This is a genomic window from Futiania mangrovi, from assembly GCF_024158125.1.
Lineage (GTDB): Bacteria > Pseudomonadota > Alphaproteobacteria > Futianiales > Futianiaceae > Futiania > Futiania mangrovi.
On sequence record NZ_JAMZFT010000004.1, the window covers coordinates 166170 to 221875 of the forward strand.

Below are 55706 nucleotides of genomic sequence, written 5' to 3' on the forward strand. Positions count from 1 at the left end.
TTTCGTGGTGACGACCACGACGGCGAACGCGGTCCCCGTCTTCCGGCACATGGAGTTCTGCCGCCAGTGCCTGTGGCCGGGGCTCGACGTCCAGCTCGTCTCGATCACGGACGCCTGGGCGCAATACGCGGTCGCCGGACCCCGGTCGCGCGACCTGCTGCGCCGTATCGTGGACCCGGCGCACGACCTCTCGAACGAGGCCTTTCCCTTCATGGCCTGCGGCGAGGTGACGGTGTGCGGCGGGCTGCCCGCCCGGCTTTTCCGCATCTCCTTCTCTGGAGAGCTTGCCTACGAGATCGCGGTGCCGTCGCGCTATGGCGACGCGCTGATCCGGCGGCTGATGGCCGCGGGCGAAGATCTCGGCGTCGCGCCCTACGGGACCGAGGCGCTGGGCGTCCTGCGGATCGAGAAGGGGCACCCTGCGGGCAACGAGCTGAACGGCCAGACCACCGGCGCCCATCTCGGCATGGGGCGCATGGTCTCCGCCGCCAAAGACAGCATCGGTGCGGTGCTCTCGCGCCGGGCGGAGCTTGCGCGCGAGGACGGACTGCGCCTCGTGGGGCTCGTGCCGGCCGATCCCGCGTACGGCTTGCGGGCGGGCGCGCACCTGATCGCGGAGGGGCGCCCCGTGTCGGCGGAACACGACGAGGGCTGGATCACCTCCGCCTGCCATTCCCCGCATATGGGCCACGCGATCGCTCTGGCGTTCCTCAAGCGCGGCGACGCCCGGCACGGGGAGACGATCCGCGCGGTCGATCCGCTTTCGGACAGCGACGTGGCCGTGCGCGTGACCTCACCGCATTTCATCGACCCGGACGGAGGGCGCCTGCGTGTCTGATCCCGGCCTTGTCCCCCTCACGCCGCTGGGTGGTGCCGCGCCGCGCATCGACCGCATCGGCGCGATCTCCATTGCGGAGGTCGCCGACCTCGCGCTTGTCTCGCTCGCGGTGCGCGCGGGGCAGGAGAACGCGCTGGCCGAGGCTGCCGCGTCATTTCTCGGCCACCCCTTGCCGGGACCGGGGGAAGGTGCGGCCCGCGCCTTCTGGGCCGGGCCCGGCCAATGGATGCTGCACGGGCGCGGCGCGGAGCACGCGAACCTTGCCGCACGGGTGAAGGCCGCCGTGGGCGGGTCCGCTTCGGTCACCGACCAGAGCGACGCCTGGGCCGCCTTCGACGTTGAGGGCAAAACGGTCGCTGAGATGCTCGCGCGGCTCTGCAATCTCGACGCCGCTCGCATGCCCGCGCACGCCGCCTCCCGCACCCTCGTCGAGCACCTGGGGTGCGTCGTGCTCTGCGAGGTGCCGGCGCGCCGCTACCTCGTACTCGGGCCGCGGTCCGCCGCCGCTTCGCTGCACCACGCGCTCACCGCTGCCGCAATCGGCATCGCCTGACCGCGCCGCCTTGCCGCATCCGCGTGTCCTGGGGGACGCCTCTCACCTGCCCCCGGCCAGTTCCGCAATGCGCGCGTGCAGGTCGGCAGGGACGGGGATGCCGTCGGCATCGCTGCGCGCCCTGTTGGCGGCGCGCCGCTGGCCCGGCAGGTGCGCGCCCTCCTGCGCCGTGATCGCGGCGCACAGGTCCGCGATGCGCGCGCCGAAACCATCGCCCGCGAACGCCGCCGGCGAGATCGCAAGGAAGAACTGGCCGGTGCCGGGCGGCCCCCCGGCGGTCCCGGAGAAGGGGCTCGCATGGATGCCGAGGTTCGCGCCGGAGAGCGCGGCTGCCATCACCTCCACCAGAAGGCCCACGCCGAAGCCCTTGTAGCCGCCGCTCGGCGCCATCGTGCCCTTGAGGCCGACGGCGGGGTCGGTCGTCGGCTCCCCGTCGGGGCCGAGCGCCCAGCCCTCCGGGATCGGCTCTCCCGTGCGCGCCCGCACCATCAGCTCGCTCTTCGCGATGACGCTCGCGCTCTGGTCGATCAGCAGGGCAGGCGCGCCCTCGCCCGGCACGGCCAGCGCGAACGGGTTCGTTCCGACGACCGGCTTTCGGCCGCCAACGGGCGCGATGGAGGCTGGCGCATTGGTGAAGCCCAGGCCGACGAGGCCCGCCTCCGCCAGCCGCGCGGCATGGTAGCCGAGCACGCCGCAATTGTAGGAATTGTGGACCGAGAGGGCCGCGACCCCCTGGCTGCGGGCCAGCGGGACAAGTTGCTCGAACCCTGCATCGATGGCCGGATGGGCGAACCCGTTGCGTGCGTCGGCGCGCAGCGCGCCGGGCGCGGTCTTCGCCACCTCCGGCACCGCCTGGCCGTCGACCTTGCCGCAGGTCACGTGCTCGCAATAGGTCGGCACGTACATCAGGCCGTGGCTGCGGATGCCCTCCCGCTCGGCCGCCGCGACGGCACGGGCCAGCGCGCGCGCGGACGCTTCCCGCGTGCCTGCCGCAACCAGCGCGCCGGACGCCAGGTCCTCGACCTCGGAGGCCGTCATGGTGATGGTGCCGCTCATGTGCCGGTCCTCCGTCCGTTACTGCGGTCCGAACGACCGCTCGAAGAAGTCGACCCAGTTGCCGCCCATGATCCGGGCGACGTCCGCGTCGTCGAAGCCGACGGCTTTCAGTCCGTGCGCGATGCCGCGATGGTCGCGGTTGTCGCGGAACCATGCGGGCTGCGGCGGGAAGCCGGCCTGCGCCGCGGATCCCTCGCCATAGTCGCGCGCGCGCGACCAGCGGCCGTTGCGCATCCATTCGACGACGCTGTCGGGCTGGTCCTGGCACAGATCGCTGCCGATCCCGATGTGCTCCACGCCCATCAGGTCGGCGGTGCGCGCCACCATCTCACAGAACTCCGCCAGCGTGCAGTCCGACTTGCCGCGCAGGTGATGGGGATAGAGCGAGAAGCCCAGCATCCCGCCCCGCGCCGCCAGCGCCTTCAGAACCGCGTCCGACTTGTTGCGCAGCGCAGGATGCCAGGCGGCCGGGTTGGCGTGCGTGATGGCGATGGGCCGCGCCGAGAGGTCGATCGCCTCGAGCGTCGAACGTTCGGCAGAGTGGCTCATGTCGACCACCAGCCCGACGCGGTTCATCTCCGCGATGACCTGGCGCCCCATGCGCGTGATGCCGGGATCGTCGGCCTCGTAGCAGCCGGTCGCGAGCAGGCTCTGGTTGTTGTAGCTGAGCTGCATGAAGCGGATGCCCAGCGTGTGCAGCACCTCCACGAGGCCGATGTCGTCCTCGATGGGCGAGCAGTTCTGCAGGCCGAAGAAGATCGCCGTGCGGCCCTCCGTGTGGGCCCGGCGCACGTCGTCGGCGGTGCGGCCGTGGAAGATCAGGTCGCCGTGATCCTCGAACCGCCGGTTCCAGGCGGAGATGTTGGCGACGGTCTCGCGGAAATTCTCGTGATAGCAGATCGTGACGTGCACTGCCGCGACGCCGCCCTCGTTCATCTGGCGGAAGATCTCCTCCGACCAGCGGCTGTACTGAAGTCCGTCGACAATGAGGGGGGAAGCGAAACTCAAGACGTTGGTCCTCCGGGCCGGAATGGGTCAGCGTGTCTGGGCAGCGACGGGCTTTCGCAGCGCCAGCGTCATCTCGAGGAGCACCGGCGCATTGCGCGGCAACTGGCTCACCCCCAGCACCGAGCGCGGGTGACGCCCCGCCTCGCCAAAGGCGTGGATGAGCACGCGGGAGGCGGCGTCGGCCACGCGCGAGATATCGCGGAAGCCGTCGTCGGCGGCGACGAACACGTCCATGCGCAGCACCCGCTCGACATTGTCGAGGCCGCCCGCGCGCGCGTCGACCCACGCCAGCCCCTGCAGGGCGGCGAGGCGTGCGGACGCGAACGCCTGCTCCGCCGTCACCTCCGCCCCGACGCGGCCCGCATGCAGCAGATCGTTCGCGCCGGTCTTGGGGATCTGTCCGGCGACGTAGGCCGTCGTCCCGTGCACCGCGACGGGGATGTAGTCGAACTCCGTGACGTGCGGTTCGGGCAGGTCGAGGCCTGCCGCGGCAAGCGCCTCTGCGGCGCGGGAGGGGGCGGCGCGGGTCTCCAGGGTCATGCGGCTGCTCCTTGTGCAAGGCGCCTCTGCAGGGCCCATGTCGCGGCGATCAGTGCGACCGCGGCGGCATCGGCTACGAGGTCCGGCGCGACCATCAGGCAGGCCGCCGCGAACAGGCTGGCGCGTCCGTACCAGGGCAAGGCGCGCCCGCCCATCCAGCCGACAACCGCGATGGCGAGGCAGACGATGGAGATGCCGCACCGCGCGAGCGTCGGGAACAGCACCCAGTCGAAGGACTGCAGCAGAAGCTCGGGATTGGCGACGAACAGGAAGGGGATGATGTAGACGGGAATGCCCAGCGCGCAGGCCCGCCAGCCGACCGTGGCCGCGCTCGCCCCCGCAATGGGCGCGGCGGCATAGGCGGAGACCGCGACCGGCGGCGTGATCTGGCCCAGCACCGCGTAGTAGAAGACGAAAAGATGTGCGCCCAGAGGGTCGGCGCCCAGGTCGATCAGCGCAGGCGCGACCAGCGTCGCCTGGATGATGTAGGCCGGCGTCGTCGGCATCCCCATCCCGAACACGAAGGCCGCGATCATGGCGAGGATCAGCGCGATGGGCAGGGAGCCGCCGGCGAAACTGACGACCAGGCTCGAGAAGCGGAAGCCGAGGCCGGAGATCTGCACGATGCCGACGATGATGCCGGCAGAGGCGCAGGCGATGGCCACAACGATGGCGGCCTCCGCACCGGCACGCATCCCGCCCGCGAGCGTGGGCAGCGAGACGAAGGTGCTGCGCCGCACGAACGGGATCGCCAGCGTCAGCGTGACGCCGAAAAAGGCGCAATAGGCGGGCGTGTATCCCTGGACCAGCAGCGTGACGAGCACGACCAGCGGGATCAGATAGGTCCAGCCGCTCGCCAGCGCGCGCCGCGTGGCGCCGGGCTCCGTCGCCTCCATCGGCTGCAGGTCGCGCTTCAGCGCCTCCCAGTGCACGGCGACGAACAGCGCGATGAAATAGAGGATGGCGGGCAGGGCCGCAGCCTTGGCGACGTCCAGGTACTCGATGCCCAGGATTGCCGCCATCAGGAAGGCCGCCGCACCCATGATCGGGGGCATGATCTGCCCGCCGGTGGAGGCGACCGCCTCGACCGCGCCGGCGAACTCCTTCTTGTAGCCGAGCCGTTTCATCATCGGGATGGTAAGCGCGCCGGTCGTTGCGACATTGGCGACGGAACTTCCCGACATGGAGCCCATGAGCGCGCTCGCCACCACCGCCATCTTGGCGGGGCCGCCCCGGCTGCGGCCCGTGGCCGCGCGCGTCAGGTTGATGAAGAAATCGCCGCCGCCGATGGCCTGCAGCAGGGCGCCGAAGACGACGAACAGGAAGATGAACTCCGTCGAGACGCCGAGCGCTGTGCCGAAGATCCCCTCGAAGCTGAAGTACATCTGGTCGACGAACTGGTCGATGCCGACGCCGCGGTGCGCCAGCGGGCGCAGGAAGTCGACGTGGCGCAGATAGGGGCCGAGGAAGCCATAGGCGATGAAGAACACGCAGAGCGCGGTGATCGTGTACCCCAGTGTGCGCCGCGTCAGCTCCAGCACGACGAGGATGGTGCCGAAGGCCACGAACAGCTCGACCGGGGTCGCCGCCTGCGTCCAGGGCGGTCGCACGACGATCGACTCGTGATTGACGATCATGTAGCCGAGCGACACGACGGACAGCGCGATCAGCAGGCCGTCGACAACCGCGCCCGCCCGGCCCCCGCGCGCGCGGTAGACCAGGAAGCCGATGACCAGCGCGAAGAGCAGGTGCACCGCCCTGAGCAGCAGGTTCGGCATCAGCAGGAACGGAGATGCCGCGGCGAGGTGGAACAGCACCATCGAGATCGCGAGGGTGCCTGTCACCGTGTCGAGAAGACCGCGCCGGGGCTGCGTCGTCGTCATTTCGGTCGATGTCCGTGTGAAGGCGGGGTGGCCGCGCGCGGCAGGGACCGGACCTCCCGGCCGCGCGCGGCGCGCGCGTTCAGTTCAGTTTGCTTTCCGAGTAGGCGATCGCCTGCTCGTCGAAGAACTTCTTCGCGCCCGGATGGATCGGCACCAGCATGCCCTTGCCCACGGTGTCCGCCTCCATGTACTTCAACAGCGAATGGGCGCGCTGGAACTGCGAGAGGTTCTTCCAGATCGTCGAGACGACGCGGTAGGCGACCTCGTCCGGCATCTTCTCGTTGGCGAAAAGGAAGGTCTTGGTCCCGACCGTGGTCGCAGGCTCCTTCTGGCCGCCGTAAAGACCGGCGGGCAGCGTTACCTTCTCGAACCCGCCGCCGTGCTTTGCGAGATAGGCATCGACCTTGCCTTCATCGAGCGAGAGGGCGCGCATCGGGCGCGCGGTCTCGTTCTCCAGCACGGTGGTGTGCGGGTAGAGCGATACCCACATCACGGCGTCGAGTTGCCCGTTGCGCAACGCCTTGTGCGATTCTGCCCAGCTCAGCTTGTGAAGCTGGCCGCCGTTCGCCTCGATGTCCTCGATCTTCATGCCATAGACGTCGAGCAGGTTCACGAACGCGTTCCACGACGTCTGGCCGGGCTGGCCGGCACTCATCTGCTTGCCTTTCAGGTCTTCCAGCTTGCGGATGTCGGAGTTCGCGTCGACCCAGATCTGGATCGCGCTCGGGAAGAAGGTCATCAGGCCGCGCACATTCCGGATCGGGCTTTCCGGCTTGGCCGGGTCGCGCCCGTTCCAGGCGTCCCAGGCATTGTTCGCCGAGGTGATGCCGAGATCGGCCTCGCCTGAGCTGACACGCAGCAGGTTGGGGCCGGAGCCGCCGGGCTGCACGTCGACGAGGCTGTTCGGAAACTCCTTGCGCAGCAGGTCGCCCAGGCCGGTTGCGACCACGTTGAAGACGCCACCGGACGGGCCGCCGCCGATCGTCAGGAACTCAGGATCGGCGGCCTTCGCGGCGCCTCCGGACGCGAGCAGGGCGGCGGATGCCAGCGCGCCAAGCGCTGCCGCGCGCAGCCGCGAACGCTTGAGCGCGGAAAAAGCGGGAAATGTCATGTCGGGGTCCTCCCTTCGGGACGTGGGAAGACAAAACGCTAGGTAGCCGCCGGCGTCCGACGCAAGAAAATGATGTAATTATTACATGAAAATTTTTTATTCATTTGTAGGGTCTATGAAAATTTCTGGCCGTGTCAGCACGGATGGCACGGCCCTGGCAAGCTCGGTACGAAAGCTTTCGGCAGCGGGGGAGAGGGATCGGCCCCGCCGTGTCACGAGGCCGATCTGGCGCGTCACGGCGGGGCGTGTGAGTTCGCGGTACATCAGGGCCGGATGCCGGTCGAGCATGGCGGCGAATGCAGGGATCGCTGTGATGCCAAGGCCTGCCTCCACGAGGCTCAGGACCGTGACGATGTTCGAAACCTCGTGCCCGGGCGCCCGCACGCGCTCCGGAATCCGCGTCAGCCGTCCGATCAGGGGCTGGATTCCCGTGTCGGCGGCAAGCCCGATGATCCGCATGTCGGCGATTTCGGCCCAGGAAAGCGGACCGGATCGGCGGGCGAGGACGTGGTCCTTGCGGAATACCGCGCCGAAGCGGTCGGAAAACAGGGGTGTGAACGCGAGGTCCGGGTCGCCGGCGAAGGCGCCAGCGATACCGAAGTCGACTTCGCCGCTGCCCACGCGCCGCCATACGCCGGAGGTGTTGTCGTCGCGCAGGTGCACCTTGATGCCGGGAAACGCCTCGGAGAAGCTGGCGACCACGCGTGGGATCAGCATTGTCGCAATCGACGGCAGGACGGCCAGCGAGACGCGCCCCGACTTCCGCTCGGCGATCGCGCGCGCATTGGTGACGGCGGTGTCGAAATCCTCCAGCAGGCGCGCGACGGTCGGCAGGAACTTCGCGCCCTCCTCGGTCAGGCTGAGGCGGCGCGTGGTGCGGTCGAAGAGCTTGAGGTTCAGCGCCTCCTCGAGTTGCCGGATCGCGACGCTGAGCGAGGGTTGCGTCACGGACAGCTTCTCCGCAGCGCGCGTGAAGTTGCCGCATCGCGCGACTTCGACAAATGCCCTGAGATAGGCGATGGTCACAGCCATGGACGATCACCCTAAAGCATGAACGTCGGTACAGTCATTGCTGTTATTTATTTATTTGGGGGTGTGCGGCACCCGCTTCGATACCGTCAGGGCACCCTTGCGGAGGCTGCGCGTGCCACTGGCGGCCCGCCGTGCCACACTTTCCCTGGCGTGGGGCAGGGGGGCAGCCAGGGGGGCAGGATATGTTCGTTCACGTGGTGATGATGCGGTTCGTGCCTGACGTGGACGAGGCCTTTCACGCCCGCGTCGAAGCCTATGCGAGGCGGATCCGCGCCGAGGCGCAGGGGCTTCTCCAGTACGAATACGCCGTGAACGATGCCGAACGCTCGCAGGGCTATACCCACGCGGTGGTCAGCGCCTTCCGCACCTCCGCCGATCACGACGCCTACCAGGTGTCGGCAGTTCACCAGGAGATGAAGGCGTTCATGAGCCCGGCCATAGCGGAGCTTGCGGTCTGCGACTCCGTTCTGCCGGACCGGTCCTGAGGGAGGGGCAGGCGGACCTCCCGCTTCAGACGATGTCGCGGGCGCGCAGGTCCGCGATGGCGGTGGCGTCGTAGCCGAGGTCTGACAGGATCGCGTCGGTATGCGCGCCACATTCCGGCGCCGCGGACACGAAGGTTTCCGGCGTGCGCTCCATCGTGATCGGCTGGCGCACGAAGGGATGCGTGCCGACGCTCTCCGACGCGAGCGGCCGCGCCATGCCCAGCGCCCCGACCTGTTCGTCGGCGAAGACCTCGTCGATGTCGTAGATCGGGCCGCAGGGCACGCCGGCCTCGTTCAGCCGCGCGATCCAGACCGCGGTCGTGTCGGTCAGCGTGACCGCCTCGATCGCGGCGTTGAGGGCGTCGCGGTTGACCGAGCGTGCGCCCTCCGTCTCGTAATCGGGATTCTCGGCCCATTCGGCATGGCCGAGTGCCACGCAGAACCGCCGCCAGATCTCCTGGCCCGACGCGCCGATGTTCATGTAGCCGTCGGACGTCCGGAACACCCCCGTCGGGATGCTGGTCGGGTGGTTGTTGCCTGCCTGCTGCGGCACCTTGCCGTCCATCAGCCAGCGCGCAGACTGGAAGTCGAGCATGAAGATCATCGCCTCCAGCAGCGAGGTGTGGAGCCATTGCCCCTTTCCCGACCGCATCCGTTCGTAGAGCGCGAGCAGGACCCCTTGTGCGGCGAACAGCCCCGCCGTCAGGTCGGCGACCGGGATGCCCGCCCGCACCGGCCCCTGTCCGGGCAGCCCCGTGATCGACATGAGGCCGCCCATCCCTTGCGCGATCTGGTCGAAGCCCGGGCGCTTCGCATAGGGACCGCGTTGCCCGAAGCCCGAGATGGAGGCGAGGATGATGCGCGGATTGACCGCCTTCAGCGCCTCGTACCCGATGCCGAGCCGGTCCTTCACGTCGGGACGGTAGTTCTCGACAACCACGTCTGCGCCCTCGACGAGGCGAAGGAAGATCGCGCGCCCCTCGTCCTCCTTCAGGTTCAGCGTCATCGACCGCTTGTTGCGGTGCAGGTTCTGGAAGTCCGACCCGTGCCGCGGCCCGCCCATGTCGGCGGCGGTGGAGACCTGCGGCGGCGTCTCGATCTTGATGACGTCGGCGCCCCAGTCGGCAAGCTGGCGCACGCAGGTCGGGCCCGCGCGCACCCGCGTCAGGTCGAGGACCTTCACGTCGCTCAGGACATCCGCGGCTGGCGTGTGCGGCATTGCATTTCCCTTCTTCTTCCCGCGGCGCGGTCGAGATCCTGGCGCAAACGCCAGTCTTCGCGGGCGTCACTCCAGGGGCAGGGCGCGCAGGTGTGCCGTGCGCTGCCGGGCCGCGGCCAGGAAGATCGTGAGATCGCTGCCGCACAGCACGAAGCGCATGCCGTGCCCGATGTAGCGCTCGATCACCTCGGGCGACCCCACCCCGCCGAAGCCCGCGTGCTTGCCGTGTTTCGCGCACGCGGCGACGACGGTACGCACCGCGGCCTCCATCTCCGGCGCGTCGACCTTACCGGGAATGCCCATTTCCATCGAGAGGTCGCTGCAGCCGATCAGCAGGATGTCGACGCCAGGCACCGCTGCAATCGCGTCGGCGTTGGCAATGGCTTGCGGCGACTCCAGCATGATGACGAGCAGGGTCGAGGCGTTGATCTCCGCCGTCACCTCGGCCAATGGCGGGCTCTCGAAATCGACCTGCGGCAGCGCCGAGGTGACCGAGCGGTGGCCGACGGGCGGATACTTGCAGGCCTCGACCATCCGGGCGGCAAGCTCCGGCGTGTCGACATGCGGCACGACGATCCCCTGCGCCCCGCCGTCGAGTGCGCGCGTGGCGTGGAACTTCTCCCAGCCGGGCACGCGGACGATGGGCGTGATGCCCGCGTCCTGCGCGGCGACGCAGATCTGCACCGCGCAGTCGAGGTCCATGGAGTTGTGCTCCATGTCGAGGAACAGCCAGTCGAAGCCCGCCGTGCGCATCAGCTTGCCGGTGTCGACCGTGCGCGCCTGCCGCAGCCCGACGCCGAGCGAAAGCTCCCCCCGCTCCAGCCGCTCCCGCGCGATGTTCCTGATCGTCATGGGCCCCTCTCAGCGTCCGAGATAGCTGCGCAGCACCGCCGGGTCGTGGGCGACTTGGTGACCCGTCGTCTCCAGCGCGATCTCGCCGTTTGCGAGCACGAAGGTCGGCCCCGCCAATTCCGCGGCGACGCCCACGTTCTGCTCGATCAGGAAGATCGTCATGCCTTCCTCGTTGAGACGCGCGATGGTCGCGACCATCTCCTCCACCATCAGCGGTGAGAGACCGTGCGAGGGCTCGTCCATGAGCAGCACCTTCGGGCGCGCCATCAGCGCCCGGCCGATGGCGAGCATCTGCTGCTCGCCGCCGCTCATGGAGCCCGCGGCGCGCCTTGTCTTTTCCTTCAGGCGCGGGAAATAGGCGTAGACCTTGTCGAGGTCCTCGCGGATGCCTGCCCGGTCGTTGCGCGTGATCGCGCCAAGCACGAGGTTGTCATGCACCGTCATGGTCGGCCAGACGAAGCGGCCCTGCGGCACCTGCGACATGCCGCGCACCACGATGTCGTGCGGATGCAGGCCGGCGATCGGCTTGTCTTCCAGCCAGATGCCACCCGCCTTCGGCTTCAGCAGGCCGCTCATGGCCTTCAGCAGCGTCGTCTTGCCGGCGCCGTTGCCGCCGAGCAGGGCGACGATCTGGCCCTTGCCGACCGCGAAGCTGACGTCGCGCAGAACCTCGGTCAGGCCGTACCAGACGCTCAGGTGCTCAATCCGCAGCATCGATCGCCTTCCCCAGATAGGCCTCCTGAACCTCGCGGTTCGCGATGATCTCGTCGCCGGTGCCCTCGGCGATCTTCGCGCCGGAGTTCAGTACCGTGATGCGGTCGCACACCCCCATCACGAGGCGGATCACGTGCTCGATCATCACGATGGTGATGCCGCGCTCGTCCCGGATACGCCGCAGCAGCCGGTCAAGCTCCTGCACGCGCGGCGGGCTGAGGCCGACGGCGGGCTCGTCCAGCAGCAGGACGGATGGCTGGCTGACCAGTGCGCGGGCGATTTCGATCAGGCGCTGCTGCCCGAACGACAAGGCCCCGCCATCGCGCTCCGCGAACTGCCGCATGTTCACGAAGTCCAGCGCGGCGAGCGCCTTCTCGCGGGCGTCGGCATCCTCCTGCCGGACCGACGGCAGACCCAACGCGGCCGTGAAGACGTTCGCGCCCATGTGCTGATGCAGGCCGGTCATGACGTTTTCCAGCACGGTCATGCCGCTGAACAGCATGGATGTCTGGAAGGTCCGTCCGACCCCCTTCGCAGCAATGGCGCTGGGTTTCAGGCCGGAGATCACCTCCCCGTCGAGCAGCACCTGGCCCGCACTCGGCGGGGTCAGGCCGCAGATGGCGTTGAGCAGCGTCGTCTTGCCCGCGCCGTTCGGCCCGATGATGCCCCGGATCTCTGCGGGCGGGACGTCGAGGTCCACGCCGTCGAGCGCCTGGATGCCGCCGAACGAGAGCGACAGGCCGCGGGTTTCGAGATGGCTCATGGCCGCCTCCCGCCATCCTGGTGGTGCGTCTCCGACCAGCCGGGCACCCAACGCTTCAGCGCCGCGGCGATCCCGCCGGGGAAGAACAGCAGCGTTAGCAGCAGCAGCGCACCGAAGGCGATCTCCTGCACCTCCTGGAAGCCGCGCAGCAACTCCTGCAGGCTGATCAGTGCGATGGCTCCGATGATCGCTCCGGCGATCGAACCGAGCCCGCCGATGATGACCATCGAGAACTGCAGGACGATCTGGAACAGGTTGAACGATTCCGGTACCACGACGCCGAGCAGTGCCGTGAAAAGACCGCCCGCGAGCCCCGCGTAGAGCGCGCTCACGCCATAGGCGACGGTCTTGTAGACGGTGAGGTCGATGGCCAGTGCCTCCGCCGCCACCTCGCTCTCGCGGACTGCGATGAAGGCACGCCCCACGCGCGACCGGGAGATGCGGTAGGCCATCGCGACGAAGACCACGACGAGCAGGAGCGTGAGGTAATAGAGCCCCATGTCCTTGCCGAGCCCGATCGCTTCGAACGACACCGGCGGCAGCACGAACCCGGCGTTGCCGTATGTCACCGCCTCCCAGTGGATGAAGACCCAGAGCGCAAACTGGGTGAACGCAACGGTACCCAGCGCAAGGTAGAGGCCCTGCAGCCTCAGCGCAGGCAATGCGACCAGAAGGCCGATCACGGTGGCTAGGATCGCGCCCGCCGGAAGGGCGAGCCAGAACGGCCAGCCGCCGTCGTACATGAGCAGGCCGGTGCAATAGGCGCCGATCCCCATCAGCGCGCCATTGGCAAAGACCAGCTGCCCGGCAAAGCCGATGATGAAATTCAGCCCCACGGCCAGGAGGATATAGATCAGTGCAAGGTTGGCTGCATAGGCAAGGTAGGGGTTGAACACCAGGGGCCAGACGGCAAAGGCGGCCAGCCCGGCGAGAAAGATCGTCCTGCGGCCGATCAGGTGCGCAAGCCATGGAAGTGCCATCAGGCCGGAGGGGCCGCTGCGTTCAGGATCGGTGCTCATACCCGGCGCAGCCCCCGCGCTCCGAACAACCCGCTGGGCCGCACGACGAGAACGACCATGATGATGACGAAGGCAGAGACTTCCTGGACGCTCGAATGGATGTAGGTCCCGGCGAGCGCCTCCAGCACGCCGAGGAGCAGGCCGCCGAGGATCGCCCCGCCCATGCTGCCCAGGCCGCCCAGGATCGTCGCCGCGAACGCCTTCAGCAGCAGGATGAAGCCGACGTCGGGCGTCAGCAGCGTGAGCGGCGCCATCAGCACTGCAGCGACGCCTGCCAATGCGGCGCTCGTGCCCCATGTGAGCGCGTAGATCCGCTCGACCCGCATGCCCACCAGGTAGGCGGCGTGCGGGTTCTCAGCTGTCGCCTGCATCGACTTGCCGGCGCGGGTGAACTGGAAGAACGCGATCAGCAGCACCATGCAGACCGCGACACCCGCGATGACAAGAAGCTGCTGCGGAAAGACCGGCGTTCCGAGCACCCAGACCGGCGCGGGGCTCACGGGCGAGGGGAAGGTCACGACCTCGCCCTGGCCGCCCCAGAAATGCCGCCCTATTCCCTTGAGAAGAAAGGAAAACCCGACGGTCGCCATGACCATCGCCAGCGGTTGCGCATGGATCAGCGGCCGGTAGACCGTGCGGTCCGTGATCAGGCCCAGCACGAAGGCCCCAAGCACCGCCAGCAGCAGCGACGGGATGTAGGGCGCGCCCAGCATCACGTGGAACGTGTAGGCAAGGAAGCCGCCGATCATGAACAGTTCGCCATGGGAGAAGTTCATGTGCCCTGTCGTTCGGTAACAGAGCACCAGGCCCACGGCGACCAGCGCATAAAGCGCGCCTGTCGTCAGCCCCGAGGACAGCGCATAGGCAAGAAGCACGGTGGGTCTCTCCGTTCGGTGGCGGGAAGTGCGCAAGCGCGAGCGGCAGATTGACCCCGGGGATGTGCCCCGGGGTCAGCTGGCCGCATGGGCGCGGGTATCAGCGTTTCGGTACTGCCACGCCGACCCGGGAGACCTTGCCGTCCTTGATCGCGAAGGCCGCCAGCGTCTTGTGGCACTGGTGATCTTCCGGCGTGCACTTCAGCGGGCCGGCATAGGTATCGGGCTGCATCTCGAGCGTCGAAAGGATGTTCAGGACCTTCTCGCGGGTCAGATCCCGGCCAGCCCGGCGCAACGCCTCGACCGTGAACTGGCCTGCGGCGACGCCGACCATGTGCCAGGAGGAGAACTTCGAATCCGGGTACCGCCGCTCGATGATTTCCTTCCACTTCGCCACTTCCGGCGCGTCGGTGGTGTAGCCGACGGTCGACAGCCCGACGAAGTTGGAGAGTGCATCCTCGGTGCCGACGCCCTTGGCGATGACGTCAACTTCCGACATGGGCGAGGGGCCGACCGTCAGCGGCTTGAAGCCGATCTTGTAGGCATCCCTGAGCCACGGGATACCCGCCTTCGGAAACAGCATCACGATCACGGCGTCCGGGTTCTGTGCCTGCACACGCAACACCGCCGGTGTCGTGTCCGTGGGATCGGGCGCAAGCTCCTCGTAAGCGACGGCCTCGATGCCCTTCGCGGCGAGTGCCTTGCGCATCGGGTCGATGCGTGCCTTGCCCCAGGCGTCTGACTGCCAGACGACGGCGATGCGCTTGGCGCCCCTGTCGAGGGCGTACTGAAGCTGCGCGTAGCCTTCCATCCACGCGGCCGTGTAGGTCGTGAAGATGTAGGGGTTCACCGGCTCCGAAAGGGAATCGGCCGTCGACCCCAGGATCAGCCACGGAACCTGCGCTGCCACGATCTCGGGCTTCTGCGCGATGGCCGCGTTCGAGCAACCGCCGCCCACGATCATGAAGGGCTGGTGCACATGCAGCAGCTTCTTGACGGCGCCGACGCCCTTGCTCGGCAGGCACTCGTCATCTTCCATGATGAACTCGATCTTCCGGCCATGGATGCCGCCGGCATCGTTGACCTCGGCAAACACCGCCGCAGCGGCGCGGATCTGCGGCCGCGTCAGGTTCGAGGCGCTGCCCGTGAGTGCCGTCATGCCGGCGAGCAGGATGGTGTCGTCGGTAACGCCGGTTTCGGCAGACGCCGGTACCGCGGCCGCCATGAGCATTGCTGCCCCGGCAAGCCCGGAAATCAGAGAGAACGGTTTCATTTGCTTCCCCAGACCTTGAGTGAATCCCTTGTGCCGGCCTTCGGGCTTCTTGTGTTTTTCCCTGGCCGGCTATTGTTGTGGTTTCCTTTTTCGGACCGCCTATTTGCGCGGTTCGCAGGGCACCGTACCCATCCGGTCGGCGGGCAGGTGGATCTCCAGCACCTCGTAGTCCTGAGACATGTCGGTCTCGTTGTGGACGACGCCGCCGGGGATGTAGCAGGAGTGGCCCTCTTCCAGATGGAGCTTCTCGCCGGTCTCGAACTCGAGATCGACCCAGCCCTTCAGGATGTAGATGAACTGGCCGTCGCAGGTGTGATAATGCCAGCCCGTCTGCTCGCCGAGCCCCTTGCGGGTCTGGTGGACCTGCGCCTTCATCATGCCGCCGCTGGCCTCGGCAACGCCAAGATCGCGGTACGTGAAGAACGCGCGCCGCCCTTGCACGACGGGTGCTGTTTCTGTTGTCGCATAGGCGATCTTGCCCTTGGGCGCCATCGCTTCCTTGGTATCTGACATGGGTGTCCTCCCGTGAAGTCCGGCATCTGGCTTCTTCGGCCGATGTCCTTGACGCACCACCACCTCCGCGAGCACCGGCTCACGGAACAGGCATCGTCTGCACAAGCGGGCAACAGCGCTGACGGGGCGGCCGGATCGGAAGGACGACACCCCGCGTGTCGTCGTCAGGATGCCACCCCGAAACCGTCAGCGGTACTAATATGAGCATTGACTCATGGTTCATCCAAGTCAAGCGATCGGCGCGGCCTGCCCAGACATCCCCCGGCTGGGATCGGCGTGCGCCGCGTGCGGTCGCGGCGGCCTGAAACCTGGAAAATCGTCGACTTATGAAGGGCCTGACCGGCTTCCCAGGCAGGGGAGGGTGGGGGTGCATGGCTCCATTTCACAAATGCGGATTGGGCAATGACGTCGCCGCGCAGCAGCCGCGCGGCTGGCGTGCTTGGCTTACGGCCGTGCGTTGCCGCATGATGAAAGCGACGAGCGCCGGACCGACGGCGCGGTCTGCACCGACAAGCGCCGCAAAGGCGCCGTGCCAGGGAGACACCGCCCATGCTGTCCGCCGACGACATGTTTGCGATCCACAATCTCTACGCGAAATACAACCTGTGCAGCGACGCGGGCGATGCCGAGGGATATGCCGACTGTTTCACGAACGATGCTGTGCTGACCGTGCAGCCGCAGAACGTCACGCTGAAGGGACGCGAGGCACTGCACGGCCACAAGGTCCGCGACGTCGCTTCGCGCGGCGGGCGTTATCGCCGTCACGTCAACGGCAGCCTGATGATCGAGCCGGTTGATGCCCGCACGGCGCGCGGTCGCTGCTACCTGATGGCCTACAACGGCATGCCCGGCGAACTGCCCGAGATGGGCGACTGCGGCGTCTACGAGGACACGGTGACCAAGGGCGCCGACGGCGTCTGGCGGTTCAGCAGCCGCGTTCTGACCATGGACGGCACGACCTGGTCACGGTCGTGAGCGCCGGGGAGGGCGTACCGATGGATCTCTGGCGAAAGTCAGCCCGCGAGATGGCCTCCGGGGTGGCCGAGGGCAGGTGGAGCGCGACCGATCTCGCCGAAGCGGCGCTCGCCCGCGCCGAGCAAGTGAACGGTGCCGTCAACGCGGTCTGCACGCTCAATCCGAGGGCGCTGGAGGATGCCGCGGAGGTGGATGCGCGACGCAAGGCGGGGGCTGAGCCCCGCGCGCTCGAGGGGGTGCCCTTCGTCATCAAGGACAATATCGAGACTGCGGGCCTGCGCACGACCTTCGGCTCGCTCACGCGCAAGGACAATGTGCCGGACGTCGACGGCATCTGCGTAGAGCGCCTGCGCGCGGCGGGCGGCGTCCTGATCGGCAAGGCAAACACGCCCGAGTTTGCCCACGACGTGGTCACCACCAACCGCATCTTCGGGCCGAGCCGCAATCCCTGGGACCTGCGCCGAACGGCCGGCGGGTCGAGCGGCGGCAGCGGGGCCGCCGTCGCTTCCGGTATCGTGCCGCTGGCCATCGGTACCGACCTCGGCGGCTCGATCCGCGTGCCTGCCGCCTACAACGGGATCGTCGGCCTGCGCACGGTACCGGGCGGCGTGCCGATCTGGCCGGCCGAGTTCGCGTGGGACACGCTGACTTCCCATGTCCACGGACCGATGACGCGCAGCGTGGGCGACGTCTGCCTTGCCATGTCGGTGCTGGCGGGTCCCGATCCGCGCGACCCGCGCTCGCTGCGCACCATCACGCCGGACTATGCGGCTTGCGCTGGCGTCCGCTCGCTTGCGGGCAAGAGGCTGATGTGCGTGCGCGACTTCGCGGGTGCCGTTCCCACCGACCCCGCCGTGCTGTCGCAGATGGAGGCGGCGGTGGAGCGCCTTGCCGCCCTCGGCGCCGGGATCGTCTGGCAGGAGCTCTCCCTCGAAGGGCTGCGGGAGATCGTGTCGGGGACCCGCGCGTTCGGGATGATCGGGCGCTATGCCGGCATCGTCGAGGCGCACCGGGGCGAGCTGATGGAGCAGCTCGTCAACCAGGTCGAAGGCTCCCTCAAGATGACCCTGCGCGATGTGGTGGAGGCCGAGCGCCAGCGCACCGTCTACTGGAACCGGATCCGTCCTTTTCTCACGGACTTCGATGCGATCGTGACGCCCGCGACGGGAACGGCTGCCTTCCGCCTCGACCAGCCCTTGCCGGGAGAGGTTGGCGGCCGGCCGGTGGAGAAATTCTACGATACGCTGCTTGCGGCCTATGCCTTCACCGTGGTCGATGCCGCCGTCGCCGTGGTGCCCTCCGGCCTGACGCCCGAGGGGCTGCCGACCGGCATCCAGATCGTCGGCGGGCGCCTGTCGGAGGCCGCGGCCCTGGAGATCGCAGCCGCCTACGAGGCGGCGCATCCGGACCTCTTCACGCTCCCCGAAATCGACCTATCCGTCCCCCTCTCTGACGAGGTGCGCGCCACGACCGGCGGCTACACGATCCGCTAGGACGCGACTGCCTGTGCTGTGGCGGCGCAATAGGCCCGCCATCCCCCGAAACGGGTGATGTCCTCGGCGCCGTTCAGGCCCGCGCTCTCGCAAAGGAAGCCATGAACGGCGGTGCCGTCGGCGAGGCTCACCGTGCCGATCGACAGGGGCGAGGGGATGCCCGCGAGGAAATCGCCGACAGACTCCCGAGGCAGCGCCCAGACCTCGAGCGCGATGGACGCGCCGCGCCCGGTCCGCACGAGTCCCGGCCGCTTCGGCGGACCGCCCGCCAGGGCGTAGAGGCGATAGGCGGGCGCCGTACTCGCCGTCCGCAGGAACCGCCCGCCGCGCCCCGTGAGCTCGTGGTTCAGCGGAAGCCCCGACATGTGCGCGCCGACCGCGGCGATGGCCAGATGTCCCGGCGGAAGTCCGGCTTCTGTTGCCGCCGGGGCGGCCGCGTCCGATGGGTGCGTCCAACCGGTCGCACCGAGTGGAACACCTGCCCGCGCGTGCAGCCGCGCTGCCATGCCTGCCACCGCCGCGTCATGGCCGGCACGCGCCAGCAGCGTGACGCTGCCGGGGCGCCCGTCGGCCAGCGGTGCGACGGGAACGGCGATCCCGCACATGTCGAGCAGGTTGACGAAGTTCGTGTAGGTGCCCAGCCGGCTGTTGAGCGCGACCGGATCGGCCAGCACCTCGTCCACGCGATAGCTCGTCGGAATCGACGGCACGCACAGCATGTCAACGCCGCGCATCGTCTCCGCCGCCGCGCGCTTCAGTGCCTGAAGCCGGTAGAAGTCGCGGAAGACATCCGCCGCCGAGAGCGACGTGGCCCCTTCGATGATGCCGCGCGTGACCGGATGCACCGCCTCGGGATCGCGGGCGAGCAGATCCTCGATCACGGCGTAACGTTCCGCGACCCAGGCGCCGCGATAGAGCATCTCCGCCGTCTCGTAGAACGTCGAGAACGGCAATGGCACAAGCTGCGCGCCCTCGCGGCCGAGCATCTGGAGCGCGGTTTCGTATCCGTCTGCGGCGGCAGCGTCGCCGAAGAAGCGCAGATCCGCTGCGCGCGGCACACCGATGCGCAGCACTGGCGGCGGGGGCGTCAGGAACGGACCAGCGAGCGGGCGGGCGTAGGGGTCGTCCGCATCGAAGCGCGCAGCGCACGCCAGAACCTCCGCTGCGTCCTCGACCGTCAGCGCGAAGATGGAAACCGCGTCCAGCGTGCGGCAGGCCGGGACGACGCCCGTGGTGGAGATTGCGCCCAGCGTCGGTTTCAGGCCGACGATGTTGTTGAGCGCGGCCGGAACCCGGCCCGATCCGGCCGTGTCCGTGCCCAGCGCGAAGCTGACAAGCCCGCGGGCGACCGCGACGGCCGACCCCGCGCTCGACCCGCCGGGTACGATCTCCGGATCGATCGCGTTGCGCGGGACCGGCCAGGGCGTGCGTACGCCTACGAGTCCCGCGGCGAACTGGTCGAGATTGGTCTTGCCGATCAGAATCGCGCCAGCCTCGCGCAGGGCTGCGACGGCGAAGGCATCTGCCTCGGGCGTGTAGGCATAGGCGGGGCAGCCGGCCGTCGTCTCCATGCCACGCGCGTCGATATTATCCTTGACCGCGAAGGGGATGCCCCAGAGCGGGCGCGCGGGATCCCAGCGCCCGAGCGCTTCCGCCGACGCCCGCGCCGCGTCCTCCGGCACGAGGGAGATGAAGATGCCTGGATCGTCCGCCGCGGCAATGCGCCGGTACACCTCCGCCACGACGTCACGGGGGTCTAGCCCCGCGCCATAGGCGGCGCGCAGGCCTTGAAGCGTGAAGGGAAGCGTGTCGAGCATCGGCGCGGGCTTTCTTCTGATGGGCGTCCGGTAGGCGGGAACGGAGAGGTCTCAGGGAAGCTGGCGCACGAAGGTCGCGCTGTCCGACACGGTGCCGAACACGCCGCCCTGCATCTTGACCATCTTGATCGCCGCCTCGTGATTGCCGCGGTCGGTCGCGCCGCAGCAGTCCTCCAGCAGCAGGCACTCGAAGCCGCGGTCGTTGGCCTCGCGCATGGTCGTGTGCACGCACACATCGGTCGTGATGCCCGTGAGGACCAGGTTCTCGATCCCGCGCGTGCGCAGCAGAAGTTCGAGGTCGGTTGCGCAGAAGCTGCCCTTGCCGGGCTTGTCGATGACCGGCTCGCCCGGCTGGGGGGCCAGTTCCTCGATGATCTCCCAGCCCGGTTCGCCGCGCACCAGGATGCGGCCGCAGGGACCTGGGTCGCCGATCCCCGCGCCCACCTGGCGCGAGCGCCAGCGCTTGTTGGCGGGCAGGTCCGCGAGGTCGGGACGATGGCCCTCGCGCGTGTGGAGGACGTGGTACCCGCCGGTCCGCATCGCCGCGAGCACGGCCTTGATCGGCTCGATGGGCGCGCGCGTCAGGCTGAGGTCGTAGCCCATGCTGTCGACATAGCCGCCCTTCCCGCAGAAGTCGGTCTGCATGTCGATCACGATCAGCGCGGTGTTGTCAGGCCTGAGCGCGCCATTGTAGGGCCAGGGATAGGGATCGGCGTCGATGGTGGGCATGGACGGTATCCTCGTCGCGGAAAAGGGGCGCAAAGGGGCTAGCGCGTCACGCCGATCAGGCGGTCGCGGGTCACGAGCGGTTCGAGGTCGGCGGGGGTGCGGTCGCCAGTGTCCTGCGGTGGCTCCGGCAGGACGAGGTAACGCATGTCTGCATTGCTGTCGTGGACGATCAGGTCCACGTCCTCGGCGAGGGCCGTGCCGAACTCCGCGAGCACCTTGCGCGGCTCCCGCACGGTGCGGGCGCGATACGCCTTGGAGATGTACCAGGACGGCGGCTGGCCCAGGATCGAGCGCGGATAGCACGAACACAGCGTGCACGTGATGAGGTTGTGCACGGTGGGCGTGTTCTCGACGACGACGATCTGCGCCTCGCCCACGGGAATGCCGATCTCCTCGATCGCGCTCTTGCCGTTCTCCAGCAGCCGGGCCTTGTAGTCCGGGTCGGTCCACGCCTTCGCGACGATCCGCGCGCCAAGGTGGATGCCGGGGGATTCGAGCTTCTGGATCTCCCGCGTCACTTCCGGCGCCGTCAGCAGGCCGCGCGCGATCAGCACCGATTGCAGGGCGTCGATGACGATCTGGCCCTCGAGATTGCCGGCATCGTCCTCCACGACCAGCGCCTCGTGATCGTCGTGCCGATGGTCGTGATCATGGTCGTGAGACGCGCTCATGCGGGGGACTCCGTCTTGGGTTCGGCGGGCTGCGGGGCGGCGGGTGCCAGCCAGTGGTCGTAGATCTCGATGATCAGCCGGTCGCGGGGCGGGTGGCTCTCGTCCGGCCAGAGGGCGCGCTGGTCGAAGGCGACGCGGTAGAGGTCGATGGCGGGGCCGGAGGTGTGGCCTATGGCAAGGTCCTCCGGGTTGAGATAGGTGCCGCAGTACTGCACCACCTCGCCCGTGGCGCCGCGCACGTAGTAGGGGATGCGCACATGGCCGGGCTTGCCGAGGTCGAGCACCGTGACCAGGCCGCCCACGGCGAAACGCCGCCCGTGCACGGGCCGCGTGGTCATGCGGCGGACCCCTCGCCGGGCTTGCTGCCCCAGATCTCGCGCTGCTCGGCGATAGCGGCGTCGAGTTCCTCGCGCGTGATGACGTTCTTCTCGACAAGAATGTCGATCATCGCCTCGAGGCGGCGGCGGTAGAAGGACAGCGCCTTGTACTTGTCGGCCCCGAAACTCTCGAACCCGCGCCGCATCTCGTCGAGGGAGACGATCCGCCGCGTGCCGTCGCCCAGCAGGTTGCGCACGGCCTCGGTCTGCTTCTCCCAGTGGAGCCAGGGCAGCTCCTCCATCGGAATGCACCCCGCCTCGTCGCCGCCGATGTCGTGGTATCCGCGCATGTTCGCTTGCTCCGTTCGGTCCGGGCGGACTGGCCGCCCCACAATCACAGGGTTTCGACGCGCGCCTCGCGCTGGAAGATCTCCAGGCACTGGCTGCGCAGCGCCACGAAGTCAGCGCCGATCAAGGTCGCGGCATCGCGCGGACGCGGCAGCGGATTGTCGACCAGGGCAGCGACACGCGTCGGCCGCCGCGTCAGCAGAAGGACATGGTCGGCCATCTGCACCGCCTCCTCCAGGTCGTGCGAGACGAGCATCATGGTCGTGCCGGTCTTCTGGAAGATCGCCTGCAGCTTCTCGCGCATCAGCAGCGTCATTTCGTAGTCGAGCGCGGAGAACGGCTCGTCGAGGAACAGCACCTCCGGCTCCGGCGCCAGCGCGCGCAGGATGGAGACCGCCTGCTGCTGGCCGCCCGACAGCTGGTAGGGATAGGCGTTGAGGTCGATCTTGATGCCGAAGTCCGCGATCAGCTGCTCGACGCGCGCGGTGCGTGCCTTCTTCGGCATCCCCTTGATCTTCAGGGGATAATGGATGTTGTCGATGGCCCGCAGCCAGGGGAAGAGCGCCTCGCGGTAGTTCTGGAACACATAGGAGATGCGCGTGTCCCGGATCGACTGGCCGTCGTAGAGCACCTCGCCCCCGTCGCGCGGCATCAGGCCGGAGATCATGTTGATCAGCGTGCTCTTGCCGCAGCCGTTGGGGCCGAAGACGCTGACGAAGGAGCCAAGCGGAAGGTCGAGGTCGAAGCCGTCGTAGACGACCGTGCCGCCGAAGGATTTGCGCAGGCCCCGGATGGTCAGCTGTCCGCGACGGGCCGGGCGGGCGTTTACCCCGCCCGAGGGTGCGGCGGCCAGCGGCGCGGCAGGGGCGCGCCCGCCATCGGCCTCGATCTCCGGCTCGCCGTCGTGTCGTGCGATGCGAAGTGCGGTCATGGCGGTGTCACGCTCCTGCAAATTTTGCATTGGCCTCGGACGGCCGGGCTCAGTTGGTGGCGAAGTCGCTCAGCGAGAGGATCTTGGTGCGGACGTCCATCCGATCCTTCAGCACGCCCTCGGACGTGAACACGTCCACGAACGCCTGGTAGGAATTGAGGTCCGTCTCGTTGAGGTCGGAGAAGCCGCGCAGATAGGGCTGGGCCAGCAGGTCGAGCTGCTCGGCACGGATCGCCGTGTACTTGGGAATGATCGCCTTGTATTTCGCGAAGTCCGCGTTGGCCAGGCGCGTCGCCTCGTCGATGATCTCCACGATCTTGCGGGCAACCGTCGGACGCTCGTTGATGAACTTGGTCGTCAGCACCGCCGCGCCCGAATAGAACGGATCGGCGATCACCGCCGCCACCGGGTTGATCATGGCGCGGTCGACACCGTCCGTCGCCGCCGCGATCGACCCCACGGGCTCGAGCGAGAGGGTGGCGTCCACGCTGCCGCCGAGCACTGCCGGCACCTGCTGCGGCACGGCGAGGTCGACCAGCGTCACGTCCTTGTCCGGGTCGAGGCCCGCCGAGCGCACGAGGTGACGCGAGATCGTGCGCCACTGGATGCCCGGCACATGGCCCAGCGTCTTGCCCTTGAGGTCCGCGAAGGACTGGATGCCGCTGCCCGTCTTCACGATCAGGCCGTCGTTGATCAGGTTGACGCCGATGCCGCCGCCCTGCAGGCCGAACACCTTGAACGTGCCGGGGAACTTCGCCTCCGCGAGCATCGCGATGCCGGCCGCTGCGCCCGGAGGTCCGAAGTCGGCGCGGCCCGAGACCAGCGCGTCGATGATGTGGTTCGGCGACTGCATCTTGTTCGAGTTGACCTTGATGCAGGCCTTCTCGAACAGGCCTTCCTCGTGCGCGACGTAGTACGCCGTGGTCTGCATGATCGGCAGCCAGGCGGAGGTCACTTCCTCGTAGGAGGTGCAGGCCGCCTGCGCGGTGCCGGTGCCTGCCGCAGCCGCGAAGCCGGCGGCGAAGAGCCATTTCTTGAACATGGGTGCTGTCCTTTCCTGGATAGACCGCGGGGAGAGAGGGGGAAGGCTCACTTGCCGGACCAGTGCACGAGGTATTTCTCGGCCACGAGGAAGAGCACGTTCAGGCCGTAGCCCATCGCGCCCGTGACCAGGATCGAGCCGTACATGTCCGTCAGGTTGTAGGAGATCTGCGCATCGATGATCCGGTGGCCGAGGCCGTCGGTCGCGCCGATGAACATCTCCGCCACGATGATGACGACGAGCGCGATGGAAATGCCCGTGCGCAGGCCGACGAAGGTCTGCGGCAGCGTCTCGAAGAACACCACGTCGAAGAAGATCCGGGCCCGCGATGCGCCCATGGAGCGGGCCGCGAGCAGGCGCGTCTGGCGAGCGTTCATCACGCCATAGGCGACGTTGAACACCACCACCAGCCAGCCCGCGAAGGCCGCGACCGCGATCTTGGAGAAGTCGCCAAGTCCGAACAGCAGCAGGAACAGAGGGAACATCGCCGTCGCAGGCGTCGAGCGGAAGAAGTCGACGATGAACTCGACCGACCGGTAGACCTTGTCGTTGACGCCGAGGACGATGCCCACGGGCACGCCTGCGACAGCGGCGAACGCGAAGGCATAGAAGACGCGCACGAAGGTCGACCAGAAGTCCTCCATCAGGTTGCCGGACCAGATGTTCGCGCCCGTATCTGCCAGCGTGGCGAAGGGCGAGGGCAGGAGGTTCTTGTCGACCAGTTCGAAGGCGTAGGCGACCCACCACACCGCGATCAGGATGAACGGGCCTGACACGATGATCGCCGCCGAAGAGGCCCAGGACGGCCATGCGAACGCTGTGCGCCGCGCCGTTGCAGCCAGATCGTGCGATGCCGTTTGCAGTGTCACGGGACGAGCCTCCGTATCCGGTTCTTGCGCACCTGAAAAGGCGTGCAAGACGAACGATAGGAGTGTGCTGTGATGCCGTCGTCTGCTAAATTTGTACCGGACCAGTTCATAAAATGCACCGGTCGGCCGGGGCAGGCCCCAGCGCCGGTCAAGGAGAAGCAGGGATGCGGTCGCTTCTGGGACTTCGATACATCGATGTCATCGCACGAGCTGGATCGATCCGGCAGGCGGCGGAGACGCTGGCGATCACGCCGTCGGCACTCAACCGTCGCCTGCTCGCGCTCGAGGACGAGCTGGGCGTGCAGATCTTCGAGCGCCTGCCGCGCGGCGTCCGGCCGAACGCGGCGGGAGAGATCCTGATCCATCACATCCGCAACCAGATCTCGGACCTTGAGCGTGTGCGCTCCCAGATCGCCGACCTGTCAGGGGTGCGGCGCGGCCATGTGGCGATCGCCTGCAGCCAGGCGCTGCTGCCCTATTTCCTGCCGCAGCAGATCGACGACTACCGGCGCGATCATCCGGCCGTGACCTTCGGCGTCTTTCCCCGTGACCGGGCGCAGGCAGAGCAGGCGCTGACCGAGTTCACCGCCGACCTCGCTCTGGTGTTCGAGCCGGTGCGGCTCGCGGAGATCCAGACGCTTCTGACCGTGCGCCAGCCGATCCGGGCGGTGATGGCGCGCAACCATCCGTTGGCGCGGCGCGAGACAGTGCGGCTGCGCGAGTGCCTCGACTATCCGCTGGCGCTGCCGTCGCCGCCTTATGGCGTAAGGACGCTGCTGGAGGCGGCGGCGGCGCGGATCGGGCGGCCGCTCGAACCGGCGATCCAGTCCGACAGTTTCGAGTTCCTCACGATGTGCGCGGCACATGCCGACGTGATCTCGTTCCAGATCGAGATCGGCCTGCCTGTCGGGGGGGCGGACGGCGTGCTGACCTCGCGCCCCGTCGATGCCCGCGACTTACCGTCGGGTGTGCTTCATCTCGGGCAATTGCGCGGCCGTACCTTGCCGGTCGCGGCCGCCCGATTTGCAGACCATCTGTCGCGGGCGCTCTTCGAACGGTTCGATAGCGTCTGACGCAGCGCTTCTGGCAGCGCCCCGGGCGGGGGCCGTCACTGCACGTTTTGCCGTTCCAGCCTGTCGAGGCCTTGCAGCTTGGCGCGCAGTTCCCGGTAGGCCTCCTTCGCCTCGGTGTGATTGCGAACGACGATCGGCCGAATGACCATCAGCAGCTCCGTCCGGTCGGACTGCAGGTCCGTCGACCCGAAGGCCGCACCGATGATCGGGATGTCGGAGAGCAGCGGGATGCCCGTCTTGCCGTCGCTGCGGCGCTCTCGGATCAGGCCTCCCATCGCCAGCGTCTCGCGGTCGTTGAGGAGGACACTGCTGCGGAACTGGCGTTGCGCGATGGTGGGCGAGTCGATCCCGGAACTCGTCGTCGGAACGACATCGCTGACTTCCTGCACGATATCCAGGAGGACGAGGCCGCTGGCATTGACCCGGGGCGTGATCTCCAGGATCACGCCGGTCTGGCGGAACTGGATCTCGTTCACGATCGGGGCGTCGGGGTCGACGACGCTGACCGCGCTCGTCGTGGCCACGGGCACCTCGTCGCCGACCTGCAGGCGGGCCGTCTCGTTGTTCAGCACCATCAGCGAGGGTGAGGACACGATCTCGACGTCCGTCACGTCGTCCAGTGCGCTTACCACCGTGCGCAAATCGTTGGTGTCGAGGACGAAATTGAAACCCGGATAGGTGGGGGCCACGGCGCCCGTTTCGGTCTCCGAAAAGCCGAGGGAGATGCTTGCGTCCTCGAAGAACCAGCGAACGCCGTACTTGAGTTGATCGGACAGCGTGACTTCGAGGATCGTGGCCTCGATCAGAACCTGGACCGGCTGGATGTCGAGCTTGCGCAACGCCGCCTCGACAAGCGCGTACCGCTCCGGCGTCGCCACGGTCATGATCGCGTTCGTTCCCTCGTCGGCAAAGATCGTGACACCCTCCAGTGCCGAGGAGGTGCGGCGTGCGCTTGCGCCCCGGCCTTCCGCATCGCCGAAGGACGCGCTCCCGGCGCCGTCCTGCCCGGCGCCCGCCTGCCCAAGGCCGGCCGAAACGTCCGCCCGCGGCGGCTGGGCCGCGCTGTCGCCGGTCCTGTAGGCGGTCAGTCCCGGCGCGACCTGGCCCACTGGGGTCGCGCCTGAAATCGCCGCAACGCCGCCCGTCTGCAACGCCTGCTGAAGGACCTTGGCGAGTTCCGCAGCCCGCCGGTTCTGTACCTGGTAGGTGTGGATCTGGACCGACTCCGCGTCGCCGCGGTCGAGCTGGCGCACCCAGAAGCGCGCCTCCTCGATGGTGCGGCGGCTGTCGGTCACGACCAGCACCGCGTTCATCCGCTCGATTTCCAGCACCTGCGGACCCTTTTCGCCTGCGCCGAGGATCAGGCGCAGTTCCTGGGCGACCATGGGAGCGCCCGCCACGTTCAGCGGCAGCAGGGCAAAGGCCCGGTTCGCCAGCGGGTCGATGTCGAGCGCATCGACCAGGCGGTCGAGGGCGCGCACGCCGCTCACCGATCCTGCGAGGACGATGCTCCCGGGGACCGGCCCCGCGCTGATCCGGGCGTCGGGTTCGACGAAGGGTTGAAGGGCCTCTTCCATCTGCGTCTGGTCGACGTGCTGCAGACGGCGCACCGCCACCGCGGCCGCCGGGCCGCCCGGCATCGGCCCCCTCGGATCGGGTTCGACGACCACCAGGTCGCCGTCGCGCCGGACGGCTGCGCCGGCGCTGGAGAGGGCCCGCTCCGCGATCGGCAGCACCGCGTCCTTTGGCACGGCACGGTCGACCTGCAATGTGATCGATCCCGCCATTCCGGGCGAGACCACGTAGGCAAGGCCCAGGATCTCGCCGAAGACGGCGCGGGCGAAGTCCGCGATGCCGATCCTCTCGAAACGCATGGTGACGCTGCCGTCTTCGCCGATGCGGATGGGATCGCGCAGGCGGACCTCCGGCGTGGCGGTTGTCCCCGGCATCCGCACGACAGGCGACAGGGCCGTGCGCTGCGTCCGCCGTGCGTCCGGCTGAAGCGCCTGTGGCGCGGTGGCGCGGGCTGGCTGTTCGGGAGCGCTTGCAGCCGTTGCCGTCGGCCCCTCCCGCTCGGAGTCCTGCGACCCGTAAAGCGGCTCCAGAAAGACGTTTTCGCGCGTCGCCGGCGCGCAGGCCACCGTTGCCAGCGCCAACGCCATGGCAATCCAGACCCCTCCGGGCATCCTCTTGATCACGCCTCGTCCCCCCTGCGTCCCCGACGCGAACATCCTGGCAGGATGGCTTACTGGAAGAGAAGAACCTCTTCGCGTTCTGCGCCTTTTCTCAAGATCACCCGGCGCTCTTCGATTTCCTCGACTGTCCAGCCTTCGATTTCTTGTCCCCGCCGGAGGAATTCTGTCGCACTTCCCCGCGTGGGTGCAAGGATCGCGAACCGCTCGTCGCCATCCGTCATGATCCCGATGAGCCGCGCCTCGAGACGTTCGACGACGGACGGTTCGGATTTCGGGATTGGAGGAGGCGGGGGGGGCATGTCGCGTGGCGGACGACGGTCGGGTGAAAAGGGCGGCCTCTGCTCCAGCGCCGCGAACTGCGACAGATCGGGCGGGTTCGGCCGGGCAGGGCGTACCGCCATGGTCGCCGGCACCGCCGGTTCCGTCCGCCCGCCGGTCACTTCCGGAAGCGGGCGGGCCGACAGCTGAAGGGCCACCGCGGCAAACGCGATCCCGGCCAGGGCCGCCAGCGTTGCCAGCACGCGGACGATCATCGTTGCCCCTCCCCGATCGCGGCGCCTGCCGCGCCCGTGATGTCGACCATGGACGAGAGCGTGAGAGTGACGGTCAGCACGGCATCCCGGTCGCGGCCGCGCCCGGCACCTGGCGCGGACACATCGAGTTGCTCGACGAACAGCAATGGCTGCACCTGCGCAAGCCGATGCAGAAATGGCGCCAGCGCATCGCCCGGCACGACGAGCGTGACGGCAACGGCTGCGAGATCGGGGGATGCCGACGCCGCGGTCCGGATCTGCGTTACGCGCCCTTCCGCCTCGCGCGCGGTTGCCTGCACCATTTGCTGGATACGCGCACGGGCCAGTTCCGCGGTCGATGCCGCGAGAAGCCCGAAATCCTCCGGGTCTGCCTCCCTGAGCGAATTGCGAAGCCGTTCCAGCGCACCGAGGTCGCGCTGGCGCTGCTGCAGGGCGTCGAGGGTTCGTTCAAGCGTTCCGATTTCCGCATGGGCGACGCGATGTCGTTCGATGGCGGGCACGATGCCCACGATTCCGGCCACGGCGAGAGGCAGGAGGATGACTGCAAGGGCACGCATCCGCGTGGCGAGCCTGTCCCGGCGGGCGATCATGGCCGCTCCCCCCGCACTCCGATCTGGGCGGAGATCGAAAACCTTTCGAGGGCCTGGCCCGGGTCGCGGGATATCGGGGCAGAAAGCCTCACGTCCGACAGGAGTGGCGAGGCCTCGAGAGGTGCGAGCAGCGCCGAGGCATCCTGCGCCAGCCCGCGAAGCGTGATCTCCGCGCCTGTCCACCGTGCATCCGTCAGATAGGCCTCGTCGGGAAGCGCAGCGGCGACGGCATCCAGCAACATCAGGGGCGAGATCTCACCGGCGCGCCGTTCTGCCGGGGCCCGCAGGCGTGCGGAGAGCCGGGCGATGTCGTCGTCCAGCGCCTGGGCCTGAAGCATCTCGTCTCTCAGGGTGGAGACGGCTGCCCTCAGCTGCGCAATCTGCGTCTGCTGGCGCTCTCCCTCGACATGCGACAGCGCGGCTGCCCCCGCTGCAAGGATCAGCAGCCCGCCCGCAAGCAGCCAGGCGTTGCGCCGCGCCCTGCGCCGGCGGGTTTCGGGCGCGAAGTCTGGCAGGAAGGGCGCTTCATCGGGAACGGCGGCACTCGACGTCGCGCCATCCAGCCCTATGCCCAGGGCCGCGAGCGCCGTCCCGTGCGCCTTCAGGATATTCCGGGGTACGGCATAAACCGGGACCGCGATCCGGTCAGGACCGAGGGCGCGCGGCGCGCCCGTGTCGAAGATGACCTCGTCCTCGGTGAATGGCGTCAGTTCGGCCATGCGCAGCGCGACCGCCTCCCGCACGTCCTCGCTTGCCGCGGCAGGAAGGGTGGCGGTGACGGCGATCAGCGACGCCTCGTCCAGGTCGAGGTACACGGCCCGCGCGCGCTTTACGGTGCGCACAACCTTCCGGTCGGGGGCTGCGGGGTCGAGGTGCGCAAGCGTCGCGCCGCCGGGCCCGGCCACCAAGTAGCCAGCGCCGTCAGGGCTCAGGCGGACCGTGCCGTTCGAGAAGGGCGCGGGCACATGCGCAAGCGCCTCGGTGAGCGGGCCATGCGACCGCCGCGGATCGCGTTTCAGGCGGGCGGACAGGCCGGTCATGGGCGCGCTCCGGCGCAGGCGGCGCGGCCCAATACCACGCAATCCGCCGCGTACCGTCCCCCCAGGGTCACGGCCAGCCAGAGCGGGGGCTGCCCGTCGGCGAAGTCGATTTCCGCCTCCAGCCGGCGGGGCAGAACGGACTGGCCGGCCCAGGTTTCCGCCGATCGGCTGTCCCGCCCGAAATACCGGAAGCGAAGGCTCGATATCCCCTCAATGAGCATGAGCGGACGCTCCTCCCCGGCAATCCGCAGTTGCAGGGTGTCGAGGGTTGGGTCGCGATAGATCTCGACCTCGCGCGGTCTCCCGCCGCCAAGCGCCAGCCCGTGGTGAGTTGCAAGGGTCAGGCGGTCGGGTTCGCCTGAAAAACGCATCGTCCCGCTGCCGGGCACGGGCGCGGCGGCCTGCGCGATCAGGTTGCGGAGCGTCGCCGCCGTCTCGATCCGGATACGCGCCGGTTCGGCCCGGTCCGGGCCCCGGCTCCACGCCCGCTGACCGAAGGTGAAGGCACCCGATAGCAGCAGGCCTGTCAGCGCCAGCACCATCAGGCCGACAAGTACCTCCAGCAGGGTCATTCCGCTCTGTCCGTTCATCCGGGGCGCCCTCCCGCCGCTCCGGCCGGCGGGACATGCCGCAGCGTCGTCAGCACATGGACCGGGCGTTGGCTCTCCGGCGTGCGCACCGTGACCGTGACGCGCAGCAGCCGCGCGCCGGTGCCCTCGCCCGAGAGCGGGCTGGCAGACAAGACCCATTCGAGCCCTCTTTCCACGACCGGCGCTTGCGTGCCGGGGGCGGGGGCGGCGTCGAAACGGCCGATCGCGGTCTCGGCCAGTTCGACCGCGGTCAGCAGCGCCGCACTGCGCTGGCCCGCCTGTCCCGAAGATGCATAGACCTGGAGGAGCGGCACCAGCGCAAGCGCGGCGACGGCAAAGCCGATCACTGCCTCCAGGAGAGAGAAACCGGCGTCACTGCGCATCGACCGCTCCCGTCAGCCAGTGGACGGCAACGGTGTGGCGCGCGTCCGCGGTGCGCAGCGTCAGCGATCCGCCGGTAGAGGTTCCGTCCGGGAAGAACACGATCCTCCCCATGCCATCGTGCGCTGCCTCGCGCGCGAGGACCGCCTCCAGCCTGACAGACGTGCCGACGCGGACCTCGTGGGCCGGCCAGCCGATCCGGCCTGCTTCCGCGTCGATCTCGACCGCCACGGGCAGGCCGCTGCCGATGGCCCGGGTCCGCGCCGCCTGCAGGGTGTCCGCCGTCTGCTGGACGGCCGTCTCCAGGGCGGTGCGCCGCGCCGTGGCGCCGGTGACGTTTCCGATCGCCACCAGGGCGAAGCCCAGCAGGCTCAGCACGACGAGCACTTCGAGGAGCGTCAGGCCGCGTTCCGCCTCGCGTGCGTCAGTTGGCGATGTCTGCATTCTGTCCTTCGCCCCCCGGTGCCCCATCGGCGCCCAGCGACCCGAGGCTGTAGCGATCACCCTCCGGCACATAGAGGAACGGCCGTCCCCAGGGGTCCTCGATCGCGTTCTCCTTCTTCAGGTAGGGGCCCTGCCAGCCGGTCGCCGAGGCGGGCGCTTCGAGCAGCGCGCGCAAGCCTTCCTCGCGCGTCGGATAACGGCCCATGTCCAGGCGGTAGAGGTCGAGCGCCAGGGACAGTTCCTCGATCTGCAATTCTGCCGTCTGGTGCTGGGCCCGGCCGAAATAGCCCGAGAGCTGGACCGAAGCGAGCACGGCGAGAACGCCCAGGATCGAGATGACGATCAGGAGTTCGAGCAGGGTCAGCCCCTGCTCCCGGTTCCAGCGTCGTGCGGTCGGTGTCGGCATGGCGGTCTTCATCCCAGGGCAAGCTCGTTGATGCTCAGCAGCGCGTTCAGGATCGCGTAGACGAGGCCGGCGACGAGCACGCCGATCGCGACGGTCAGGGCCGGGGGAAGCATGCGCAGGAGCGCGTCCAGGGTTGCGCTGGCCTCCCGCTTCAGCATGTCCGCGACATCCGACAACATTCGTGGCAGCGTGCCCGAAGCCTCTCCGATCGCGATCATGCGCGCCGAACGGGGGGGCATGAGCGGTACCTCGGCCAGGGCCGCGGCCACGCCCGCCCCCTCGCGGATGCGTTCTGCCGCATGCGTCAGCGCGTCGCGGAACGTCGCGCTGGCGCAGGTTCGGCCGGCGAGTTCGACGGCGCGGTCGGCGGGGGACCCGCTTTCGAGCAGGCGGCCGGCGATCAGCAGGGCGCGGCCAAGATCCAGCCCGGCGGAAAGCCGGCCCGCCACAGGCAGCCGGAGAAACCAATGCGAGAGCGTCCGGCGTCCTGCTTCTGTCGACCGCATCGCCATTCCGGCCGCGATAGCGGCAAGCAGGGCACCCGCCGCAGGCAGCGCACCTACCCGCACCGCATCGCCGATGGCGAATATTGCCCGCGCACCGGCCGGGATGTCTGCGCCGGAGCCGGCGAAGATCCGCTCGAAGCTGGGCAGGACGTGAAAGATCATCAGGCCGATGGCCAGGAGCGCCGCCAGCAGGAGCGCCGCAGGGTAGAGCAGCGCACGGATCGTTTCGGACCGGGTCGCGATCATGTCGTCGGTCAGGCGCGCCAGCGTCGAGAGGGCGCCCGCCAGGTCCCCCGACGCCTCACCGGCCTCAAGCAGCGCAATGGACGGCGCGTCGAAAATCCGCGGCTCTGCCCGCAATGCGCGCGACAGCGGTTCGCCTGCCGCGGATCTTTGCGCCACCCTGCGCGCCAGCCGGGCAGCTGCATCCGTGCCGTTGCCGATCATGTCGAGCGCCTGGTCGAGCGGGGCTCCGGCCTTGCGCAGAACGGCGAGATCGCGGGCAAAGTCGCGGCGCAGCGCAAGCTGCTTTCCCCGGCTCACGACGACCTCCCGGCCCAGCAGGTCCATCAGCGGGCTGTGCCGCCCCGTGTCGAGGCGCAGCGGATCGAGCGCGCGTTCGCGAAGCTGGCGCACCGCGTCGGTGCGGTTTTCCGCGTCGACCTCTCCGTCGACGACGTCGCCCAGTCCGGTCAGGGCACGGTAACGATAGCGCCTCACGTGCCGATCCTCCCGACCACGCGGGCGATCTCGTCGAGGGAGGTTTCGCCCGCCGCGGCCTTGGCCAGCGCGTCGGCCATCAGCGGTACCATTCCGCGCTCGCCGGCGGCGCGGCGCACATCGTCGGTGTCGCCGCCCGACCTGATCGCCGCGCGCATCGCCTCGTCCACCTCGAGAACCTCCGCGATGGCCGTGCGTCCGTCGTAGCCGGTGTCCCGGCAGGTTGCGCAGCCCACCGGCGCGTGAACCTGTTCGAGGCGGATACCCAGCGTTGCCGCCAGATCGGCGGCTGCGGGCGGCGGCGCTACGGGCCTGCGGCAGGACGGGCATAGGCGGCGGACGAGCCGCTGCGCCACGACGCCGTTCAGAACTGCCGCGATCAGGAAAGGCTCGACCCCCATGTCGATGAGGCGCGGGATCGCCCCCACGGCATCGTTCGTGTGCAGCGTGGCAAGCACCGGGTGACCGGTCAGTGCCGACTGGAAGCCGATCCGTGCGGTCTGGCTGTCGCGGATCTCGCCGATCATCACCACGTCCGGGTCGTGGCGCAGCAGCTGCCGCAGCGCTTCGGGGAAGTCGAAGCCGATATCGGGGCGCACCTGGATCTGGTTGACGCCTTCGAGCCGGTACTCCACCGGATCCTCTATTGTGGCAATGTGGAGGTCCGGCCGGCTGATCCGCCGCAGGGCCGCGTAGAGCGTCGTCGTCTTGCCCGACCCGGTCGGCCCCGTGACGACGGTGACGCCGTGCGGCCGGTCGAGGAGCACCGCGAGCCGGTCCAAAGCCTGCCGCGACAGGCCGAGGCGTTCGAGTTCCGGCCTGTCTCCGCCACCGTCGAGAATACGCACAACCATGCTCTCGCCGTCGACCGTCGGCGCGACCGAGATGCGCAGATCGAGTTCGCGTCCCCGTATGACCAGACGGATGCGGCCGTCCTGCGGAAGCCGTGTCTCTGCAATATCGAGCCGGCCCATCAGCTTCAGGCGCGACAGGATGGCTGCCCGCAAGCCGGCCGGGGGGGAAGGGGTGTCCTGCAGGTGTCCGTCGATGCGCATCCGCACCCGCAATCCGCCCCCCGAGGGCAGCAAGTGTACGTCGGAGGCGCGCCGTTCGACGGCCTGGGCCAGCATGCGGTCGACGAAGCGGACGACGGGCGCATCGCTGGCGATCGATCTCAGCTTCTCGACGTCGCCGAGGTCGGCCTCGGCGGGGGCGGGGCCACCGTTCGGGTTGTAGAGACGGCGCAAGGCGGCATCGATGTCGGCTGGCCGCGCCGCGCGTGCGGCGACCTTGCGGCCGGTCTTCAGTTCGATGGCACGCCTGTGGCCGGTGTCCAGCGGGTCGGCCATGGCGACGACGAGCGCGTCCGGCTGCAGTGCCAGCGGCAGCACGCGCGCTCGCTCCATGTAGGACAGCGGCAGGTCGATTCCCTCGACCGGAACGTCCGGGTATTCGGTGAGCGCTACCAGGTCCTCACCGAGCATGTGCGCATAGGCAGTTGCCAGTTCCGCCTCGGGCGCAAGACCCAGGCGCGCAAGGGCATGATCGAGCCGCAGGCCCTCCGCTTCGGCGGCCAGCCGCGCGCGGTCGATCGCCGCGGCGTCGACGACGCCGCGCTCCTTCAGGATGTTGGCGACTGCCTCGGCACGGGGATCAGCCCTTTGCATTGTCCGCCCTTCCGACACAAAACCGGAGAACGCAAACAACACTCCGAACGCCACACCGCACGGTACGGCCATTCCCCAGGGCAATCAACGCCGCGCCCGGTTGCCCGGCGCGGCCCGCCTCATGCCGTGAGAGGGCCGAACATCCAAGTTATCCACAGGCCCAAAGCAAGAAAGATGCCGAGCGGAACCCGCGTGGCTGCATGAACCGTCTCGCCGCGCAGCTTCGCCATGGCGAGCGTTGCGGCCAGTGCCGCGAACGCCCCGATCAGGACGACGCTCGACAAGCCTTGCCAGCCCACCCACGCGCCCGCGGCCCCCATCAGCTTGGCATCGCCGAGGCCCAGGCCGTCGCGGCCGCGCAGGCGCCTGTAGGCGGCGGCAATCCCGGCGAAGGCGGCGAATCCGGCGAGACAGCCGATTGCCGCATCCGGCAGCACATCGGGCCTCAACAGGGCGGTCGAGACGAAGCCGCAGACCGCGAGCGCAAGGTTCAGCACGTCGGGGAGGACGTAGCGGCGCGCATCCGACACCGCGAGCGCGGCGAGAAGCACAGTCAGCACCGCAGCCGAGGCCAGTTCCGGCGGATTCATCTGGCAACGCCTCCAGCGTCCGGGAGCGGCGGCACCTCGCGGCGCCACGCCAGCAGCATTGGCAGTCCGGGCGTCTCGAGATCGACGATCGCTTCCCTGACGAACACGCTTCCATCGTCCATCCGGGCCACGGAACGAACCGTGTAAACGGGACGCGGAAGGGCGCGAAGGGGTGCCAGGAGCGCCTGTGCCGCGAGGGGCGGGGGCGTGCCCGCCTCGCGCGCGACAAGCACAGCCTCGGCCAGTGCCGGCGTCATTCCGGGCACGGCCAGCAGGACCTCCCGGGGCGCGGAGACCGGATCGATCCCGCCATGCCCGCCGTAGACCGTGAGAAACGCTCGGACCTTGCCGAAGGCCAGCGGATCGAGCCCAGCAACCGCGATCGCCTCTTCGGGCGCACGAAACACGCCGCCGGCTTCTGGTGCGCGATAGGCAAGGATGCGGCGCGCGGCTTCTGCCGGATCCGGCGTGCCAACGCCCGATACGCGAAGGAGCCGCTCGATCAGGATCGGCGCCCCGGTGTTGAGATCGACCTTGCCCGTTTCCGCGGTGACGGTGACCGTCACGTCGCCGGCCTCCAGGTCGGCCGTGAGGGTCAGGGGCACCCTGCGTTGCGCGGGATCGGCATGGTGCGCGAGGAAGAGTTCGTATCCCGCATCGGCTGCATGCCTTGCGCGCGCCTCCGCGGCAAGGGCTTGCGCGGCCTCCATATCCTCCCGGCCCCGTTCGACGAGGCGAAGCGCGAGCAGCGACAGGACACCGAGGAGCAGCAGGACAACAGGCAGGGCGAAGCCCCTGGCGGCCGCGCGCCGAGGCCCCATGGCCGCTTTCTCCGTGACCTCGTGCCTGGGCATTGCAATCGGCGCCCTCATCGCGCAACCATGATTTCGCAGGCTACTCTTCTTTGCGCTTGCGGCAACAGGCGATAAGCCTTTTCGGACGTCGCGCATCTGGCCGCGTATTCGCATCGGCCGCCGGGGACGGATCAGCCAATTTCCGTCGTTATTCTGGGGTGGGCAAGGGTGCGATGACGCGGTGGATGCACAGCATTACGTTCAGCGTTGCGACGATACTGCTTGGCGTCGGGCTTCTCATCTCGCCGGTCGGCACCTTCATCGAGCGTGAATTCGGGTTGGGATGGCTGTTCATGATGCGGGGTCCGGCGGCTCCGCCGCCCGAAGTGGCGGTCGTCGGGATCAACAGCCGCAGCGGTCCCGATCTCGGGCTGGCGCGCCTGCCGCGTTTCTGGCCCCGCTCCCTGCATGGAACCCTCGTGCGGCGGAGCATGGAGGCCGGCGCCGAGGCGATGGTCTTCGATATGGACTTCAGCCAGCCGAAGGACCCGATCGACGACCTGCTGTTCGCTGATGCGGTGCGCGCTGCTGGCAGCGTCGTCCTGTTCGAGCGGCTGGACGGCCACAACGAGCGCCTCGTCAGCGGCAACAATGTGGAGCGGTGGGTCTGGGTCGAAACCTCCCAGCCGCCCGTGGAACCGCTTGCCGAGGCAGCCCGGGCCTATGCCCCGTTCCCGCTGCCCAAGATAGAGAAATCGTCGTTCCAGTTCTGGGCCTTCAAGCCGAGCGCCGACGACACCCCGACGACCGCCGCCGTCGCCGTGCAACTGGAGATGCTGGCCCATCACCAGGCATGGCGCGACATGCTCGACAGGGCAGGCGTGCCGTCCGACCTGGCGCCCCAGGCGGGTGCGCTGAAGGCGCCGGGGACGATCCGCGACTACATGAAGGGGCTGCGCAAGTATTTTCTCGGAAAGCCTTTTCTCGGCCAGCATATCCGCGACCTGGCGCAATCGGCGACGCTGACGCCGGAGGCACGCAACGCCGTCCTGATCCTGACCGCGCTCTACGCCGGACCGGACGAGCGCTACACGAACTACTACGGCCCACCCGGAACGATTCCCACGCTCGGCTACCAGGACGTGGTTTCGGTCGAGGACCTCGGGGGTACGCCGGAGGCCGAGGCGTCCGAGGCGCGCACACGGGTGGAGGACAACGCGCGCGCTCTCGCGGGGCGGACCGTTTTTGTCGGGTACTCCGACCTCTACTCCCCGGACCAGCCGGACCGTTTCTACACGGTATTCACCAGCGACCGCGGCATCGATCTGTCGGGCCTCGAGATCATGGCGACATCCTTCGCCAACCTGCTGACGGACCGGACAATCGACCTGCCGCCCGCGTGGCTGTCGCTCCTGATCGTGACGTTGCTTGGCCTGGCGGCATCGCAGCTGCTGTTCTGGCCGTCCGCCTACATCGGGATCCCGCTGGTGCTGGCCGTGGGCGCGGCTTACGCCTATGGCGCCGCACACGTCTTCGCCCGCGACGCGCTCTGGCTGCCGATGGTCACGCCGCTCGCCGTGCAGATCCCGTTCGTGATCGTGGCGGGTCTGCTGGGCCAATACCTGATGGAGCGCCGCCAGAAGCTGCGCGTCGGCGCCGCGATGTCCCAATACCTTCCGGAGCATCTCGTCAAGGAACTGACGCAGGGGCGTGTCGACACGGCGAGCCTCAACCAGGTTGTGCACGGCGTCTGTCTCGCGACCGACATGTCCGGGTTCAGCACCATTTCGGAGAAGAAGTCTCCCAAGGAACTGGCTGCCTTCATGAACGCCTATTTCGAGGCGATCGCCCAGGCGCTGAAGCGGTGCAATGTCGACGTCACCGAATTCCATGCCGACACCATCATGTGTGCGTGGATCGGCGAGCCGGAAGATCCCGATGTGCGCCGGAACGCATCGCGTGCGGCGCTCGAGGTGGTACGGGCGATCGAAACCTTCGCGGCCGACGACCCCGACGTGCGGCTGACCGCGCGGGTCGGGCTGCAGGACGGGCCCTTCTATCTCGGCCACACCGGCGGGGGCGGGCGGATGTCATATTCCATCCTCGGCGATCCGGCCAACAGCGCCGCACGGCTGGAGGGCCTCAACAAGAAGCTGGGCACGCGGATCCTCGCAGCCGCGACCGTCGTGGAGGGGCTGGACGACTTCACCATGCGCCCGATGGGGCGTTTCGGGGTGGTGGGCAAGGCCAAGCCGGTCCCGGTCGTGGAGATCGTCGTGCCGGAAGCCACGCCCGAGACGGATAGCGAAAGCCTGCGGCAGGGGTTCGCCGCCGGGCTCGCCGCCTTCGCCGCGGAACGCTGGGACGAGGCGCGCGCCGCGTTCGAAGCCCTGGCCGAGCGCTACCCGGCAGATCGCGCGATTGCCCTCTATCTCGACGTCAGCCGCCGTTACGCACAGGGGGAGGTCCCTCCAGAGGACCCGACAACGCTTACGATGACTGAAAAATAGTGCCAAATTGGACAATACACATTTCAATTTCTGAAAATGAATATGCAAAATTCCGCATTTTCATTGCGAAACATACAATTTTCATATAATTTTCTGTCTGCGTTTGTTGCGGTGGGCTCAGTTTCTCCTTTTGGGCATTGACCTCGCGTCAGCGGGGTGGGGGGTGAAGCATGCGCGCCCATCTTGGCATGGGAGCCGCGGCGCTGTTTCTGGTGGCCGGTGCCGCCATGGAAAGTCATGCGGCAGACTCCCGAAGCTGCGATCAGTTGGCTGGCCGGGTCATTTCTGCCCAGGGCTCCGTCGAATACCGTGCCGGCAGCGACTGGCGCCGGGCCGGGCTCGACCAGGAACTCTGCGACCGCGATGCCATCCGTACCGGGGCGAACAGCCGCGCAGCGGTCCAGCTTGCCGACGATGCGGTCCTCCGCCTCGATGCGAACACCACCCTCGTCCTCTCAGACGTCACGCCGGAACCGCAGGAGCGGTCCTTCCTTCAGCTGGTCGTCGGGGCGATCCACTCCTTCAGCCGCAGCCCGCGCACGCTGAAGGTCGATACGCCGTACATCAACGCGACGATCGAGGGCACGGAGTTCGCGCTGCGCGTCACCGAGACCGATTCCACGCTGACGGTCGTGGAAGGCCTGGTCGTCGCGTCCAACGACCGTGGAACGCTGGATGTGTCCAGCGGTTCGGCGGCCCGCGCCGATGCCACGAGCGCGCCGCGCAGTGTCGTCGTGGTGCGGCCGCGCGACGCCGTGACATGGGGTCTCTATTACCCGCCGGCGCTGTCCATGGAGCCGACGGCCGCGGTGGATCCGGCCTCGATGATCGAGGCCCAGCGCCTCGTCGAACGCGGCCGGACCGATGCCGCTATTGCCCGCCTGCGCGAGGATGGAACGCCCACCATGCGCGCCCGGCTCTATCTCGCCTCGCTCTACATGTCGGTCGGACGTGCCGACGAAGCCCGCCAGGTTCTGGACGGGGTCCTCCGGGCCGAACCCGGCAATGGGGACGCCTTGGCCCTGAGCGCCGTCATCGACGTCGTGCGCAACGAGAATGCCTCGGCGATGACGAAGGCGCAGCGCGCCGTCGAGGTCTCGCCCGACAGTGCCGCGCCCTATATCGCGCTCTCGCTGGCGCAGCAGTCCGAGTTCCGGCTGGAAGAGGCGCGCGACACGCTGCTCGCCGGGGCCGCCCGCGTGCCGGACTCGGCGCTGATCCAGGCGCGGCTCTCGGAGATCTGGCTGTCGCTGGGCTATCGCGACCGGTCCGGCGAGGCTGCCGACCGGGCGCTCGCGCTCGATCCCGAACTTCAGCGCGCGCATGTGATGAAGGGGTTTGCGGCGCTGACCGAATACCGGACCGCCGACGCGAAGGCTGCCTTCGACAAGGCCGTCGTGCTTGACGAGGCAGACCCGATGCCCCGCCTCGGGCGCGGCCTCGCGCTGATCCGGGAGGGCGACCTGACGGCGGGACGCGGCGAACTGGATGCTGCCGTCGCCCTCGACTCCAACCGGTCCCTGCTGCGCTCCTACCTGGGCAAGGCGTATTTCGAGGAGGAGCGTTCCCCGCTCGCGCGCGAGCAATACGTGATCGCCAAGGAACTCGATCCGCAAGACCCGACGCCGTACCTCTACGAGGCGATCCGTCTGCAGACGGAGAACCGGCCGGGCGAGGCGCTGGCGGAGATTCAGCAATCCATCGCGCGCAACGACAACCGCGCGGTGTATCGCGGGCGGCTGCAACTCGACCAGGATGCGGCTGCCCGCGGCGCGAGCCTCGGCCGGATCTACGAGGATCTGGGCTTCATCGCGCTTGGGATGCGTGAGGCAGCCCGCTCCCAGAACATCGACCCTGCCAACGCGGCGGCGCACCGGTTCCTCGCGGACCTCTACCGCAACGAGCGGCGGCGCGAACTGGCGCGGGTCAGCGAACTCACGCGCTCGCAGCTTCTGCAGGGCCTGACCCTGAGCCCGGTGCAGCCGAGCCTGACGGAAACGAACCTCAACCTCGTGTCCTCGGGCGGCCCGGCCAATGCCGGGTTCAATGAATATACCTCGCTCTTCGACAGCGACGGGACGCGGATCACCGCGACGGGCAGCGTGGGCAACGACCAGACGCTCGGCGGCGAAGTGGCGGTCGCGGGGAGGCAGGGCAACGTGGCGGCCAGCCTCGGCATCTTCCAGTTCCGCAGTGACGGCTTCCGCTACAATTTCGATGCATCACACTCGATCTACAACGCTTTCGGTCAGTGGGCGGTGTCGCCCGAGGTGACCCTGCAGATCGAAGCCCGTCACCGCGAGACGGTGAACGGCGACCTCGCCATGAACTTCGATCCCGACGACTACGATCCGTATTTCGAGCAGTCGCTCCGGGACAACAGCCTGCGGCTGGGCATGAAGCTTGCGCCCGATCCGCGCAACACGACGCTGGTTTCGTTGCTCTATTCCCACCGCCGTGCCTCGGAAACGGCCACCCAGGGCTTCATCAACATCGGCCTGGGTCCGCAGCCGTTCTTCCTGAACACGAACATCGACGCAAAGTCGTTCCAGACGGAAGTTCAGCACATCTACCAGGCCGATGCCTTCAACCTCACGTTCGGGGCGTCGATGACCTCCTCCGACGAGGAGAGCAACAGCTACTTCTCGACGGCGGTGCTGCCGCCGATCGCGTCCGGGCTGCAGGCGCTCGATTCCGAGGATTACAGGGCCTATGCCTACGGCTCGTTCATCCTGCCGCAGGATCTCACGCTGACGGCGGGCCTCAGCCTCCAGGACTTCGAGAGCGGGCCGAAGGACGTCAGCGGCGTCAACCCGAAGTTCGGCCTCGAATGGCGGCCATTGCCGTCGGTGGCGCTCCGTGCCGCCTACACGCAGGTCATCAAGCCGCCGCTGGTGTCCAACCGCACGATCGAGCCGACGCAGGTCGCGGGCTTCAACCAGTATTTCGACGACGGCAACGGCGCGAAGTCCCGGCGTTGGGGCTTCGGCGTCGACTGGCAGATCAGCGACACCATGTTCGCCGGCGCGGAAGCCACGTGGCGGCGGATCGACGAACCGGTCCAGCTGACGCCGGCCTCTGCGATCTATCCCGACCACGAGGAAGAAACGCACAGGTTCTATTTCAGCATGTTGCCGCATCCGCGCGTCCCGGTCGGCATCGAGTTCGTCTACGACCGCTTCAAGGCCGAACCCAGCGTTCTGACGAACATCGGGCCCGTGCCTCTCGAGATGCAGACGTTCTCGATCCCGCTCACCGCGCGCTACTTCGATCCGAGTGGCTTCTTTGGCGGCGTCCGGGCGACCTATGTGAACCAGGATGTCGAACGTGCCGCGGGCAGTGCCTTCGCGGACGGGCAGTCGGACTTCTTCGTCGTCGACGCGGACGTCGGCTACCGCTTCCCGAACAGGGCAGGCAGCTTCAGCCTCGAAGTGCGCAACCTGTTCGACTCCGGATTTTCCTACCAGGACGACGGCTTTCGCGAGTTCGGCGACGAGCCGTCGACCGGTCCCTATTTCCCGAGCGCCACAGTCATGGGGAGGCTGACGCTCAACTTCTGAGTCCCGAGGGCGTGGGGTCTACCAGATCAAGGGAGTGCATCACATGACAGTGCGTACGAGACTTACTGCTGCTATCGCCGGGCTGGCGCTTTCCGCCGGCGCGGTGTCGCCTGCGCTTGCGCAATCCGATTACATCGACGACGTGCCGATCCAGCGCTCGACCAACACCGTCGTGCGGAACATCCCGCTCGACAGCTTCAAGGAAGCGGACATCGGCTACCTGGTGGACCTGATGCTCCAACAGTGCGAGTCGCCGGTGACGCAAATGGTGAACGCCAGCTACCGCCGGATTTCCAACGCACCCGGTCCCGTCCTGGCGACGCCATCCTCCGCGAACGCCAACCATGACTATGTCGTCTGGGATTCGGGAAGCGGTTTCAACCCGAACAAGTCGATCCGGGTCAGGGCGTCCGAGATCGCCGAGCAAATCGGCGTCAACCCGGGCGTGAACCTGGACGCGGACCCCGACACGCAGACGAAATCGGATGCGACCGGCACCTACGACACCCTGACGATCCGGGACATCACCAGCTTCAGCCCGGCTCTCGCTGCGGCGGTCCAGCTTGTCGACGCCGGCAACAATGCGGCCGGGTTCGATGCCATCATGGGCATCAAGAACGGCACGCCGAAGACCGCGTTCGTGGTCTGCGACATGAACATGTACTATGTCGAGAACGGCCAGCTCTATTACGGCGTCAAGAACTTCAAGCTGCTGGAGCCTGTGAACCGCCTTCTCGTGTTCTGGTCGATGGGAAGCTCGGCAGCGGGAACGGTTCCGGCAATGGATGCGTTCTGCGCGGCGATGAACCCGCCGGCTGTCGCCTCCGATCCGCGCACCAACCCGCTCGCCGCGGTGCCGGACCCGGAAAGCTCCGACCCGCGGGACTTCTCGAGCAGCTACGCCAACACGCACCTGCTGCGCGAGGGGCTGACGACCAGCGTGACAGGCAACACGATCATCGTCTATGGCGACAACACGGGGCGCCGTTCCACCAACTCGGCGGCGGCGAACCACACGGCGTGCGAAGGCAGCAAGGCGTCGGCAAAGACGGCCTTCTGCGATCCGACCGAGCCCATACCGGACACGGATGCGGGTGAGGTTTCGGGCAACGCCTGCATCAAGAAGAACGGCCGTCCGACGGTGCCGGACGTCAAGCTGCACACCGCGAACGGCAGCAATACGAGCTGCCTGTCGAGCCTCAGCGGCGGCTGGATCGTGACCGATCCGTGCAACCCGTGGGGCAGATTCTGACGGAACCAACGGGGCGCCGCGGCCGTTCGCGGCGCCTCCTTTCCTTCTTCCCGGATCGTGCCGCCGGGTGCAGACCTGCCAGGCTTCAGGTGTCGGCCCAGTTCACCGCCTCGTCCAGGCTAGCGCGCACGGTACGGAAAGCGTTGGCGGGGTGGTTCGGATCTTCGTAGCCGAAGGAAATGCCGGCGACCACGCGCCGGTCCTCACCCAGTCCGAAATGCGCGCGGATCAGGTCCGGATAGGACGCGATCGCTGCCTGCGGGATCGTCGCGATCCCCATCGCCTGGGCCGCCAGCAGGAAGGTGGCGAGATAGCCGCCGCAATCCACGGCACCATAGACGCCCAGCGCCTCGTCCGTCGTGATGATGGCGATGTGCGGCGCACCGAACAGGCGGAAGTTCTGCAACGCCTGCTGGCGGGACGCGGCACGGTCGCCGCGGGCGATGCCGACGGCGTCGTAGAGCTGGAAGCCGCAGGCCCGGCGCCGATCCAGGTAGACGCCCCGATACTCGCGGGGATGGGGAAAATCGGGATTGCCCTGATGCTCCGATGCGTGGGCATGGAGGGCCTCGCGAAACCGCTCCGTCCCGGCGCCCCGTGTCACGATCACCTGCCAGGGCTGGGAATTGCACCAGGACGCCGTGCGCTGGGCCATGGTCAGGATGCGCCGGATCACCGCCTCGGGCACCGGATCGGGCCGGTAGCCGCGGCAGCTGTAGCGCGCGTCCAGCAGGCGCGAGAGCGTGTCGGCTTCGGGCGTGGCGGCAGGCATCTGTGTCATCGGCGGGGCTGCTCCAGCTTTGCGGGGGTTCCGGTATGCTGGTGCGGCGCGATCCGGCCTGTCAATCGCCCGGCGCAGCGCACCTGCCGCGCGCGGAGCGGGCGCGTCAGGCGACGAGCTTGCGCTGTCGGGCGAAGGGGCTGAGGCCCAGCCATTTCTGCATTGTCCGCGCCACGTCGCGCGTGCCGTCGAGTTCCAGCTTCTCACGCTCGCGCGCGACCGTGGTCAGGCCCATCCAGATCGCGGTCATCGTCCGCAGGTCGGTGGTGATGTAGAGGTCGACCTCGAACCCGGGATCGGCCGAGCACAGGTCAACCTCGCCTGACGGATCGACTACCAGCCACCATTTGCGGCTGGCGGGCGGAAGCTCCGGATAGACGAAGCGGATGACCGTGCGTCCGGGGGGCAGCGGCGTCGGATCGAGATTGCGGCGCATGTCCCACATCAGCAGCGCGGGGTCGAGGTTCTGAAGCGAGGGCTCGGACTCGACCCATTTCTGCCCCCAGAACCCGAAGGCTTCCACGACTGGCAAAAGGTCCCTGCCGGAAGGGGTCAGCCGATATTCGTGGACCCCGTGCTCGCCATGCGCCGGCACGCGCTCGACGATACCGGCTGCCTCCAGTTCCTTCAGCCGTTGGGACAGCAGCGAAGGCGACATGCGCGGCACGCCGCGGCGCAGATCGTTGAAGCGTGTCGATCCGGCGACGAGCTCCCGCACGACAACCATCGTCCACCGGCGGCACAGCGTCTCCGCCGCCATGGCGACGGGACAGAACTGCCCATAACTCCCTGAAGTCATCGCGAGCTCCTTTCGCAGTCATCGGGCTCGACCAAAGCGAGACTAACACACTCCGGCCAGTCCAGAAACTGAACCTGCCAGTACAGATCCCGCACTGGCAGCCATGTGCGCACCGGACCCATACTTCGATGTACCCGCCGCCGCGCCCGAACGGCCTCCGATACGGAGGTTCGCTGGTGCTGCGGGACGGCGGCGCAGCAGACAGAGGGGAGGACAGGCAGATGAACGTGACCATGAGAACGCTGGACGGAGACACGCAGACGGTGTCCATCGAGGCCGTGGAGGCCTTGCGCAGCCGTCTGCGCGGGACAGCGGCCTTGCCGGGCGAGCCTGGCTTCGACGAGGCGCGGACAGTTTGGAACGGCATGATCGACCGCACGCCGGGCCTTGCCGTCAGGGCACTGGGTACAAGCGATATCCGGGAGGCGGTGGCCTTCGCGCGCGACAACGGACTGTTGATCGCCATTCGTGCGGGCGGGCACCAGATCGCCGGACATGCGGTGGCGGATGGGGCGTTGCTGCTCGACCTGTCGCAGATGCGCTCCGTCCATGTCGATCCGCAAGCGCGCACTGCCCGGGTCGAGCCGGGGTGCCTGCTCTCCGACGTCGACAGGGAGACGCAGCTGCATGGCCTCGCCGTGCCGGTCGGCATCAACTCGACGACCGGCATTTCCGGGCTGACCCTTGGAGGGGGCTTCGGCTGGATCACTCGCAAGTTCGGCATGACGATCGACAACCTGATCTCGGCCGACGTGGTCACCGCCGATGGGGAGATCCTCAAGGCCAGCGCAGACGAGAACCCGGACCTGTTCTGGGCGCTGCGCGGCGGTGGCGGCAATTTCGGGGTCGTCTCGTCGTTCGAGTTCCGCCTGCACCCGGTGGGGCCGCAGGTGATGTCAGGACTTGTCGTGCATCCGCTGGAGGATGCGCCGGACCTGTTGCGCCATTTCCGCCGCATCTGCGCCGAAGCGCCCGACGATCTCACGGTCTGGGCCGTGATGCGCAAGGCGCCGCCGCTGCCTTTCCTGCCCGCCGAGTGGCATGGCCGGGAGGTGCTGATCTTCGCCGCCTGCTATGCGGGCGACATGGACGCGGGCGAGCTTGCCTTGCGCGAGTTGCGCAGCCTCGGCACACCGGTCGCCGATGTCATCTCGCCGCATCCGTTCACCGGATGGCAGGCGGCTTTCGACGGGCTGCTGACACCCGGCGCCCGGAACTACTGGAAGAGCCACGACTTCACGGAATTGTCCGATGCGGCCATCGAGACGCTGCTTCCCGCGGTCGAAGCGCTTCCCGATCCGCAATGCGAGGTGTTCATTGCCCATGTCGGCGGAGCGATGGCACGGGTGGCGTCGGATGAAACCGCCTTCCCGCAGCGCGATGCGCATTTCACCATGAACGTGCACACGCGATGGGAGGATCCGGCGAAGGATGCGGCCTGCATCGGCTGGGCGCGCGAGATGTTCACGGCGCTTCAGCCGCACGCGGCGGGCAGCGTCTATGTGAACTTCATGCCGGAGGACGAGACGGACCGGCTGGACGGCGCCTATGGCGGCAACATGGAGCGGCTGCAGCAGGTCAAGGCGCGCTACGATCCACAGAACCTGTTTCGCGTGAACCACAACATCCAGCCGGCTGCGCGTGCGGCGGGCTGAGATGCCGGAGTGGCGGTGCGATGGATGTGCAGCGCACCGCCACCGGCCCGGCCCGGTCAGCCGCCCTCCGCCTGCCGTTGCGCCGGGCGTTCCGCCACCGGGACCATGATGTGGGCGTAGGGCGTACCGGGCCACATCACGTAGGGCCCGTCGGTGTCGGGTGTCGTCGGCAGCCCTTCGAGAGTGGCATTGTCCGGGACGATCACCATCAGGTGCGGACCTTCCACCACCCAGTCGTTCTTTGTTGTCGGCTGGCTCGCAGCGGGATCGACGTTGCTCGCGCCCCCGTTCGGGGCGTCGCCTGCCAGCATGTAGGCGATGCCGACACGCCCGGCCTGGAACGGCTTGCCACCGGACCAGGCGTCCATCCACCGCATCCACTCGCCATCCATGCACATTGGGCCCGCCACCTTTTCCGGTGCCGGGAAGCAGGTGTAGGCACCGTCTCCGGGCCGTAGCACGGTGCCGTCGAGATCCGACACGGTCGCGGTCTCCCTGATCCCGGGAGGAGCGGCGCTCAGCGCTTCCGCGATCCTGTCCTCCACCCCATCGGCAGAGGCCGCTGTGCCGATCCCCGACAGAAGGCCCGTCGTGGCAAGTACCGCGGCGAGCCGAATGCGATGAACCATGGCGTGTGCGCGCGGTCCGCGCGAAACCTTGAGGGGCATTTCCGGTCTCCCTTGTCCGATTGGCGCGCGCCGTGACCGGGCCTGCATGGCCCGATACCCCGACGTGCCGCATGGAAAGCGCAATCAGGTTAGGCAGGGCATTGAGGGACTCGATAGTCCGGAAACTGTACTGCGGCTGCAGGCAGCGCCGCGGTCTGGCGGGGGGCGCCGGCGGCAAGACCTCTCCCCGCCGGTTTGCAAGAGGGGCGGGGAGAGGCGGAGATGTCCGGTCCGGGCCTATGCGAGGTCGAAGCGGTCCGCGTTCATGACCTTCGTCCACGCCGCCACGAAGTCGCGGACGAACTTCTCCCTGCTGTCGTCCTGGGCATAGACCTCCGCATAGGCGCGCAGGATGGAGTTCGAGCCGAAGACGAGGTCGATGCGCGTCGCGGTCCACTTCCTGTTGCCCGTCTTGCGGTCGACGATCTCGTAGAGATTGTCGCCCCTGGGCACCCAGCGGTTGGCCATGTCCGTCAGGTTGACGAAGAAGTCCGTGGTCAGCGCGCCTTCCCGGTCGGTGAACACGCCGTGCTTGGTGCCGCCTTGGTTGGTGCCGAGCACGCGCATGCCCCCGACCAGCGCCGTCATTTCCGGGGCTGTGAGCCCCATGAGCTGCGTGCGGTCGAGCATCAGCTCTTCCGGCGTGACCGCGTAGTCCCTCTTGAGCCAGTTGCGGTAGCCGTCGTGGATCGGCTCCAGCACGTCGAAGGACTCCACGTCCGTCATCTCGTCGGTGGCGTCGCCGCGGCCCGGTGAGAACGGCACCGCGATGTCGACGCCCGCGGCCTTCGCCGCCTGCTCCACCCCGACATTTCCGGCGAGCACAATGACGTCGGCGACGCTCGCGCCCGCGTCCGCCGCGATCGGCGCCAGCACGCCCAGCACGCGGGCAAGGCGCGCGGGCTCGTTACCCTCCCAGTCCTTCTGAGGCGCGAGGCGGATCCGGGCGCCGTTCGCGCCGCCGCGCATGTCCGAGCCGCGGAAGGTGCGGGCGCTGTCCCAGGCCGTCGCCACCATGTCGGCGACGCTCAGCCCGCTCGCGGCGATCTTCGCCTTGACCGCGTCGACGTCGTAGCCGGTCGGGCCTGCGGGGACCGGGTCCTGCCAGATCAGGTCCTCGGCCGGAACCTCGGGTCCGAAATAGCGCGCCTTCGGGCCCATGTCGCGGTGGGTGAGCTTGAACCATGCCCGCGCGAACGTCTCCGAGAAATAGTCCGGGTCCTTGTAGAACCGCTCGGAGATCTTGCGGTATTCCGGGTCCATCTTCATGGCCATGTCGGCGTCGGTCATGATCGGGTTGCGGCGGATCGAGGGGTCCTCGGCGTCGACCGGCTTGTCCTCTTCCTTGATGTTCACCGGCTCCCACTGCCAGGCGCCCGCCGGACTCTTCTTCAGTTCCCAGTCGTGGTTGAGCAGCAGGTGGAAATAGCCGTTGTCCCACTTGGTCGGGTGCGTGGTCCACGCGCCCTCCAGGCCCGACGTCACCGTGTCGCGGCCGATGCCGCGGGTCTTCTGGTTCATCCAGCCGAGGCCCTGCTCCTCGACCGGCGCACCCTCCGGATCGGGGCCGAGGTTCTCCGCCCGGCCGTTGCCGTGGCACTTGCCGACCGTGTGGCCGCCGGCGGTGAGCGCGACCGTCTCCTCGTCGTTCATGGCCATGCGGGCGAATGTGATCCGCACGTCCTGCGCGGTGCGCAGCGGATCGGGCTTGCCGCCCACGCCTTCCGGGTTCACGTAGATCAGGCCCATCTGCACCGCGGCGAGCGGGTTCTCCAGCGTCTCCCGGTCCTCGCCGTCGTAGCGGGTGGCGCCCAGCCACTCCTTCTCCGAGCCCCAGTAGGTGTCCTTCTCCGGGTGCCAGATGTCCGTGCGCCCGAAGCCGAAGCCGAAGGTCTTCAGGCCCATGGATTCATAGGCGACATTGCCCGCGAGGATGATGAGATCGGCCCAGCTGATCCGGTTGCCGTACTTCTTCTTGATCGGCCAGAGGAGACGGCGCGCCTTGTCGAGGTTGGCGTTGTCCGGCCAGGAATTCAGCGGCGCGAACCGCTGGTTGCCCGTGCCGCCGCCGCCGCGCCCGTCCGCCATGCGGTAGGAGCCCGCCGCGTGCCACGCCATGCGGATCATCAGGCCGCCATAATGACCCCAGTCGGCCGGCCACCAGTCCTGGCTGTCGGTCATCAGGCCGCGCAGGTCCGTCTTCAGGGCCGCAATGTCGAGTGTTTTCAGCGCCTCGCGATAGTCGAAGTCCTTGCCGAGGGGATCGGTCTTCGTGTCGTGCTGATGGAGGATGTCGAGGTTCAGCGACTTCGGCCACCAGTCCATGTTCGAGGTGCCGGTCGAAGTCGCACTGCCATGCATGACCGGGCACTTGCCCGCTGTCTTCGGATCATTGCCGTCCATCGTCTCTCTCCCAGCCTTGCTTCGGTTCCCGTCCCCTTCATGGCGACGGTAGCGCTGCGCCGCGCCTGCGCGGCATTGGTGCAAACCCTAGCGTCTGCACGCGCGGTACAAGCCAGAGAGCTACCATCGAATTGTGATCAGGGAAATTTTCATTTCCCAATCAGCCTGATATGGAAAACAAATGAATCGACTGACCCTCAAACACCTGCGTTATTTCGAAGCCTTGGCCCGCCACGGCCATTTTGGCCGTGCTGCGGAGGCGTGCGCGATCTCGCAGCCGGCGCTCTCGCTGCAGATCAGGGAGCTTGAAGAGATCCTGGGCGCGCCACTGGCGGAGCGGACCGCGCGCCGGATTCGCCTGACACCGCTGGGTGCGGCTTTCGCGCGCCGGGCGCGTGCCGTGCTGGCCGACGTCCATGCGCTCGAGGATCTTGCGCGCGCCGCGGCCGGGCCGTTGTCGGGGCCGCTGCAGATCGGTGTCATTCCGACGGTTGCACCGTACCTGCTACCGCGCGTCATCACGGCGCTGGCCGCGCATTTGCCCGGCCTCGATCCGCGCCCGCGCGAAGCGGTGACCGAGAAGCTGATCGAGGAACTCATGGATGGGCGGCTCGATGCCGCGATCGTGGCCCTGCCGGTGTCGGAGCCGACCCTTCACGAACAGCCCCTCTTTTCGGAGGAGTTCGTTCTGGTCCGCCCCCTTGCAGACGCAGACAGGCCCGTACCAAGCTCCGACATGCTGCGCGAGATGCGGTTGCTCCTGCTAGAAGAGGGGCATTGCTTCCGCGACCAGGCCCTCGCCTTCTGCGCCATGTCGGCGGCCAGACCCCGCGATGTCATGGAGGGCACGTCGCTTGCGACCCTCGTCCAGATGGTCGGCGCCGGGCTCGGCGTGACCCTAATCCCGGAGATGGCGGTTGGGGTCGAGACCCGCTCGGCCCCCGTCTCGGTGGCCCGGCTCGCGCCGCCGCGGCCGACGCGGACGATCGGCATGGTCTGGCGAAATAGCTCCCCGCTGTCGGAACCGCTGTCCCGGCTTTCGGGTGTCGTGCGAAACGCCGTCTGCCCCGGCGGGGAGGGGCAGGGCGCGGGCGCATAGGCCCCTTGCGCAAAGGCCCCTTGCACATGGGCCATGGCGTCTGCGCGTATGAATCCGCCCGGCCCCGCATCAGGGGACGTGCCCGCTTCGACGGAGAGGGGCGCGGCGGGACGCGCCGCCGCGACAGAGGGAGAGCACGATGCCACGAGCCGTACGCATTCACGAGACCGGCGGTCCCGAGGTGCTGAAACTCGAGGAGGTCGATGTTCCTGCCCCGGGACCCGGTGAGGTGCGTCTGCGCCAGACGGCCTGCGGGGTCAATTTCACCGACATCTATACGCGCACCGGTCTTTACCCTGCGCAACTGCCCTGCATCCCCGGGCGCGAGGGCGTCGGCGTGATCGACGCCGTCGGGGAGGGGGTGAGCGGCTGGCAGGCGGGCGACCGGGTCTCCTATGCTTCCGTGTCCGGTGCCTATGCCGGGGCGCGGGTCATCGCGGCGCATCACCTCGTGCGGCTCCCCGACGGCATCGGCGACGTGACCGCGGCGGCCATCACGCTGCGCGGGCTGACCGCGCACATGCTGCTGCACGCCGTCCACCCCGTCAGGGCTGGCGAGCCGATCCTCGTGCATGCGGCGGCCGGTGGCGTGGGCCTGATCCTCGCGCAATGGGCGGCTGCGCTGGGCGCCGAGGTGATCGGGACCGTGTCGACAGAGGAAAAGGCGACGCTTGCACGTGCCCACGGGTCGGCGCACGTGATCGTCGGACGCGATGCCGATGTGCCCCGCCAGGTCGCCGAGATCACCGGCGGACGCATGGTCGGCGTGGTCTATGACGCGATCGGCCGCGAGACGTTCGTGGGCTCGCTCGACAGCCTCGCCCGCCGCGGCCACCTCGTCTGCTACGGACAGGCGTCGGGTCCCATCCCGCCCATCGCGATTCAGGAGCTTGGAACGCGCGGCTCTCTCACGGTCACGCGGCCGATGCTCGGCGACTACATCGCCGATCCGCAGGAACGGGCCGACATGGCGGCCGACCTCTTTGCGCGCGTCGCAGGCGGCGAGATCCGCGTGAGGGCCGATCACGTCTATGCCTTCGAGGAGGTGGCCCGCGCTCATGCAGACCTCGAGGCCGGGCGCACGACGGGCTCGGTCGTGCTGACGCTCGAAGGATGAACCTTGCGGCCTGCCGGGGGATGGATAAGCGCACCCGGACCTGCCATCCTGCTCGGAACCGCGTGGAACAGCGATGGGGAAAAGGGATGACATCACAGGACCGGTTTTCGGGCGTGCTCGCGCCTGTGGTCACACCGTTCGGGCAGGATCTTGCGCCCGACGCGGCGCGCCTTGCCGCACACTGCAAATGGCTGGTGTCGCATGGGGTGCGGCTCGCCGTTTTCGGAACGAACAGCGAAGCCAACTCCATGTCCGTCGGGGAGAAGCAGGATCTGCTCGACCGGCTGGCAGGCAGCGGGGTCGAGCCCGCCGACATGATGCCGGGCACCGGCGCCTGCGCGCTGAGCGATGCGGTGGCGTTGACCGCGCATGCGGTGCGCCTCGGATGTGGCGGCGTGCTGATGCTGCCGCCCTTTTACTACAAGGGCGTGCCGGAAGACGGGCTCTATCGCTATTACGCGGAGGTGATCGGCCGGGTCGGTGCCGATGGCCTGCGCATCTATCTCTACCACATCCCGCACCTGACCGGCGTTCCGATCACGCTGGGCCTGATCGAGCGGCTGGTTCGCGACTTCCCCGGCACCGTGGTGGGGATCAAGGACAGTTCCGGCGACTGGGCGAACACGCAGGCGATGCTCGACCGGCAATGGGACGATTTCGCGGTCTTCGTGGGGTCGGAGGATTTCCTGCTGCAGGGGATGCGCAACGGGGCCGTTGGATGCATCTCCGCAACTGCCAATGTGAACCCGCAGGCCATCGCCCGGCTTGCCGCGCACTGGCGCGATGCGGACGCGGACGCTGCCCAGGCAGACCTGTCGGCCGTGCGGAAGATCTTTCAGCAGCGCCCCATGATCCCGGCGATGAAGTACGCCATCGCGCACTATGGCAGCGATCCCGGCTGGACGCAGGTGCGCCCGCCGCTCGTCCCGCTTGGCAAGGCCGATGGCGAAGGCCTGATCGCCGATCTCGACACCGCTGGCTTCGGCGCTCTCGCCGGCGTCACCGCCTGACGGCGACGCCGGTCGCGCCTTCCGTATTGGAGGCGAGCGGTTGCCTGTGCGCGGGCGCTCAGCCGATGCGCGGCAGGAAGGCCGGCACGCGCGCGCGGTAGGCATGGTAGGTCTCGCCCAGTTCGGCGGCGAGGTCCGCCTCCTCGAACACCGTCGCGACCAGGACATAGGCGGCGACGCCCAGCGCGAAGACCATCTGCCCCACGGTCATGTGGGGGGTGAGCCATGGCGTCAGCATCCAGCCGAGGCTGATGGGGTGCCGGACCGCGGCATAGAGCCAGCGCGCGCAAAAAGGTGCGGGCTCCGTCCGTCTGCCGCGGACCTTGTCCCACACCTGCGCCAGGCCGAAGAAGCCGAAGTGCCCGATGTGGAAGGTCGCCGCGAACATGGCGCCCCAGACCGCGAGGTAGAGGGCGAGGATGGCCGCCGCCGCGACCGGCGAGACGACATGCCAGACCGTGACCGCGATCGGCTGCCAGAACCAGACGAGCAGGCCGGTCGCCGCCACCGTCATGTAGAGATAGGTCGCGCGTTCGAGGTCCGGCGCAACGATCCGGGTCCACCAGGCCTTGAACCGCCGCCGTGCCGTCGCCGAATGGTGCAGGCCGAACAGGGCGATCAGGCCCAGATCGACGGCCACGGCTGTCCATGGGTCCCCCGCCGGGCCGGAATTGATGCCCTTCGGGACGGCGATATCGGCGAGGAAACCGACGAGATAGGCGATCGCGCCGAGCGCAAGCGTATAGGCAAGGCCCGCATAGGCGAGCCGCAGCGCACTGCGAAGCATGGGAGGAACCTTTCCTTTGTGCGTAAGGTGCGGCCTCCGCCCCGGCAAGTGGCGAAGGCCGGCGCGTGCGTCGTTTCAGACGCGGGCGACGAACCAGACATTGAGCGGGTCGTGCGGCAGGACGTGGCGGCGCACCTGCCCGAAGCCCGCCTCGTGCAGCATCGCCTCGGCCGTCTCCCAGCCCCACATGGTGCCGAGACCCTTGCCGCCCTGGCCGAGCGAGATCGGCGTGCAATGCACGCAGGAGATCGCGTAGAGCAGGGAGGCCATGGGGAAGGCGAGGTTGTTCTCGAGCTTCGCCGACCCGCCGATGTCCTGCATCAGGTAGACCCCGCCGGGGCGCAGCGCGCCCTTCAGGCCGCGGATCAGGGCTTCGGGATCCTTCTGGTCGTGGACCGCGTCGAAGGAGGTCACGAAGTCGAAGCAAGCCCGGTCCGCGAAGCCCGTGAGGTCGCGCGTCTCGAACCGGATATTGCCGAGCCCCGCCGCGCGCGCCCGGCGCGTGGCCGTCTCGATGGCGTCGGCACACAGGTCGTAGCCGGTGAATCGGCTCTGCGGGAAGCGTTCGGCGAGCGCGATCAGCGCCGAGCCCTGCCCGCAGCCAGCGTCGAGCACATCGATGCCGGCTTCCAGCCGCGCCTCGATCCCCGGCACCAGCGGCAGCAGGTGCTCGAACAGCGCGTCCGTCACGGTCTGGGCGCTGTCTTCCGCCATGATCTGGTGGAAGCAGGGATAGTCGCCGTAGGACGTGCCTTCGCCGGTCTGGAAGGTCGCGAGCGTGCGGTCCTGCACCGCGCCCATCAGCGCGATGTGCTGGGCGAACACCGCCATGTTGCCGAGCGGCGCGCCCCGGATCAGGCAGGCGGCATGTTCCGCGGGAAGCCGGTAAGTCCGGTGGGCCGGGTCGTAGCGGACGATGCCGCTCGTCACCATGCACGCGAGCCATTCGCGGACATAGCGTTCGGCCAGCGCGGCCTCCGCGGCGATCTTCTCGCTCGTCGCGGGCGGCAGGGCGGCCAGCGTGTCGAACAGGCCGAGGCGGTGGCCGACCGAGATCATCGCGGCGGTCGCGCCATGGTCGATGATCTCGCACATGCGGTCGAGGAAGCGCTCCGCCGCCGTGGCGTCGACGGTGGGGAAGGGGGTGATCTGGTTCATCGGTCATCTCCGGTATGGTCGGTTGCGATGCGCCGGGGATAGGCCGCCCGGACGCCGCTCACGAGGGCGGTTCTGGACAGGAAGGGACCGAACCCGCCACACTGGCGCCATGGACGCACGGAACGCCGCAGGTCCCTCGATCGCACTGCTCGCCCTACCGGAGAGCACGCCGGGCGCGCTGTTCGGTCTCTACGAGGTGTTCCTGTCGGTCGGGCGGACGTGGCAGGACCTGACGGGGGAACCGCCGGCGGGCGTGCCCTTTTCGCCGAAGCTAGTCGCGCGCGGGGGTGCACCCGTGGCGACCGCGCTCGGCATCCCGGTCCAACCGCACGAAGGGCTCGGCGACGCCGACATCGTCATCGTGACCGATCTCGCGCTGCCGCCGGGCGAAAGCCTCGCCGGGCGCTGGCCGGAGGAGGCGGCGTGGCTGCGCGCACGCTATGAGGCGGGCG

The 55706-nt window shown here is 68.3% G+C and carries 54 protein-coding genes (2 of these 54 cut by a window edge); 14 read left to right on the forward strand and 40 right to left on the reverse strand.

Annotation, left to right across the window (positions count from 1 at the left end; translation table 11 throughout):
- Both NJQ99_RS15630 and NJQ99_RS15635 read left to right on the forward strand, forming a co-directional pair.
- Positions 1–838: the end of a sarcosine oxidase subunit alpha family protein gene (locus NJQ99_RS15630; protein ID WP_269333806.1), read on the forward strand. The gene continues 2120 nt to the left of window position 1, outside the view; the window shows 838 of its 2958 coding nt (coding positions 2121–2958); its start codon lies beyond the left edge, outside the window; its stop codon occupies positions 836–838.
- Positions 831–1391, forward strand: coding sequence for a sarcosine oxidase subunit gamma (locus NJQ99_RS15635; RefSeq protein ID WP_269333807.1), 561 nt, complete (start codon positions 831–833; stop codon positions 1389–1391). Before NJQ99_RS15630 ends, NJQ99_RS15635 begins: the two co-directional genes overlap by 8 nt.
- 42 nt (positions 1392–1433) lie before the next feature.
- Here NJQ99_RS15635 and NJQ99_RS15640 read toward each other — a convergent pair whose 3' ends face one another.
- The 6 genes from NJQ99_RS15640 to NJQ99_RS15665 form a co-directional block, all read right to left on the reverse strand.
- Positions 1434–2447, reverse strand: coding sequence for an Ldh family oxidoreductase (locus NJQ99_RS15640; protein ID WP_269333808.1), 1014 nt, complete (start codon positions 2445–2447; stop codon positions 1434–1436).
- Between the two features lie 18 nt (positions 2448–2465).
- Complete coding sequence (locus NJQ99_RS15645; RefSeq protein WP_269333809.1) at positions 2466–3455, reverse strand: membrane dipeptidase; 990 nt, start codon at positions 3453–3455, stop codon at positions 2466–2468.
- Positions 3456–3482: 27 nt separating this feature from the next.
- Positions 3483–3995 carry a RidA family protein gene (locus NJQ99_RS15650; protein ID WP_269333810.1) on the reverse strand — a complete coding sequence of 171 codons (513 nt, stop codon included), beginning with the start codon at positions 3993–3995 and terminating at the stop codon, positions 3483–3485.
- On the reverse strand, positions 3992–5878 hold the full coding sequence (locus tag NJQ99_RS15655; protein WP_269333811.1) for a TRAP transporter permease: 1887 nt from the start codon (positions 5876–5878) through the stop codon (positions 3992–3994). The genes NJQ99_RS15650 and NJQ99_RS15655 overlap by 4 nt, the downstream gene beginning before the upstream one ends.
- Before the next feature lie 79 nt (positions 5879–5957).
- A complete protein-coding gene (locus NJQ99_RS15660; protein WP_269333812.1) occupies positions 5958–6989 on the reverse strand; it encodes a TAXI family TRAP transporter solute-binding subunit in 1032 nt (343 codons plus the stop codon).
- A 96-nt stretch (positions 6990–7085) separates the two neighbouring features.
- Positions 7086–8021: a LysR family transcriptional regulator gene (locus NJQ99_RS15665; RefSeq protein ID WP_269333813.1), complete on the reverse strand. Its 936-nt coding sequence runs from the start codon at positions 8019–8021 to the stop codon at positions 7086–7088.
- A 182-nt stretch (positions 8022–8203) separates the two neighbouring features.
- On the opposite strand from NJQ99_RS15665, the gene NJQ99_RS15670 reads away from it, so the two are divergent.
- Positions 8204–8506, forward strand: a complete 303-nt coding sequence (locus NJQ99_RS15670; RefSeq protein ID WP_269333814.1) for a Dabb family protein — start codon at positions 8204–8206, stop codon at positions 8504–8506.
- Positions 8507–8531: 25 nt separating this feature from the next.
- Here the strand turns inward: NJQ99_RS15670 and NJQ99_RS15675 are convergent, their stop codons facing one another.
- From NJQ99_RS15675 to NJQ99_RS15710, 8 genes are all read right to left on the reverse strand, one after another.
- Entirely contained in the window at positions 8532–9725 is a 1194-nt protein-coding gene (locus NJQ99_RS15675; RefSeq protein WP_269333815.1) for a CaiB/BaiF CoA transferase family protein, read from the reverse strand.
- Positions 9726–9791: 66 nt separating this feature from the next.
- Entirely contained in the window at positions 9792–10577 is a 786-nt protein-coding gene (locus NJQ99_RS15680; protein ID WP_269333816.1) for an HpcH/HpaI aldolase family protein, read from the reverse strand.
- A 9-nt stretch (positions 10578–10586) separates the two neighbouring features.
- Complete coding sequence (locus NJQ99_RS15685; RefSeq protein ID WP_269333817.1) at positions 10587–11291, reverse strand: ABC transporter ATP-binding protein; 705 nt, start codon at positions 11289–11291, stop codon at positions 10587–10589.
- Positions 11278–12054, reverse strand: coding sequence for an ABC transporter ATP-binding protein (locus tag NJQ99_RS15690; RefSeq protein ID WP_269333818.1), 777 nt, complete (start codon positions 12052–12054; stop codon positions 11278–11280). Before NJQ99_RS15690 ends, NJQ99_RS15685 begins: the two co-directional genes overlap by 14 nt.
- Positions 12051–13073: a branched-chain amino acid ABC transporter permease gene (locus tag NJQ99_RS15695; protein ID WP_269333819.1), complete on the reverse strand. Its 1023-nt coding sequence runs from the start codon at positions 13071–13073 to the stop codon at positions 12051–12053. Before NJQ99_RS15695 ends, NJQ99_RS15690 begins: the two co-directional genes overlap by 4 nt.
- Entirely contained in the window at positions 13070–13948 is an 879-nt protein-coding gene (locus NJQ99_RS15700) for a branched-chain amino acid ABC transporter permease (protein ID WP_269333820.1), read from the reverse strand. Before NJQ99_RS15700 ends, NJQ99_RS15695 begins: the two co-directional genes overlap by 4 nt.
- Positions 13949–14048: 100 nt before the next feature.
- Complete coding sequence (locus NJQ99_RS15705) at positions 14049–15221, reverse strand: ABC transporter substrate-binding protein (protein ID WP_269333821.1); 1173 nt, start codon at positions 15219–15221, stop codon at positions 14049–14051.
- A gap of 99 nt (positions 15222–15320) precedes the next feature.
- Positions 15321–15734, reverse strand: coding sequence for a cupin domain-containing protein (locus tag NJQ99_RS15710; RefSeq protein WP_269333822.1), 414 nt, complete (start codon positions 15732–15734; stop codon positions 15321–15323).
- A 549-nt stretch (positions 15735–16283) separates the two neighbouring features.
- On the opposite strand from NJQ99_RS15710, the gene NJQ99_RS15715 reads away from it, so the two are divergent.
- A complete protein-coding gene (locus NJQ99_RS15715; RefSeq protein WP_269333823.1) occupies positions 16284–16709 on the forward strand; it encodes a nuclear transport factor 2 family protein in 426 nt (141 codons plus the stop codon).
- A gap of 20 nt (positions 16710–16729) precedes the next feature.
- Positions 16730–18202, forward strand: coding sequence for an amidase (locus tag NJQ99_RS15720; protein WP_269333824.1), 1473 nt, complete (start codon positions 16730–16732; stop codon positions 18200–18202).
- On the opposite strand, the gene atzF is transcribed toward NJQ99_RS15720, so the two are convergent.
- Genes atzF through NJQ99_RS15760 form a run of 8 tightly spaced genes read right to left on the reverse strand, consistent with a single transcriptional unit; the run spans position 18199 to position 24839 of the window.
- Positions 18199–20019, reverse strand: coding sequence for an allophanate hydrolase (atzF, locus tag NJQ99_RS15725; protein WP_269333825.1), 1821 nt, complete (start codon positions 20017–20019; stop codon positions 18199–18201). The genes NJQ99_RS15720 and atzF overlap by 4 nt on opposite strands.
- A gap of 51 nt (positions 20020–20070) precedes the next feature.
- Positions 20071–20748, reverse strand: coding sequence for a biuret amidohydrolase (gene biuH, locus NJQ99_RS15730; RefSeq protein ID WP_269333826.1), 678 nt, complete (start codon positions 20746–20748; stop codon positions 20071–20073).
- A gap of 38 nt (positions 20749–20786) precedes the next feature.
- A complete protein-coding gene (locus tag NJQ99_RS15735) occupies positions 20787–21419 on the reverse strand; it encodes a nitrile hydratase subunit alpha (protein WP_269333827.1) in 633 nt (210 codons plus the stop codon).
- Positions 21416–21757: an SH3-like domain-containing protein gene (locus NJQ99_RS15740; protein WP_269333828.1), complete on the reverse strand. Its 342-nt coding sequence runs from the start codon at positions 21755–21757 to the stop codon at positions 21416–21418. Before NJQ99_RS15740 ends, NJQ99_RS15735 begins: the two co-directional genes overlap by 4 nt.
- On the reverse strand, positions 21754–22086 hold the full coding sequence (locus NJQ99_RS15745; protein ID WP_269333829.1) for an SH3-like domain-containing protein: 333 nt from the start codon (positions 22084–22086) through the stop codon (positions 21754–21756). The genes NJQ99_RS15740 and NJQ99_RS15745 overlap by 4 nt, the downstream gene beginning before the upstream one ends.
- A gap of 44 nt (positions 22087–22130) precedes the next feature.
- The gene (locus tag NJQ99_RS15750) at positions 22131–23015 is read right to left on the reverse strand and encodes an ABC transporter ATP-binding protein (protein ID WP_269333830.1); all 885 of its coding nucleotides are present in this window, start codon (positions 23013–23015) and stop codon (positions 22131–22133) included.
- Positions 23016–23064: 49 nt separating this feature from the next.
- Complete coding sequence (locus NJQ99_RS15755; protein ID WP_269333831.1) at positions 23065–24057, reverse strand: ABC transporter substrate-binding protein; 993 nt, start codon at positions 24055–24057, stop codon at positions 23065–23067.
- 47 nt (positions 24058–24104) lie between these two features.
- A complete protein-coding gene (locus NJQ99_RS15760; protein ID WP_407933372.1) occupies positions 24105–24839 on the reverse strand; it encodes an ABC transporter permease in 735 nt (244 codons plus the stop codon).
- A gap of 251 nt (positions 24840–25090) precedes the next feature.
- On the opposite strand from NJQ99_RS15760, the gene NJQ99_RS15765 reads away from it, so the two are divergent.
- Positions 25091–25999: a LysR family transcriptional regulator gene (locus NJQ99_RS15765; protein WP_269333832.1), complete on the forward strand. Its 909-nt coding sequence runs from the start codon at positions 25091–25093 to the stop codon at positions 25997–25999.
- Positions 26000–26034: 35 nt separating this feature from the next.
- Here NJQ99_RS15765 and gspD read toward each other — a convergent pair whose 3' ends face one another.
- From gspD to NJQ99_RS15825, 12 genes are all read right to left on the reverse strand, one after another.
- The gene (gspD, locus tag NJQ99_RS15770) at positions 26035–28197 is read right to left on the reverse strand and encodes a type II secretion system secretin GspD (protein ID WP_269333833.1); all 2163 of its coding nucleotides are present in this window, start codon (positions 28195–28197) and stop codon (positions 26035–26037) included.
- Between the two features lie 47 nt (positions 28198–28244).
- Positions 28245–28727 (reverse strand): hypothetical protein, encoded by a 483-nt coding sequence (locus NJQ99_RS15775; protein ID WP_269333834.1) that lies wholly within the window; start codon positions 28725–28727, stop codon positions 28245–28247.
- Entirely contained in the window at positions 28724–29317 is a 594-nt protein-coding gene (gene gspM, locus NJQ99_RS15780; protein ID WP_269333835.1) for a type II secretion system protein GspM, read from the reverse strand. Before gspM ends, NJQ99_RS15775 begins: the two co-directional genes overlap by 4 nt.
- Positions 29314–30357 (reverse strand): PilN domain-containing protein, encoded by a 1044-nt coding sequence (locus NJQ99_RS15785; protein WP_269333836.1) that lies wholly within the window; start codon positions 30355–30357, stop codon positions 29314–29316. The genes gspM and NJQ99_RS15785 overlap by 4 nt, the downstream gene beginning before the upstream one ends.
- Positions 30354–30947 (reverse strand): PulJ/GspJ family protein, encoded by a 594-nt coding sequence (locus tag NJQ99_RS15790; protein ID WP_269333837.1) that lies wholly within the window; start codon positions 30945–30947, stop codon positions 30354–30356. The genes NJQ99_RS15785 and NJQ99_RS15790 overlap by 4 nt, the downstream gene beginning before the upstream one ends.
- Positions 30944–31330: a type IV pilus modification PilV family protein gene (locus tag NJQ99_RS15795; protein ID WP_269333838.1), complete on the reverse strand. Its 387-nt coding sequence runs from the start codon at positions 31328–31330 to the stop codon at positions 30944–30946. Before NJQ99_RS15795 ends, NJQ99_RS15790 begins: the two co-directional genes overlap by 4 nt.
- Complete coding sequence (locus NJQ99_RS15800; protein ID WP_269333839.1) at positions 31320–31772, reverse strand: GspH/FimT family pseudopilin; 453 nt, start codon at positions 31770–31772, stop codon at positions 31320–31322. The genes NJQ99_RS15795 and NJQ99_RS15800 overlap by 11 nt, the downstream gene beginning before the upstream one ends.
- On the reverse strand, positions 31753–32178 hold the full coding sequence (gene gspG, locus NJQ99_RS15805; protein WP_269333840.1) for a type II secretion system major pseudopilin GspG: 426 nt from the start codon (positions 32176–32178) through the stop codon (positions 31753–31755). Before gspG ends, NJQ99_RS15800 begins: the two co-directional genes overlap by 20 nt.
- Positions 32179–32186: 8 nt before the next feature.
- Positions 32187–33404 (reverse strand): type II secretion system F family protein, encoded by a 1218-nt coding sequence (locus NJQ99_RS15810; RefSeq protein WP_269333841.1) that lies wholly within the window; start codon positions 33402–33404, stop codon positions 32187–32189.
- A complete protein-coding gene (locus NJQ99_RS15815) occupies positions 33401–35071 on the reverse strand; it encodes a GspE/PulE family protein (RefSeq protein ID WP_269333842.1) in 1671 nt (556 codons plus the stop codon). Before NJQ99_RS15815 ends, NJQ99_RS15810 begins: the two co-directional genes overlap by 4 nt.
- A 119-nt stretch (positions 35072–35190) precedes the next feature.
- Positions 35191–35661: a prepilin peptidase gene (locus NJQ99_RS15820; RefSeq protein ID WP_269333843.1), complete on the reverse strand. Its 471-nt coding sequence runs from the start codon at positions 35659–35661 to the stop codon at positions 35191–35193.
- Positions 35658–36515, reverse strand: a complete 858-nt coding sequence (locus NJQ99_RS15825) for a helix-hairpin-helix domain-containing protein (RefSeq protein ID WP_269333844.1) — start codon at positions 36513–36515, stop codon at positions 35658–35660. The genes NJQ99_RS15820 and NJQ99_RS15825 overlap by 4 nt, the downstream gene beginning before the upstream one ends.
- A 185-nt stretch (positions 36516–36700) precedes the next feature.
- Here NJQ99_RS15825 and NJQ99_RS15830 point away from each other — a divergent pair, with 185 nt between their 5' ends.
- The 3 genes from NJQ99_RS15830 to NJQ99_RS15840 all read left to right on the forward strand — a co-directional run bounded on the left by NJQ99_RS15830 (position 36701) and on the right by NJQ99_RS15840 (position 43777).
- A complete protein-coding gene (locus NJQ99_RS15830) occupies positions 36701–38965 on the forward strand; it encodes a CHASE2 domain-containing protein (protein ID WP_269333845.1) in 2265 nt (754 codons plus the stop codon).
- A 170-nt stretch (positions 38966–39135) separates the two neighbouring features.
- Positions 39136–42525, forward strand: a complete 3390-nt coding sequence (locus tag NJQ99_RS15835) for a TonB-dependent receptor domain-containing protein (protein ID WP_269333846.1) — start codon at positions 39136–39138, stop codon at positions 42523–42525.
- A gap of 43 nt (positions 42526–42568) precedes the next feature.
- A complete protein-coding gene (locus tag NJQ99_RS15840) occupies positions 42569–43777 on the forward strand; it encodes a hypothetical protein (RefSeq protein WP_269333847.1) in 1209 nt (402 codons plus the stop codon).
- An 85-nt stretch (positions 43778–43862) separates the two neighbouring features.
- Here NJQ99_RS15840 and NJQ99_RS15845 read toward each other — a convergent pair whose 3' ends face one another.
- Both NJQ99_RS15845 and NJQ99_RS15850 read right to left on the reverse strand, forming a co-directional pair.
- Entirely contained in the window at positions 43863–44558 is a 696-nt protein-coding gene (locus NJQ99_RS15845; RefSeq protein ID WP_269333848.1) for a nitroreductase, read from the reverse strand.
- Between the two features lie 106 nt (positions 44559–44664).
- The gene (locus NJQ99_RS15850; protein ID WP_269333849.1) at positions 44665–45357 is read right to left on the reverse strand and encodes a winged helix-turn-helix transcriptional regulator; all 693 of its coding nucleotides are present in this window, start codon (positions 45355–45357) and stop codon (positions 44665–44667) included.
- Positions 45358–45578: 221 nt separating this feature from the next.
- Between NJQ99_RS15850 and NJQ99_RS15855 the strand changes: the two genes are divergently transcribed.
- Positions 45579–47012, forward strand: a complete 1434-nt coding sequence (locus NJQ99_RS15855; protein WP_269333850.1) for an FAD-binding oxidoreductase — start codon at positions 45579–45581, stop codon at positions 47010–47012.
- Between the two features lie 56 nt (positions 47013–47068).
- On the opposite strand, the gene NJQ99_RS15860 is transcribed toward NJQ99_RS15855, so the two are convergent.
- Entirely contained in the window at positions 47069–47641 is a 573-nt protein-coding gene (locus tag NJQ99_RS15860; protein WP_269333851.1) for a hypothetical protein, read from the reverse strand.
- A 276-nt stretch (positions 47642–47917) separates the two neighbouring features.
- Positions 47918–50083: a catalase/peroxidase HPI gene (gene katG, locus NJQ99_RS15865; RefSeq protein ID WP_269333852.1), complete on the reverse strand. Its 2166-nt coding sequence runs from the start codon at positions 50081–50083 to the stop codon at positions 47918–47920.
- 181 nt (positions 50084–50264) lie between these two features.
- On the opposite strand from katG, the gene NJQ99_RS15870 reads away from it, so the two are divergent.
- From NJQ99_RS15870 to NJQ99_RS15880, 3 genes are all read left to right on the forward strand, one after another.
- Entirely contained in the window at positions 50265–51182 is a 918-nt protein-coding gene (locus NJQ99_RS15870) for a LysR substrate-binding domain-containing protein (protein ID WP_269333853.1), read from the forward strand.
- 139 nt (positions 51183–51321) lie between these two features.
- Positions 51322–52299, forward strand: a complete 978-nt coding sequence (locus NJQ99_RS15875; protein WP_269333854.1) for a quinone oxidoreductase family protein — start codon at positions 51322–51324, stop codon at positions 52297–52299.
- Between the two features lie 86 nt (positions 52300–52385).
- Positions 52386–53309, forward strand: coding sequence for a dihydrodipicolinate synthase family protein (locus NJQ99_RS15880; RefSeq protein WP_269333855.1), 924 nt, complete (start codon positions 52386–52388; stop codon positions 53307–53309).
- Positions 53310–53367: 58 nt separating this feature from the next.
- Here NJQ99_RS15880 and NJQ99_RS15885 read toward each other — a convergent pair whose 3' ends face one another.
- Complete coding sequence (locus tag NJQ99_RS15885) at positions 53368–54096, reverse strand: methyltransferase family protein (protein ID WP_269333856.1); 729 nt, start codon at positions 54094–54096, stop codon at positions 53368–53370.
- A 75-nt stretch (positions 54097–54171) separates the two neighbouring features.
- Positions 54172–55254, reverse strand: coding sequence for a class I SAM-dependent methyltransferase (locus NJQ99_RS15890; protein WP_269333857.1), 1083 nt, complete (start codon positions 55252–55254; stop codon positions 54172–54174).
- A 109-nt stretch (positions 55255–55363) separates the two neighbouring features.
- Between NJQ99_RS15890 and NJQ99_RS15895 the strand changes: the two genes are divergently transcribed.
- Positions 55364–55706, forward strand: the 5' end (the start) of a protein-coding gene (locus tag NJQ99_RS15895) for a GlxA family transcriptional regulator (RefSeq protein ID WP_269333858.1). 680 nt of this gene lie beyond the right edge of the window; the window shows 343 of its 1023 coding nt (coding positions 1–343); its start codon is at positions 55364–55366; its stop codon lies beyond the right edge, outside the window.

Excerpts from the sequence above, each read along its gene's own strand:
- NJQ99_RS15640 (WP_269333808.1), bottom strand. The coding sequence starts at position 2,447 with ATGAGCGGCACCATCACCATGACGGCCTCCGAGGTCGAGGACCTGGCG.
- NJQ99_RS15650 (WP_269333810.1), bottom strand. The coding sequence starts at position 3,995 with ATGACCCTGGAGACCCGCGCCGCCCCCTCCCGCGCCGCAGAGGCGCTT.
- NJQ99_RS15655 (WP_269333811.1), bottom strand. The coding sequence starts at position 5,878 with ATGACGACGACGCAGCCCCGGCGCGGTCTTCTCGACACGGTGACAGGC.
- NJQ99_RS15660 (WP_269333812.1), bottom strand. The coding sequence starts at position 6,989 with ATGACATTTCCCGCTTTTTCCGCGCTCAAGCGTTCGCGGCTGCGCGCG.
- NJQ99_RS15665 (WP_269333813.1), bottom strand. The coding sequence starts at position 8,021 with ATGGCTGTGACCATCGCCTATCTCAGGGCATTTGTCGAAGTCGCGCGA.
- NJQ99_RS15670 (WP_269333814.1), top strand. The coding sequence starts at position 8,204 with ATGTTCGTTCACGTGGTGATGATGCGGTTCGTGCCTGACGTGGACGAG.
- NJQ99_RS15675 (WP_269333815.1), bottom strand. The coding sequence starts at position 9,725 with ATGCCGCACACGCCAGCCGCGGATGTCCTGAGCGACGTGAAGGTCCTC.
- NJQ99_RS15680 (WP_269333816.1), bottom strand. The coding sequence starts at position 10,577 with ATGACGATCAGGAACATCGCGCGGGAGCGGCTGGAGCGGGGGGAGCTT.
- NJQ99_RS15685 (WP_269333817.1), bottom strand. The coding sequence starts at position 11,291 with ATGCTGCGGATTGAGCACCTGAGCGTCTGGTACGGCCTGACCGAGGTT.
- NJQ99_RS15690 (WP_269333818.1), bottom strand. The coding sequence starts at position 12,054 with ATGAGCCATCTCGAAACCCGCGGCCTGTCGCTCTCGTTCGGCGGCATC.
- NJQ99_RS15695 (WP_269333819.1), bottom strand. The coding sequence starts at position 13,073 with ATGAGCACCGATCCTGAACGCAGCGGCCCCTCCGGCCTGATGGCACTT.
- NJQ99_RS15705 (WP_269333821.1), bottom strand. The coding sequence starts at position 15,221 with ATGAAACCGTTCTCTCTGATTTCCGGGCTTGCCGGGGCAGCAATGCTC.
- NJQ99_RS15710 (WP_269333822.1), bottom strand. The coding sequence starts at position 15,734 with ATGTCAGATACCAAGGAAGCGATGGCGCCCAAGGGCAAGATCGCCTAT.
- NJQ99_RS15715 (WP_269333823.1), top strand. The coding sequence starts at position 16,284 with ATGCTGTCCGCCGACGACATGTTTGCGATCCACAATCTCTACGCGAAA.
- NJQ99_RS15720 (WP_269333824.1), top strand. The coding sequence starts at position 16,730 with ATGGATCTCTGGCGAAAGTCAGCCCGCGAGATGGCCTCCGGGGTGGCC.
- atzF (WP_269333825.1), bottom strand. The coding sequence starts at position 20,019 with ATGCTCGACACGCTTCCCTTCACGCTTCAAGGCCTGCGCGCCGCCTAT.
- biuH (WP_269333826.1), bottom strand. The coding sequence starts at position 20,748 with ATGCCCACCATCGACGCCGATCCCTATCCCTGGCCCTACAATGGCGCG.
- NJQ99_RS15735 (WP_269333827.1), bottom strand. The coding sequence starts at position 21,419 with ATGAGCGCGTCTCACGACCATGATCACGACCATCGGCACGACGATCAC.
- NJQ99_RS15740 (WP_269333828.1), bottom strand. The coding sequence starts at position 21,757 with ATGACCACGCGGCCCGTGCACGGGCGGCGTTTCGCCGTGGGCGGCCTG.
- NJQ99_RS15745 (WP_269333829.1), bottom strand. The coding sequence starts at position 22,086 with ATGCGCGGATACCACGACATCGGCGGCGACGAGGCGGGGTGCATTCCG.
- NJQ99_RS15750 (WP_269333830.1), bottom strand. The coding sequence starts at position 23,015 with ATGACCGCACTTCGCATCGCACGACACGACGGCGAGCCGGAGATCGAG.
- NJQ99_RS15755 (WP_269333831.1), bottom strand. The coding sequence starts at position 24,057 with ATGTTCAAGAAATGGCTCTTCGCCGCCGGCTTCGCGGCTGCGGCAGGC.
- NJQ99_RS15765 (WP_269333832.1), top strand. The coding sequence starts at position 25,091 with ATGCGGTCGCTTCTGGGACTTCGATACATCGATGTCATCGCACGAGCT.
- NJQ99_RS15775 (WP_269333834.1), bottom strand. The coding sequence starts at position 28,727 with ATGATCGTCCGCGTGCTGGCAACGCTGGCGGCCCTGGCCGGGATCGCG.
- gspM (WP_269333835.1), bottom strand. The coding sequence starts at position 29,317 with ATGATCGCCCGCCGGGACAGGCTCGCCACGCGGATGCGTGCCCTTGCA.
- NJQ99_RS15785 (WP_269333836.1), bottom strand. The coding sequence starts at position 30,357 with ATGACCGGCCTGTCCGCCCGCCTGAAACGCGATCCGCGGCGGTCGCAT.
- NJQ99_RS15790 (WP_269333837.1), bottom strand. The coding sequence starts at position 30,947 with ATGAACGGACAGAGCGGAATGACCCTGCTGGAGGTACTTGTCGGCCTG.
- NJQ99_RS15795 (WP_269333838.1), bottom strand. The coding sequence starts at position 31,330 with ATGCGCAGTGACGCCGGTTTCTCTCTCCTGGAGGCAGTGATCGGCTTT.
- NJQ99_RS15800 (WP_269333839.1), bottom strand. The coding sequence starts at position 31,772 with ATGCAGACATCGCCAACTGACGCACGCGAGGCGGAACGCGGCCTGACG.
- gspG (WP_269333840.1), bottom strand. The coding sequence starts at position 32,178 with ATGCCGACACCGACCGCACGACGCTGGAACCGGGAGCAGGGGCTGACC.
- NJQ99_RS15815 (WP_269333842.1), bottom strand. The coding sequence starts at position 35,071 with ATGCAAAGGGCTGATCCCCGTGCCGAGGCAGTCGCCAACATCCTGAAG.
- NJQ99_RS15820 (WP_269333843.1), bottom strand. The coding sequence starts at position 35,661 with ATGAATCCGCCGGAACTGGCCTCGGCTGCGGTGCTGACTGTGCTTCTC.
- NJQ99_RS15825 (WP_269333844.1), bottom strand. The coding sequence starts at position 36,515 with ATGCCCAGGCACGAGGTCACGGAGAAAGCGGCCATGGGGCCTCGGCGC.
- NJQ99_RS15830 (WP_269333845.1), top strand. The coding sequence starts at position 36,701 with ATGCACAGCATTACGTTCAGCGTTGCGACGATACTGCTTGGCGTCGGG.
- NJQ99_RS15835 (WP_269333846.1), top strand. The coding sequence starts at position 39,136 with ATGCGCGCCCATCTTGGCATGGGAGCCGCGGCGCTGTTTCTGGTGGCC.
- NJQ99_RS15840 (WP_269333847.1), top strand. The coding sequence starts at position 42,569 with ATGACAGTGCGTACGAGACTTACTGCTGCTATCGCCGGGCTGGCGCTT.
- NJQ99_RS15845 (WP_269333848.1), bottom strand. The coding sequence starts at position 44,558 with ATGACACAGATGCCTGCCGCCACGCCCGAAGCCGACACGCTCTCGCGC.
- NJQ99_RS15850 (WP_269333849.1), bottom strand. The coding sequence starts at position 45,357 with ATGACTTCAGGGAGTTATGGGCAGTTCTGTCCCGTCGCCATGGCGGCG.
- NJQ99_RS15855 (WP_269333850.1), top strand. The coding sequence starts at position 45,579 with ATGAACGTGACCATGAGAACGCTGGACGGAGACACGCAGACGGTGTCC.
- NJQ99_RS15860 (WP_269333851.1), bottom strand. The coding sequence starts at position 47,641 with ATGGTTCATCGCATTCGGCTCGCCGCGGTACTTGCCACGACGGGCCTT.
- katG (WP_269333852.1), bottom strand. The coding sequence starts at position 50,083 with ATGGACGGCAATGATCCGAAGACAGCGGGCAAGTGCCCGGTCATGCAT.
- NJQ99_RS15870 (WP_269333853.1), top strand. The coding sequence starts at position 50,265 with ATGAATCGACTGACCCTCAAACACCTGCGTTATTTCGAAGCCTTGGCC.
- NJQ99_RS15875 (WP_269333854.1), top strand. The coding sequence starts at position 51,322 with ATGCCACGAGCCGTACGCATTCACGAGACCGGCGGTCCCGAGGTGCTG.
- NJQ99_RS15880 (WP_269333855.1), top strand. The coding sequence starts at position 52,386 with ATGACATCACAGGACCGGTTTTCGGGCGTGCTCGCGCCTGTGGTCACA.
- NJQ99_RS15885 (WP_269333856.1), bottom strand. The coding sequence starts at position 54,096 with ATGCTTCGCAGTGCGCTGCGGCTCGCCTATGCGGGCCTTGCCTATACG.
- NJQ99_RS15890 (WP_269333857.1), bottom strand. The coding sequence starts at position 55,254 with ATGAACCAGATCACCCCCTTCCCCACCGTCGACGCCACGGCGGCGGAG.